We start from the raw sequence: 49,051 nt of genomic DNA, 5'->3' as shown, positions 1-49,051 counted from the left end.
TTGGGATAGGATAAGCGCTGAAGGCATCTAAGTGCGAAACCGGCCCCGAGATGAGTCATCCGGTATAAAGGGGCGTTGGAGACGACGACGTTGATAGGCGGCAGGTGTAGGCACAGAGATGTGTTGAGCTGAGCCGTACTAATGGCCCCGGACGCGTGTGCTTCGCTTTGTCTGAAATTATTGATAACCTGATTGTATTGTTCAAAAGTCTCTCTAGGCGTTTTAGACTGTCTCTTCTTCCTGTAGGGTTAAAGAATAAATCATTAGACCATATCAGCCTTAGGGCTGATGAAGGTTGACGAACAACAAGCAGGTTGGTGCTGGTAAGGCGGGTGAACACCTCTTCCATTCCGAACAGAGCCGTTAAGCCCCGTACTGCCGATGGTACTGCTGTCACAAGTGGGAGAGTAGGAAGGTGCCACCTGCTGTTATTAAACGCGAAAGCCGTTACCCGATCCGGGTGACGGCTTTTTGCATGTAAAACAATGAGGAGATCAATACACCTGATCCCAGAATTCTTTAATTCTAAACAGAGCTTCGTCAACCGATTCGGCAACGATAAGCAATGCTCTGTTTTCAGCTTTTAGAAAGCCATCGATAACGCACCGGTCAAGTTGCTGTAGCATCAAATCATAATAGCCGTTCACGTTTATGACGACAATCGGTCCGTCATACAACTTTAGCTGACGCCAGGCCAATATCTCGAACAGCTCATCGAAGGTGCCGTAGCCACCCGGGAGCGTAATAACGCCTTTGGCCAGCTGAACCATCTTGAACTTACGTTCGTGCATGGTCTCCACAAAATGTAGTTCGGTGAGGGTGTTGTGCGCAACTTCGAGTTCTGCCAGGAAATTTGGTATTACGCCCGTCACTTCTCCGCCATTCTGCATAACTGCATCGGCCACATTACCCATCAGGCCAAAGCCGCCACCGCCATAAATGAGCCTGATGTTGAAAGCCGCCAGCTTCTCACCCAATTCGATGGCTACTTCTTTATAAACTGAGTTGGTTCCGGGGCTTGAGCCGCAATAAACAACGATACTGTGCATAAAATAAGGGCTGTGTTTGCGTCCAGCCCGTTGAGAGTTGATAGGATAATGGTTAAATAAGCTGATCCGAAAGAGTTTCAAGATCGATTCCTCCAAACGTGCCCGAACTCATGAACAAGAAAGCGTCGGCCTTCTCGCGCTGACTGGAAAGGTAAGACTCCAGATCAGCCGGGTCGGTTAATACAGTCAGATCAGGCCGTTCAAAGGCGACCTTTACGTCGTCAGGACTGATGGGCGAAAGCTGCTTGATGGCAAACGTGTTGGCGTCGAAATAGACAACGGCTGTATCTGCGGAGTCCAGACTTCCTTTGTATTGGCTTAAAAACGTTTTGTTGAGGCTGCTGTACGTGTGCAGTTCAAAAGCGGCCAGCAGGCGTTTATTGGGAAACTGTTGCTTTACGGCTTCTGTAGTTGCTTCTACTTTGGAAGGTGAATGGGCAAAGTCGCGAAAAAAGATTCGATTGCCATTCTGGGCAATTTTCTCGAGCCGGTGAGCCGCTCCTTTAAACGAAGAAATTGCTTCGTAGAACTGATCATCTGTAATACCAATCTGATCCAGTACCGTCAGGGCACCAGACAGATTTTTCATGTTATGCTCGCCGAAAATCTGCACCGGAATTTGCTTTCCCTGTCGGGTAATCAGAAAGGTTGCTCCGTCGACAATTGTATGCGGGTGGGCCTGGTAAGGAATTTCGTTAACGTCGGCCCGCTCCTTCTGACCAATGACATCGAGCATATCGTCAGACTCGTCGAAGATCAAAATACCACCTTTTGGCATGGCTTCGGCCAGCATTTCGAACTGATCGACATAAAGCTCCCAGGTCGGGTATAGATTGACATGATCCCAGGCAATACCGCTGATCAGCGCAATGTGGGGATGATAATGCAGGAATTTAGGTTGAGAATCGACCGGTGATGATGCGTATTCATCGCCCTCAATCACAATGAGAGGGGCATCTGCAGAAAGTTTGGCCATCGTTTCGAAGCCATCCAGCTGCGCGCCTACTAGATAATCGAACTGCCGGTTGTGGTACTTCAGTACGTGAAGAACAATCGACGTTATGGTTGTTTTACCATGGCTGCCCGCAATGACCACCCGCTGTTTCTGCTTACTTTGCTGATAAATGTATTCCGGGTAAGAAAAGATGGGCAACCCCATTTCCTGGGCTCTAACCAGTTCCGGGTTATCTTTTCTGGCGTGCATGCCAACGATAACGGCTTCCAGTTCAGCATGGATTTTTTCCGGAAACCAGCCAATTATGGCTGGTAACAGACCCTGTTGCTGCAATCGGGAGCGGGATGGTTCGTAAATCTCGTCGTCGGAGCCGGTAACGATGTAGCCCTGTTGATGAAGTGCCAGCGCGAGGTTATGCATGGCGCTGCCACCAATCGAAATAAAGTGTATTGATTTAGACATTCCGTATAACGGTCGGTAAACAGGCAAAAGTACGTTTTTTCGATGTCAATACTCGGCATGGGTATCGACAGGCATCGGTGTGATTATGGAAAAACGAATTTGCTGACCTGTTGTTATCAAACCGCTTTGTGGCCGGGCAGAAGGCTGTCGCATGTTGCGCAATCATTAATTTTAGGCCTGTGTCGAATCAAACCCCCGCATTTTTCGTTGACTATCTTGCACGCGTGTTGGTCTTGGAAACCCCATTTTTATTAGCCAGTTTCGCGCCTGTTTTTTGAACCACAAACCGCTTCAGCGGACAGCCCATTTTATGCGATAATCGGAGGGATGAAGACATACTATGACCTCATTGATCAGACATTTGAGTTCCCTACGCGGGAGTTCAATGTTGAGAACAACCAATTGATGTTCAATAATGTCCCCTTGATGGACATTGTCAAAGAGTACGGTACGCCCCTGAAGCTGACCTACCTGCCTAAAATCACGGAGCATATTGAACACGCCAAGCTGCTGTTCAAAAATGCCATGAAGCGGTATAATTACAAAGGGAACTATACGTACTGCTACTGCACGAAGTCATCCCATTTCCGATTTGTACTCGACGAGGTTCTCAAAAATAATGTCCATCTCGAAACGTCTTCGGCCTATGATGTTCCGATAATTCGGGAACTTTACAAGGCAGGCAAGGTGAGTAAGAGCACCTATATTATTTGTAATGGTTACAAGCGGCCGCTCTATACGCAATATATCAGCGAACTACTGAACGAAGGATTCACGAACTGTATTCCCGTTCTGGATAATCTGAAAGAGATCGAAGCCTACGAGAACTCGGTTACGGCCGAAACCGTCAACTTCGGGATCCGGATCGCTACAGATGAGGAGCCGAACTTCGCCTTTTACACCTCGCGGCTAGGCATTCGCTACAGCGATGTGAACGAACTGTACCGTAGCAAAATCGCGACTAACGAGCGGTTCAAGCTGAAAATGCTTCACTTCTTCATCAATACGGGCATTAAAGACAGCGCGTATTACTGGAGTGAGCTAAGCCGGTTCATGTACAAATACTGCGAGTTACGGAAGATGTGTCCAGACCTCGATTCTGTCGATATCGGGGGGGGCATGCCTATCCAGACTTCGTTCCAGTTCACGTATGACTACCAGGCCATGATTGATCAGATTGTGGAGAGCATTCAGTGGATCTGTAACAAGAACAATGTACCGGTTCCGAATATTTTCACCGAATTTGGCTCCTATACCGTCGGCGAAAGCGGTGCTGTTATCTATAAAGTGATCGATCAGAAGCTCCAGAACGATAAAGAGCTGTGGTACATGATCGACGGTTCGTTTATTACCCAACTGCCCGACTCGTGGGGCCTGGGGCAGAAATACATTATGCTGTCGGTTAACAACTGGGACAACCCGTACCAGAAAGTGAACCTCGGCGGTCTGACCTGCGACTCTCACGACTTCTATAATACCGAAACTCACAGCGCTGACCTGTACCTGCCCATTTTTGATCAGGATGCCGAAGACCAGTACATCGGTCTTTTCCACACAGGTGCCTATCAGGAGTCGCTGGGCGGCTATGGTGGTATTCAGCACTGCCTCATTCCGGCCCCGCAGCACGTCATTGTCGACAAAGATGACGAGGGCAACCTACGGACCCGCCTGTTTGCGCCGGAGCAGAATAGTGAGGTAATGCTGAAAATACTGGGCTACGGCGGTGCCGAACCGGGTATGACCGAACTGGAGGCAACAGAAGCTGCCGAAGAACGCGAAGAAGAAGCTGAACTCGTACGGGACGATACCTGACCGATAGGCCGGTGGAGACGAAAGTCTTTCGTTTCCACCGGCTGGCGTGGTACGTTTTTTGTACGATTCAGATGCTTAGTTTCGTTAATCATCTGACCGCAATAGAGATTCAAACGACCATCTTATTCATGAAAAAACTACTGATTTTGGGCGCTCTGCTAGCGACAGTATCGCTGGGATCGTGTGCGCGGAAAGCCAACTGTCCTGCCTACGGAAGCGTGCAGAAGCCCGCGTCGGCGCAGCAGGTACGGGCCTAGTGACAAGACATTGTCGATTTGCCGCCAATCAGATAGCCTAGGCTGCCTGGTTGGCGGTATTGCTTTTGTGGGCTACCTCAAGAACGAAGCGCGAAGCCTCCAGCAGGTTAGGCGCGCAGCCGTCGCATTCGGGGGTTAGCTCGGGCGAATGGGCAATACGAACGGTGCGTACGCCTACCCGGCGGCCGGCCTGCATATCGCGCAAAGCATCCCCGATCATCCACGATTCGTTGGGGATGATGTCATACTTGGCCATGGCTTTTTCAAGCAACAGAGAACCAGGCTTGCGGGTCAGCGATTCAGAGTCGTAGTTCGGATGATGGGGGCTGTAATAAATATCGTCGATGAGATGATCACAGCGCTCCTGAAGATAATGATAGCAGGCCATCACATCGTCGCGCGTGTAGAGACCCTTGGCAATGCCGGCCTGGTTGGTAATTACAATGAGCAGATAACCCGCTGCTTTAAACGAACGCAGTGCCTCCGGAACGCCTTCAGGTATGATGAAGTCTTCGACCCGATATACGTAGTCAGTTCTGTCTTCATTCAATACGCCGTCACGATCTAAGAAAATGCACTTGTTCATCATTATACCATTTGTTGATGGGTCAATTATACGACTATTCTTTTATTTACTTGAAATATTACGCGAAAAATCTCTATTAAACTTATACTACGAACTTCGGCCCGGTACTCGTTCTGCGGGTACCGGGCCGGAGTTCGGTCGCATGGTCTAGGCCACCAGATCACGCAGACGCTGCTCCAGCGCGTGAATTTTTGCGTCGGCATCGGCCAGTTTCTGCCGTTCGCGGTCAACAACTTCGGGTTTTGCGTTAGCCACGAATTTCTCGTTTGACAGTTTCTTCAAAATCGACTCGCGGAAACCCGTCAGGTAGTCAAGCTCCTTGCGGGCGGCTTCTGCTTCCTGTTCCATGTCGATCTCGCCGGCTATGTTGACGAAGAACTCATCGCTTTTCAGCAGGAACGAGACCGAATCGGCCGAGCGTCCTTCGGCGGTTTCGTCCAGATAGCTGATGGTCGATACGTTCGCCATCTTTTCAATCAGAGGCTCCAGGGACGCGAACCGGGCCGGGGCCGCTGTCTTGATCGCCAGCGGCAGTTCGGTTTTAGGAGAAATCTGTTTTGTATTCCGAATGTTTCGAACGTTCGTGATAATCTCGAAAAGCGTTTCGAAATCAGACAGAATCTGCGCGTCGACCGCAGCGGGCTTCGGGAAGCTGGCTACGCATATACTGTCGCCGGGTTTCCTTTCTCTGATTTCCTGCCAGATTTCTTCGGTAATGAACGGCATGAACGGATGGGCCAGTTGCATGAGTCGCTCGAAGAAATCGATCGTAGCATTGTATGTAGGGGCGTCTATGGGCGTTGCGGTGCCCGTAGACACGTCGAATGCCGGTTTGATAAGTTCGAGGTACTGCGAGCAGAAATCATCCCAGATGAGCTTATAAATAGCCTGCAGAGCGTCCGAAATCCGGAACTTGCTGAAATCGTCCTCAATCTGAATCAGCGTGGCGCTCAGCTTGGCCTCGAACCACTGGATGGGTAGAGATGCAAAGGCCGGGCTGCCGGGCGGTTGCGTCTCCTGATCGGCCGAGTTTGGCTGGCGCGAATGAGACGCAACGGATTGCGTCTCTACGACCGTCCATCCTTTCACGAGCCGGAAGGCGTTCCAGATTTTATTGCTGAAGTTACGGCCCTGCTCAACCAGCTTCTCGTCGAACAGCAGGTCGTTACCAGCGGCCGAGCTAAAAAGCATGCCCGTCCGGACTCCATCGGCACCAAACTGATCGATCAGGTCGAGCGGATCGGGCGAGTTACCCAACTGTTTCGACATCTTGCGGCCGAGTTTGTCGCGGACCATACCCGTGAAATATACGTCTTCGAAAGGACGTTCGCCTTTGAACTCATAGCCTGCCATAATCATCCGGGCAACCCAGAAGAAGATAATGTCAAAACCGGTAACGAGCGTATTGGTCGGGTAATAGTAGTCCAGATCGTTCGGGCCGGCCTTGGGTTCGTCGGGATTGCCGGATGGTTTAAACACCGACATGGGCCAGAGCCACGACGAAAACCAGGTGTCCAGCACATCTTCATCCTGCGTCAGGTCAGCCTCGGTCATAGCGAACAGGAGTCGCTCGTGCTGTACCTTTTCCAGCGCTTCGTGCTTGTTGCGGGCCACTACATAGGTGCCGTCCTGCAGGTAGAAAGCCGGAATCCGTTGTCCCCACCACAGCTGGCGGCTGATACACCAGTCGTGCGGGTTTTCCATCCAGGACCGGTACATGTTCTTGAACTTGGCCGGGTTGAGCTGAACCGTATCGGACAGTACGCTCTCGAGAGCTGGCTTCGCGATCTCGTCCATCTTCAGGAACCACTGTAATGACAGTTTGGGCTCAATAACGGCTCCGGTCCGCTCAGAGGTGCCTACGTTCGACTTGTAGTCTTCCGTTTTTTCCAGATTACCGGACTCTTCGAGGAGTTTGATAATGGCTTTCCGGGCCGCGAAACGATCCTGGCCAACCAGAATCTGGGCTTTCTCGTTGAGGGTGCCGTCGTCGTTCAGAATGTCCAGTACGGGCAAGTTGTATTTGATTCCGAGGGCATAGTCATTCGGATCGTGAGCCGGGGTTACCTTCAGGCCGCCCGTTCCAAAGTCCATCGTTACGTACTCATCTGTGATGATCGGAATCTCCCGGTTGATGAGGGGAATAATGGCTTTTTTACCGTGGAGGTGTTTGTAGCGCTCGTCGTTGGGGTTTACGCAGATAGCCGCGTCGGCCATGATGGTCTCGGGCCGAACGGTAGCAATCGTGATGGAGTCCTGGTCGTTACTGCCCGCTATATCGTAGCGGATATAAACCAGTTTCTGCTGAACTTCTTTTGTAATGACTTCCTCGTCCGATACGGCCGTGAGCCCCTGTGGGTCCCAGTTAACCATACGAACGCCCCGGTAAATTTTACCTTTCTCGTGGAGGTCTACAAACGTATCGATGACCTCATCGTAGAGTGCAGGCTCCATCGTGAAGCGGGTCCGGTCCCAGTCGCACGATGCACCCAGTTTACGGAGTTGCTGCAGAATGATGCCGCCGTATTTGTGGGTCCATTCCCAGGCGTATTCCAGAAACTGCTCGCGGGTCAGATCGTGTTTGTTGATACCGCGTTCTTTAAGCATCGCCACGACTTTGGCTTCGGTGGCAATACTGGCGTGGTCGGTACCGGGCACCCAGCAGGCGTTTTTGCCTTCCATGCGCGCCTTCCGAATCAGCACATCCTGAATTGTGTTGTTGAGCATGTGGCCCATATGCAGGACACCCGTCACGTTCGGGGGCGGAATAACAATGGTATACGGCTCCCGTTCGTCTGGCGTAGACTTGAAAAATTGGTTATCAAGCCAGTATTGATACCATTTTTCTTCGATGTCTTTAGGATTGTATGTCTTGGCGATCATAAGTCATTCGGAGTAAGCGCAATCCAGACCAACTGCACCTGTGGTTAGGCCGGATACTAGCCGATCTGGTAGGCAGAAGCACAAAATTAGCTAAATTGAACAGGGCTAAAAAACGAAACCCGGGCCTGGGCAGTTTCAAGGCTACACTTCATTAGAATACGTATGGAATTTGGAAAGGTACATAACCTCGACGCGGTCAATTTTTCGCTTCCGCCGGGGGCTGCGTTCAACGCCCGTATCTGGGCCGCCGTAGAGCCTAGTGCGCGCCCGCAGGTCTATATTGGCGGACCAATCTGGGCCAACAAAGATTACGTGGGCAAAATATATCCCTCTACCGCCAAAGAACGCGATTACCTGCACCACTATACCCGCCAGTTCAACACCATCGAGCTAAACCTGACCCATTACCAGATTCCGACGGCGGGCATGATCGGGAAGTGGAAACAGGAAGCTACCCCCGGGTTCACCTACTGCCCAAAATTTCCGCAGATCATCAGCCATGAGCGGCAGCTGGTGGCCACCGAAGCGCTGACTGATGAGTTTGTCAACGCCGTACTCGGCCTCGAAGAATTTTTGGGTATGCCGTTTCTGCAACTGCCGCCCTCGTTTGGACCGGAAAAATGGCCGGTGCTGGAAGCCTATCTGAAAAGCCTGCCCGACGAACTCGATGTGGCGGTGGAGTGTCGCCATCCGGACTGGTTCCGAACGGCAACCTGGAACCAGACGCTCGAACAGCTTTACCTGCTGCGCCGACACGTGGTTATGACCGACGTAGCCGGTCGGCGCGACGTTCTGCACATGGGCCTGAGCAGCCCGGTTCTGACGCTTCGGTTCATTGCTAACGAAGGCCACCCCACCGACTATAGCCGGGTCGACGCCTGGGTACAGCGGCTCAAAGCCTGGTTCGACAAGGGGCTGCAAACGGCCTATATCTTTGTGCACGGCGGGGCCGACAACGATACCGCGCCCGAACTGATTCTGTACTGGACCCGTCAGCTGAACCAGCATTGCGGACTGAACCTGAAAGAGCCCGTGCTGCAGCCAAAAGTGGTGCAGGGTAGTCTGTTTTAGGTAGTCAGGCCGGGCTGGTGTGGTAACTAACTGAGCATGAACAGGCGTTTAGAGCGCAGAGACAGCCAGATTTGGGAAACGCTTCGTATTTTCCCGAATGAAACAGGTGTTACTTCTATCTATCGCACTGGCGTGTTCGGGTGCTTTCGCCCAAACGCTGACGACGGCTCAGTTGCAGGCCATTACCCAAAAGCACGTTCGGGCTTCGTTTTCTGAGCTGGATGCGCTGCTGAGTATTCCAAACAACGCCCACATCGACGGGCAGATGCAGCCGAACATCGACTGGCTCCGGCGGGCTTTCGAGCAACGCGGCTTCCAGGTGTCTACCCTGTCTACCCCCACCAATCCGCTGGTACTGGCCGAGAAAAAAGCACCCGCTACCCGTACCGCCAGCCCCGCCGGCATCCCCAAAACACTGCTGCTCTACATGCATTTCGACGGGCAACCCGTTGTGCCGAGCCAATGGCAGCAAGCCAACCCCTACCGGCCTGTGCTCAAAGAACTGGGCGAAGACGGCAGCTGGGCACCCATGGACTGGAGTAAGCTCCAGACGAACTACAACCCCGACTGGCGCATTTTCGGCCGGTCGTCGTCCGACGACAAAGGACCCATTGCCATGCTGCTGGCGGCCCTGACCGCGCTCGAGAAAGAAAAAATACCCCAGCGCTATAACCTGAAAGTGATTCTGGACAGCGAGGAAGAAATCGGTTCTCCGCACCTGGCCAGTACCGTGCTGGCTAACAAAGAAAAACTGGCTGCCGATCTGTTGCTGGTGATGGACGGTGGGCGGCACCTGTCTAACCTGCCAACCCTGATTTACGGCTGCCGGGGTATCACAACCGTTACGCTGACCACCTTCGGACCGCGCGGCCCGCAGCATAGCGGCCACTATGGCAACTACGCGCCCAACCCGGCTCTCCGGCTGGTTCAGTTGCTGGCGGGTATGAAAGACGAGGACGGACGCGTAACCATTCCCGGCTATTACGACGGCATTACGATCGACGAAAAAGCCGCTAAACTACTGGCCGCGGTACCCGACGATCCGGCGCAGATTGCAAAAACCGTGGGCATAGCCGCGCCCGACCGGGTGGGGCGTAACTACCAGGAAGCGCTGCAATACCCGTCGCTGAACATCCGGGGGCTGCAAAGTGCCTACGTAGGTAAACAGGCCGGCACGGTTATTCCGGACCGGGCCATTGCCGAGCTGGACCTGCGGCTGGTACCCGAAACCGACCCGGCCCGGCTGGTATCGCTGATTCGTACCTATATCGAAGGAAAAGGATTTCGAGTGCTGGACCATGAACCGACAGAAGCCGAACGCATGCAGTACCCGAAACTAATCCAGCTGAAAGCCAGCGGAGAAATGCTGCCGTTCCGCACCGAGATCGGTATTCCGGAAGATGTCTGGCTAACCCGGGCTATGGTACGGGCTTTCGGACGCGAACCCGTGAAGATCCGGATGACGGGCGGGTCGGTGCCGATCGTGCCGTTTCTGCGAACGCTCAACATACCCGCCATTCACGTACCGATGGTCAACCTCGATAACAACCAGCACGCGGCCAACGAGAACCTGCGGGTTGGCAACTACGTAGAGGGCGTCACGACCTGGCTGGCTATCCTGACAAACTAATCAGCCTAGGTAAACCACGGCTACCGTTTGCTTTGTGCGCCGGAAATGAAGTATATTTGCTCTATGATTACCACGAAGACAGCGCGTTCGCACCATCATCACGTTCGGCCATAGCCGCAGAACGGGGTGCTACTGTTTTTGTGATTTGTTTTGACTGATTGTTCATACAGATACACACAAAGCCCGGTTCTGATCCAAGAACCGGGCTTTTTTTAATGGATAATGAATAATGCACAATGAATGATGAGATAACAGCTGTTCATTATCCATTATTCATTGCCAGGGGCTGCCATGAAAACTGTTATCATAAAATACAACGCCGGCAATGTGCAGTCGGTCATGTTTGCGCTCGATCGGTTGGGGGCGCCTTACCTGCTGACCGACGACGAGGCTGAGATTCGATCGGCCGACAAGGTTATCTTTCCGGGCGTGGGCGAGGCCAGTACCGCCATGGCTTACCTGCGGCAGCGAGGCCTTGACCAGCTGATTCCATCGCTGAAACAGCCCGTGCTGGGTACCTGTGTGGGTATGCAGCTCATGTGCCGTTACTCCGAAGAGAACAACACGACCTGCATGGGTATTTTCGATATCGACGTACGGCGGTTTCCGGCTGAACCCGGCTTCAAAGTGCCCCATACGGGCTGGAATAACATTCACTCGATGCGCGGCCCGCTCACGAATGGTCTGGCCGACAACGCCTATGTCTACTTCGTGCATAGCTATGCGGCCGATGTATGCGCCGAAACAACGGCCGTCTGCAACTACGTTCGTCCGTTCAGTGCCATGCTGCATCGCGATAACTTTTACGCGGCCCAGTTCCATGCCGAAATCAGTGGCGACGTTGGGCAGCGGATTCTGGAGAACTTTCTCAGTTTATAGAAGAAAGAAAAAAGATAGTAGAAGAAAGATGTTCTTTTTCCGCTCTTTTTATGTCTTATTCTTTTTCTCTAAAACCATGCAAGCACACAACTTCAGAGAACTAGAAGTTTGGCAGTTAGCCCGCGGACTCGTAAAAGATATTTATGGGCTCACGGCTCGTTTTCCCGCCAGTGAGCGGTTTGGGTTGACATCACAGCTAAGACGCGCTGCAGTGTCGGTACCATCCAACATTGCCGAAGGTTCTGGACGATCTGATAAAGATTTTGTTCGGTTTTTGGCGATAAGTTTATCCTCGGCTTACGAAGTGGAAACACAACTTATTTTGGCTTGTGATCTTCAGTTCGTTCATCAGACAGAGGTAGAAAAACTCATCGCCAATGTTCAGGAGATACAACGAATGATTTACGGTTTGCAAAGAAAGCTGACAAGAGGCTTTTTACATTCACTCTGGCTACCGTTGCCAATTCTAAGCCGAACATTCGGTCGATATGGTATCTTTCTTCTTACGTCCTTCTTTCCTCCAAATTGATGTATATCATTCCCGCAATTGACCTCATTGATGGTAAAGCCGTTCGGCTCACCCAGGGCGATTATCGCCAGAAGAAAGAATACAACGCCCGTCCGCTGGAGGTGGCCCAGCAGTTTGAAGATGCCGGCCTGACGCGCCTGCACCTGGTAGACCTCGACGGAGCCCGCGAAAAACGGGTTATCAACTGGAAAGTACTGGAACAGATTGCGGCCAAAACCCGGCTCCACATTGATTTTGGCGGGGGCGTACAGTCGGACGACGACTTGCGGGTGGCGTTTGAGTGCGGGGCCAAACAGGTAACGGGCGGTAGCATTGCCGTAAAGCAGCCCGACGTGTTTGAGCGCTGGCTGAGCCGCTTCGGCGCCGACAAAATCATTCTGGGGGCCGATGCCAAACATGAGAAAATAGCCGTTAGTGGCTGGGAAGAAGGTACCGAGCTTTGGGTCTATGATTTTGTGGATAACTATGTGGATAAAGGGGTTAAGTATGTGATTAGCACCGATGTATCGAAAGACGGGTTATTGCAGGGACCATCGTTCGATCTGTACCGGAACCTGCAGGATCGGGCGCCGGATCTGAACATCATTGCCAGCGGGGGCGTCAGCAACATGCAGGACATCGAAACGCTGGCCGACATGAATCTGTTTGGCGTCATCGTTGGCAAAGCGATCTACGAAGGGCGGGTTACGCTGAAAGAACTAATGCTGTTCAGCGGTCTTTAAACGTACGGAGTATGCGCCAGGTCATACGTATAGGCTTACTCCTTCTTATCGGCCAGACGGGCTGGGCCGGGGGCGTTGTCGACGACTCTGTCAAGGCCTCGGCCCGGTTTGAGCATTTAGCCCAACAAGTGGGATTACGCGATTTGAGGTTGAAACCGGCCGAGTATCAGGTGCGTATCTGGATAAACGAATCGCTCACGTACGGCGATGCGGACGAGCTTTATGTCATCGATAAGAAGGAGACGGGCTTGTTTTTGTCACATTATGCTTTACAGTGGCGCCAGAATACGATCAAAAAAGCCCGTCGGCTTGTCCATAAGCAGGTTGCAGATACCCTTGTCTGGCAGCAGTTGTTGGCCGATGACCTGCTGACTCTACCCGATCAATCGCTTCTGAAAGACAACATCAATCCTAAACCAAACCCACGCGACACCACGGTGAGGGTAAGTGTACACTCAGACAGTGGCGTTACCATAAGGGCAAAAAAAACAGAACCACGGGCTATCATGAGCGACGGGGTCAACTATCGGTTCGACATCGTATCGGCCAATACCCGAAGGAGTTATACCTACCACTGTCCGGTCGGTTACGCCGGTGTTAAGCCACGGGTAGTAGAGTTACAGAAAGTGGTTTCGCTGCTGAAGCGAATCTTTACCCTTTTTGATACGCCAACGTCGTCTCTTTGTGCTGTCGATATACCTCAAACCCGGGTTACTGTATGATAACTGACTACACCATCAGCACCGACAAAAGCCGGCTGAACGTGCCGCTGATCCGGGAGTTTCTGAGCCAGCAGTCGTACTGGGCTAAAAACATACCGCTCGACATCGTGGAGCGGTCCATCGCCAATTCGTTGTGTTTCGGCGTTTACCAGCATGGGCAGCAGGTCGGTTTTGCTCGGGTAATTACCGATCAGGCTACGTTTGCTTACCTCTCTGACGTGTTTATTCTGCCCGAACACCGGGGCAAAGGATTGTCGAAATGGCTCGTGCAGACCATATCGGACTGGCCCGAACTGCAGGGCCTGCGCCGGTGGATGCTCGCTACCCGCGATGCGCACTCGCTTTACGAACAATTTGGCTTCAGAGCGATCGATAACCCCGACTTCTTTATGCAGCGCAAGCTGATCGAAACGTACTGACACATGCTAACCAAACGCATCATTCCCTGCCTCGACATCAAAGACGGGCGCACCGTAAAAGGCACCAACTTCGTTAACCTCCGCGACGCAGGTGATCCGGTAGCTTTGGCGGCCGTATATGCCGAGCAGGGCGCCGACGAGCTGGTTTTTCTGGATATTACCGCCACCGTAGATGGCCGCAAGACACTGATCGATCTGGTTCGGAACGTGGCGCATACCATCAATATTCCCTTTACGGTGGGGGGGGGTATTTCGTCAGTTGCCGACGTATCGGCTCTGCTCAACGCCGGCGCCGACAAAATTTCGATCAACTCGTCGGCCGTCCGGAACCCGGCCCTGGTCGATGAACTCGCGCTGGAGTTCGGGAGCCAGTGTATCGTTGTCGCCATCGACACCCGCTGGATCGAGGTCGCTGAAGGGCCCGCTACCGGCGGATTTGGCTCACCGTCCTACGACCACGTCGTACACACCCACGGCGGGCGCAAGCCTACCGAGCTGCGTACCCTGGCCTGGGCCAGAGAAGTAGAGGAGCGGGGGGCGGGCGAAATTCTGCTTACGTCCATGGATACCGATGGAACCAAAGCCGGTTTCGCGCTCGAGCTGACGGCGCAGATTTCGGGCGTGGCCAATATTCCGGTTATTGCCTCGGGTGGGGCCGGTACTATGGATCACTTTGTCGATGTGTTTACCAGCGGCAAAGCCGATGCCGGCCTGGCAGCCAGTATTTTTCACTTCAAAGAAATCGAGATTCCGGCTCTCAAAACCTACCTGCGCGCCAACGGTATCGAGATGAGGTTGTAAAACCCGGGTTGCGAATCAAGGCCGGTTTAGAACTTAAAGCCCAGATCGAGCGAAACGACCCGGTTTTTGGACGTAAGCTGACTACCTCGTGCTACGTCGAACAAACCGCGCTGGTAGCTGACGCCCAGGTTGAACGCGTTGGTATCGTTGATTTTATACTGGACCCCGGTGCCGAGCAGCAGCTCAACATCACCGAAGCCGTACTGCCGCCGGTCGCCACCGCTTTCGGCCTGGTATAAGCCGTTGCGTTCGGTTTGCAGGGCGCGTTCGGCTACTTTCAGACTCAGCAGCCCGCCCGTCTGTACGTACAGCCGGATACGGGGCGCAATGTTGTTGGCGAACATTTTTACCGATACCGGCACCTGCAGATACTGGAGGTTATAGAGAGATTCTTTGTAAGGCGCGCCCGGTGTGAAGCGAGACTCGCCGAAAGACCCTGGCATCTGAAAGCCAGACCGTTTGATGGTATACCACAAGCCACTGCTGAACGCGTAGCGGTCCTTGAAGAAAAAATAATCGAGAGAAGGGCCAACGCTCATCCGGGCGCCAATGCCATTATCGAGAAAGCCGGCATAGCTGCCCTGCCCTTCGGCCGTGTTCAGATTGAGCGAGGGCGCAAACCGGATGCTCATCTCGATCAGTTTGTTGGGCCGGGCATAATCGGGGCCGGTGCCGTCGTACTCGGCCGACTGCTGCGGCTTCCGTTTCCGGCGTCGGCGACGTTCTTCGTCATAGGCTTCTTCGTTATCTGACCGGCCGCGCTGCGTACGCTCATCATACTGATCGCCGAGAATCTTGCGGAATCGCTTGTCCGATTCTTTCGAGAAACTGTCTCGGGGACGGGTAATGTTCTGGCGCGATACGGACTGACCGAAGGCGGTAGCTACCAGCAGCGTCAAAATCAGGCTGATCCCTGCAACTTTTTTCATAATTTTGCACGTTTTCAATAAAGAAAACAAACGATTTTGATGCGATACTGGGCAGCCCTCATCGGGCTTTTTTGTTTGGTTTATCTGACTTCGTGTACTAAAAACGAAGAAGTTACGCTAGTTCGGCTCGACCGGCAATTGTTTTCCAGTCCGTTGCCCGATAGTATCCGGGCTTTTCTGAATCGCAACCCGGCGGTGGCTCAATTGTACTTTAACGCGAATGAGACCACAACTGATACAGCGTTGGTCCGCGAATTGAGCAACCGGATCGCCAACCCCGCCCTGAACGAACTCAATAAGCAGGTTCAGCAGGAGTTCGGCGACATGACCGACCTGCAAAACCAGCTGGCCGAAGCTTTCACGAATATACGTAAAGACTTTCCCGATTTCCGGAACCCCAAAGTGGTTACCCTCGTAACCGGCTTCATGGGACCCGACCTGGTCGTTACCGATAGCCTGATCGTGATCGGGATCGACTACTTCGCGGGGCCAACCGCAACCTATCGGCCCCAGGGTCCACAATTTCCGGCCTACATTTTACGACGTTACCAGAAAGACTATATCGTACCGGCCATCGTCTTTGCCATTTCTGACAAATACAACGCTACAAACCGGGCCGACCAGACCATGCTGGCCGATATGGTATACTATGGCAAAGGGTACGTATTCACCAAAACCATGCTGCCCGACGTGGCCGATAGTCTGGTCATCGGCTATTCTGACAAACAACTGACCGAAACGTTTAATGCGCAGGATATCGTCTGGGGACATTTTATCGATAATCAACTGCTTTACCAGACTAATCCGGCCATAAAACAGCGATATTTGAACGAACGGCCCTTTACAGCCGAAATCGGGCAGGGCTGCCCGGGGGCGATTGGGCGCTGGCTGGGCTGGCGCATCGTAGGACAGTATCACGATGAACACAGTAGCGTTGGCATTGCCGAACTGATGCGCAACGCCGATGCCCGCCAGCTGTTTGAACAGTCTGGCTATAAAGGTCAAAAAGAATAATCGGCTGGCGGTTTAGGGGAGCAGGCGGCTGGCATACCGACAACCAATCGGGCTGTCTGCCGAATTTCATAAACCGAAGACCGTAAACCGTTTTTATAATGGCAAAACGCGGACGAAACTTTGGCGAGGACGCCAACGAAGAAGACAAGAAAAAAGTAAACCGGGAAAGCCTCCAGAAAGCACTGCGGGTGTTTCGGTTCGTGCGGCCGTACCGGGCGCAGTTTGCCATGGGGTTCATCTTCCTGGTGTTATCGACCCTGACAACCCTGAGTTTTCCGGCCCTGATCGGGCAGGTAACGAGCGTTATTCAGGGTAAGTCGGCCTTTACGCTGGGGCAGGTCATTCTGATCTTTGGTGCCATTCTGGTGCTGCAGGCCATCTTCTCGTTCTTTCGAATTTATTTCTTCGCGCAGGTCAGCGAGCGGTCGATGGCTGACGTCCGGCGCGAAGTGTACAGCAAGATCGTGACGCTGCCAATTCCGTTCTTCGAAAAACGGCGCGTTGGCGAGCTGACAAGCCGGATCTCGGCCGACGTGTCGCAACTTCAGGATGTGTTGTCCATCACGCTGGCCGAACTGTTCCGGCAGGTGGCTACGCTGGTGGGCGGTACACTGTTTATTCTGTACGTGTCCTGGAAACTGACGCTCTTCATGCTGGCCACCTTTCCGGTCATCATTGTAGCGGCCATGATTTTTGGTCGGTATATCCGCAAACTGTCGAAAGAAGCGCAGGATCAGCTGGCCGCAGCCAGTGTCATCGTTGAGGAAACCCTCCAATCGATCAACATTGTAAAAGCGTTTACCAACGAGCGCATCGAAATTGGCCGTTACGGAGCTGCCCTGCAGAAGATGGTCGGCACGGCCCTGCGTACCGCCCGTTTCCGGGGGGTATTCGTTTCGTTTGTCATCTTCGCCATGTTCGGCGGTATCATGGGCATTGTGTGGTACGGCGGTAGCCTGGTGCAGTCGGGCGAAATTCCGTTTGCCGATCTGCTGACGTTTATCTTCTACACGGCTTTTATCGGCGGCTCGGTAGCGGGCATCGGCGATATGTACGCGCAGGTGCAGCGAACCCTCGGGGCTTCGGACCGGATTCTGGAGATTCTGGAAGAGGAGTCGGAAGTGGATCCGCGCGAAGAGCTACCGCTGTTTGTACCGGTACATGGTCACGTACAGTTCAAAGACGTTCGGTTCTCGTATCCATCCCGTACGGATGTAGCGGTGCTGAAAGGCATCTCGATCGATGTGGCCGCCGGGCGTAAAATTGCGCTGGTGGGGCAGAGCGGAGCCGGTAAGTCGACCATCGTGCAGCTGCTGATGCGCTACTACCAGGTCGGCAGCGGACAAATCACCGTCGACGGCCGGGATCTGAGCAACTTCAACATCACCGAACTACGCCGGAACATTGCCGTTGTGCCGCAGGAAGTCATGCTGTTTGGCGGTACTATCCTAGAAAATATTCAGTACGGAAAACCCGGCGCTACCGAAGCCGAAGTTCGGGAAGCCGCCCGTAAAGCCAACGCGCTCGACTTTATCGAATCCTTTCCGGAGGGCTTGCAGACGGTTGTGGGCGAGCGGGGCGTTAAGCTCTCGGGTGGGCAGCGGCAACGGATTGCCATTGCCCGGGCCATCCTGAAAAATCCGGCTATCCTGATTCTGGACGAAGCAACTAGCTCGCTCGACGCCGAATCGGAGCGGCTCGTGCAGGAAGCCCTCGACGAACTGATGCAGAACCGGACGACCATCATCATTGCCCACCGGCTGGCCACCATCCGCAAAGTAGACCGGATCTACGTCATGCGCGAAGGCCAGGTGGCCGAGCAGGGCACCCACGACGAACTGGCTGCCTACGAAGACGGCATCTATGCAAACCTGGTTAAATTGCAGTTCGAGGTGCTCGATAATGACTAATGAATGAATACGGTAACCGGATTGTTTACTCCATGTAGACTTGCTTCATTTACCGTATTCAGTCTCTTTACCTAACGCCATGAATGCCGCGCAAACCTTAAAAGTGTTTAACCTACGCCATACCGCGGGCCGCGAACAGGTGCTCAATCTGTTTCTGAACGCTGGTCATGCGCTGGCCCATAATGACGTAGAAAACGGGCTCGGCCCGGACCACGACCGCGTAACGGTATACCGTACCCTGCGGACGTTCGTCGACGCCGGACTTATTCATAAGGTGCTCGACGACGAGGGTGGAACCAAATACGCCCTTTGCCGCGATGCCTGCGCCGATGGTCATCACCACCACGACCACGTTCACTTCAAGTGCGAAGCCTGCGGACAAACGACCTGCCTCAACGAAGTCCGGATTCCGACGGTGTCGCTCCCGACGGGCTACGACCGGAAAGAAATGAATCTGCTCATTCAGGGCGTGTGTCAGGATTGCAACAAATAATGCGGGCTCAGACCCATAATCCGTAGAGAAACAGCGGCCCAGCGGTCGTGTTACCGAATGCCCAGGAATACATTTAGTAAGCGACAACAGGAATTCATACAGGTTCAGCAAGCCGCCCAGCGCCAGTATAATCAGCTGGCTATCGGGCGGCTTATTTGGTTTATCAGCGCCGTGGTAGCCGTTTGGGTACTGGCCAGAGCCGATCAGTCAGCCGCTGCGGTGGTGGTTCTGGTCGTTGGGCTGGCCGGGTTTCTGGTTCTGCTCAAACGACATCAGGCCGTCCGGCGCGACCGGGATCTGGCCCGCAAAAAAGCGTTCATCAACCAGGATGAACTGGCCCGGCTCGATCGTCAGTACCTGCGCACCGACACCGGCGACACCTTTGCGCATACGAACCACCCGTATACTCATGACCTCGATATTTTTGGTAAGCACTCGCTGTTCCGGCTGCTGAACCGGACCCATACCTACGAAGGCCGGCAGAAACTGGCAGCCTGGCTGCAAACCCCCGCCCCCGCCGACGTTATCCGACTCCGTCAGCAGGCAACGGCCGATCTGCGGCCTGAGATCGATTGGCGGCAGCAGGTCGAAGCCCTGGCCGATCTGGAAGAAACCATTGGCCGCTCACCCGAATCGCTAATTCAGTGGGGCGCCGGTAAAGGACCTTCGCTGCCCGGCTACCTGGCGATTGTCCGGTTCCTGCTGCCGGCAATAACGGCCGCTGTATTCATAGCCTGGCTGTTGGGCTACCTGCCCGGTTTAGCCGTTCTGGCCGCGCTGGCCGTACACACTCTCGTGTTGAGCCAGCTATCGGCCCAGGCCAAAGAAGTGAGTGAGCAAACGTTTGCGCTCTCGGTAGCGCTCCGGTCGTTTCAGCAGCTGTTTGCGCAGGCTGAGCAGGCTCCCGGCCAGTCTGTACGGATAGCCGCTGTCCGGCAGGCATTAAACACCAACGGGAACCGGGCCTCGCAGGCGATTGGTCAGCTAGCCCGGCTGACCGAAGGGCTAAACTTCCGGCGTAATCCGTACTTCTACCTGCTGTTTGGAGTGGCAAGCCTGTGGGACATCCATTACCTGTTCCGGCTGTCGGCCTGGCAGGCGCAGTACGGCCCCCATCTGGGACGCTGGTTCGAAGCACTGGGCGAGCTCGAAGCGCTCAATAGCCTGGCCGGATTTGCCTACGCGCATCCAGCTTACACCACCCCCGACATAGCAGACGGAGACGCCACGCTCAGGCTGACCCGAGCCGCTCACCCGCTGCTACCACCCGACCGGAGTATTCCCAATTCGCTGGCGCTGGCGGGTTCCGGAAAAACGGTGCTCATAACGGGATCGAACATGTCAGGCAAGAGTACCTTTCTGCGTACGGTAGGCGCTAACGTCGTGCTGGCGCTGGCGGGTGCGGTCGTAAGCGCCGACTCGTTTACGGTTTCGGTTGTACGGGTGTTTACGAGCATGCGCACGCAGGACTCGCTCGAAGAAAGCACCTCATCGTTCTACGCAGAGCTGATCCGGCTGCAGACCCTGATTCGGCTCACGCAGCAGTCTTCAGGAACACCGGTCCTGTATTTCCTCGACGAAATTCTAAAAGGAACCAACTCCGCCGACCGGCACCGCGGGGCCGAAGCGCTCATTCGTCAGCTCCACCGCACCAGCGCGTTCGGGTTCGTATCGACGCATGACCTGGAGCTGGGGCAGCTCACCGATGCGGCCGGGTTCGTGAGCAACTACCATTTTCAGTCCGACATTCAGGACGGCAAGCTCATCTTCGACTATACCCTGCGGGATGGAATCTGCGAGAGTTTTAACGCCAGTCAGCTCATGCAGGCAATTGGTATTGAGATGAATGCTGCGCTCGGTACGGCCAGCAATAAGCCGTAGTGGCTGTTTGTGAAGGAGTTGCGGTAAGAATTGCCCTCTTTTATCTTCGAATTAGTCAAAACATCCCTTGCTTTCACTTGTTAGGCTTTTAGAAAGTCGTATCTTTGCTAAGTCGAAAAACAGTATGCATGCATACTGTTTTTTGGGAAAATCGGAGAGAGGGTGACAACGAAAAAAGCCTTCCCGACAACGGAAAGGCTTTTAAGTGTGGTGATGGACGGAATCGAACCGCCGACACAAGGATTTTCAGTCCTTTGCTCTACCAACTGAGCTACATCACCGGGTTGCGCTGAACTGCGAACGTGGGTGCAAAAGTACGGGTTTGTCGGCCTTTTGCAATACTTGTAACGGAATATTTTTTAAGTAAGTCCTGGTTGAGCGTTTAGATTGCTGACTATCAGGCAAGGTTGCTCTGAAATACACATGGAAATAATTCAGCAAATTTTGTTCGTAGCCGCCCTGGCAGTTACGGCCTGGTACATAACCAAACGCGTGAAGCTTATAGCCCGCGCTATTAACCTCGGTCGGCCCGAAGACCGCACCGATAACGCTGCCGAACGTTGGAAAACCATGTTGCTGGTTGCCTTTGGCCAGAAGAAGATGTTCACCAATCTGCTGGTCGGCATAATGCACTTTGTGATCTACGCCGGGTTTGTCATCATCAACCTCGAGATTCTGGAGATCATTCTGGATGGGGTGCTGGGTACGCACCGGCTGTTTGCGCCATATATCACTCCCGTTTACCCGATCCTGATCGATGTGTTCGAAGTACTGGCGTTCGGCGTGCTGGCCGTATGCGTCGTGTTTCTGACGCGCCGGTTTGTGACGCGGGTAAGCCGCCTACAGGCCGGCCGACACCGGGAACTGCGCGGCTGGTCGGTTCCTGATGCTACCATTATCCTGACAGCCGAGATCGTGCTGATGATTGCCTTCCTGACTTGGAATGCGTCAGATAGTGTACTGCGCGACCGGGGGGTTGGCCACTATGGCGAGCTGCAGGGCGTGGTGCCCGATTTCCTTATCAGCCAGTATCTGAAACCGCTGTTTACCGGATTTAGCGATACGGCGCTGGTAGCCTACGAACGCGGGGCGTGGTGGCTGCACATTCTCGGCATCCTGGCCTTTGCGGTATATGTAACCTACTCGAAACACCTGCACATTGCACTGGGCTTTCCAAACGTCTACTTCTCAGATCTGCAACCCAAAGGCGAAATGCAGAATATGCCCGAGATCACCAAAGAGGTGCAGCTGGCACTGGGTTTACCGCTTACGACCGAGGCCGATGGGTCGCAGGAGAATGATAATGGGCAGCAGCCGGCTGAAGTTGGTCGCTTTGGCGCCAAAGATGTCCATGACCTGAAGTGGATCAACCTCATGAACGCCTACAGTTGTACCGAATGTGGTCGCTGTACGGCCGCCTGTCCGGCCAATATCACCGGCAAAAAACTATCGCCCCGCAAAATCATGATGGACACCCGCGACCGGCTCGAAGAGATTCAGCGCGGCTGGCAAACCCAGGGCGACGACTATAAGGATGACAAATCGCTGCTGAACGATTACATCACGGCCGAGGAGCTGAACGCCTGCACCACCTGCCAGGCCTGCATTAACGCCTGCCCCATCAATATTAACCCGCTTGATATCATTCTTCAGTTACGCCGGTATCGGGTAATGGAAGAGTCGCAGGCCCCCGCTTCCTGGAACGCGATGTTCAGCAACATCGAGAACAACATGGCGCCCTGGAAGTTCTCGCCCGGCGACCGGTTCAACTGGGCCGATCAGGTTAACGAGTCTGTAATTAAATAAACCGGATACACCCATTCGGTTTGCTCCAGTATGCGCCGTTGGTTTGTGCGTTCTGCGCTTCACCGTGGTCCGTGTCCTCACGGACCTCTCAGGCGTCAGCAAACCATCCGGACAAGTGGTCCGTGAGGACACGAACCACGGTGATGGACCATACAACGAACCACTGCAAACCGAATACTGAAAAAACTACCTGCTGAAAATGACAACCGAGAAAACATATAGTGTTCCAACAATGGCCGAGATGGCTGCGGCTGGCGAAGAGCCGGAAGTGCTGTTCTGGGTGGGCTGTGCGGGCTCGTTCGATGATCGCTACAAGCGCGTGACCATTGCTTTTGTTCGCATTCTGAATCACGTAGGCATCAAGTTCGCCGTGCTGGGGCCCGAAGAAGCCTGTACCGGCGATCCGGCCCGGCGGGCTGGTAACGAGTTCCTGTTTCAGATGCAGGCCATGGCCAATATTCAGGTCCTGAACGGCTATAACGTGAAAAAGATAGTGACGGCCTGTCCGCACTGCTTCAACACCATCAAGAACGAATACCCGGAGCTGGGCGGCAACTACGAAGTGATTCATCACTCGCAATTTTTGCAGGGCCTGATCAACGAAGGACGGGTGCGGGTGAAAGACGGGCAGTCGTTCAAAGGCCGTAAAATTACCTTTCACGATTCATGCTACCTGGGTCGGGCCAACAAAATCTACGAAGCCCCGCGCGATGTGCTGGCGGCTCTGGACGCCGATCTGGTTGAGATGAAGCGCGTGCGGGCCAACGGTCTCTGCTGCGGAGCCGGTGGCGGCCAATACTTCAAAGAACCCGAACCCGGCCATAAAGATGTAAACGTAGAGCGGGTTCAGGAAGCCCTGGCCACGGGCGCCGACACCATTGCGGTTTCGTGCCCGTTCTGCATGACCATGATGTCTGACGGCGTTAAGAACCAGAACCGCGAAGACAGCGTTCGGGTCTACGATATTGCGGAGCTAATCGCTCAGCGCGAAGGACTGTAAACAAATGATAAATGATGAGTGATAAACGATGAATGCGGCTGCCAGGTAATAGCCAACAAGCCCATTCATCGTTTATCACTCATCATTTATCATTATAGATCTATCATTCAACTTATGTATACCGATTTTAAAACCTTGCCCGATGGTGCCCGCGTGTGGGTTTACCAGGCCAGCCGGCCGCTTTCGGATGCTGATGTACTGGCTATCGAACAGCGGCTGAAACCGGCGCTTGGCGACTGGGCCGCGCACGGGCAACCCCTGCTGGCTTCGGCCCAGGTTGTCGAAAACCGGTTTGTGGTCGTGGGTGTCGATGAAGGATATAATCTGCCAAGTGGTTGCTCGATCGATGCGTCGGTCCGGACCCTGCGCGAAATTGGCCAGCAATTGTCGGTCGATTTCTTCGACCGATCGGCTGCCATCCGGCAGGCTGATGGGTCGGTGGGCACGTTTGCGCTGCCCGCCATCAAAGCCGCGGTGGCCGATGGGACGATCCAGCCTGACACGCCGGTTTTCAACACGCTGGTGAAAACGAAAGCTGAATTTTTGACAGACTGGCAGATCAGGGCGGCCGATTCGTGGCTAAAACGCTACTTTTCATCTATTACGGCCTGACAGCGTCCGTTTCTCAAAGCCGGCCAGTGATTAATCACGGATGATTAATCACTGGCCGGCTTTAACATTCGCCGATTTAGAAACGTTCACTGACAATTCGGCATAAGCCATTGATTTTAAACCTTTTTTTTGAACAAAGGATTGGTTTTTGCAGTCAACCTTTGATCATACTCAGCGGATTGGTCTCAGTTGATTCAGGAATTCGTTGAAGTCTGCCGCTTGCAAACGGCAATAAACGCTTACTTTTATGGCGACCATACCCGAAGTTATGTCAGATACGCCAACTCGCGACGACGATCAACTAACACCCGATGGCGGTTCTACTGAGCAGCCCTCGGCTGATGCCCCTGCCCGCCGATATACCGACGAGCAGAAGTATCAGGTATTTAACAAGGAGTTCATGCCCCACATTGACTCCATGTACAACTTTGCTTTCCGCCTGACAACTGACGAGGATGATGCCAACGACCTCGTACAGGATACGTATCTAAAGGCTTTCCGCTTTATTTCGTCGTTTGAGCAGGGAACCAACGCTAAAGCATGGCTGTTTCGAATACTGAAGAACAGCTTCATCAACGATTATCGTAAGAAAAGCAAAGAGCCGGCTAAAGTAGATTATCAGGACGTTGAAACGACCTATAATTCAGAAGACGCCGAAACAGAGCATACGGTTGATCTGCGGGCTGAGTCAGTCTCAGATCTGATTGGTGATGAAGTGGCCACAGCGCTTAACGCGCTGCCGGTTGATTTCAGAACGGTAATTATCCTTTGTGATATCGAAGGGTTTACTTACGAAGAGATGGCTAAGATTCTGGACATCCCGATCGGTACCGTTCGCTCCCGGTTGCACCGCGCCCGTAACCTCCTGAAAGAGAAACTACGGGATTACGCAGCATCCATGGGATATAACGAAGAAACTGACGAATAAACCGAACTTTTTCTATCTGTATTTTGGTTCTGCTGATAACTTAACGTATTATTATTCTTGGAATAAATAAAATTTTTCCAATGCAAACGTCTTTGCCATCGTCATCTTCATCCAGCGCAGAGCCTGCGATGAAAGAACATTGCAGTCATCAGGCAGACTGCTTGAAGATGATCCAGCTGATTCTGGATGGGGAAGCTACCGAACAGCAGCTCGCCCGACTGAAGGTCAATCTCGAATCATGCAAACCCTGCATCGAGATGTACCACCTCGAAAAAGAAGTAAAAGAGTTGTTGACCAAACGCATGGAAAAACGGTGTTGCCCCGATCAGTTGGTGGCAACGATCAAAGCCAAGATTCTGACGTTTAGTTAAGAAAGACATTACACGAATTGGGGTAATTAAGGATCTGGCCCACGCCACCTTGGTTACCCCGATTTTCTTTATAACCGGTAAACCACCAACACACATTGAACGGGAAACTCATCATTTTTTCGGCTCCTTCAGGTTCTGGTAAGACAACCATCGTCAAGCATCTGCTGGCCGAGAATAACAATCTCGGTTTTTCTATTTCAGCCTGTACCCGCGACCGCAGAGGCCGTTCGGAGCAAAACGGGCAGGATTACTACTTTCTGACACCCGAAGATTTCAAGCAGAAAATAGATAACCACGAGTTTGTAGAATGGGAAGAAGTGTACGTCGGCGCGTTCTACGGCACGCTGAAATCCGAAATCGAACGCGTATGGGCCAGTGGAAAACACGTTCTCTTCGATGTCGATGTAAAAGGTGGGCTGAAGCTTAAAGAATATTATGGCGACAAAGCCCTGGCCGTGTTCGTGAAAGTACCCGACGAAGAAACCCTGCGTCAGCGCCTGATTGGCCGCGGTTCTGAAACAGAAGAAAGCCTGTCGAAACGGCTGTTCAAGGTGCACTTCGAGATGAGCTTCCAGAACGAGTTCGATGTGATTCTGGTCAATGACGATCTGGAAACATCGCTGCAAAAAGCCCAGAAGCTGGTGAACGACTTCGTCAACGAAGATAAGGTTCCGCCCAAAGCGTCGATACTGTAAGGCAAACGGATTTGGGGTTGCTCACTGATGTTTCGGTGCGTACATACCCCACCGTCATAAACACACATGTACTCTTGAACGTAGGTCTTTTTTTCGGCTCGTTTAATCCGATTCATGTCGGACACCTCATCATTGCCGATACCATGGCAACCTCAACCGACCTGGATCAGGTCTGGTTCGTAGTGTCGCCCCAGAATCCATTCAAGAAGACCAAAAGCCTCCTGCACGAGTTTGACCGGATGGACATGGTTGAGCGGGCCATAGCCGACAACAGCCGACTGAAAGCAACCGATATTGAATTCTCGATGCCCAAGCCAAGCTATACGATCGATACGCTTGTGCGGCTGTCGGAGAAATATCCGCAGCATCGGTTTCGGCTCATTATGGGCGAAGACAACCTGGAGCAGTTTGCCAACTGGAAAAATCACGAAGCTATTCTGGAGTATTACGGCCTGTATGTCTACCAAAGGCCGCGCTCGGCAGAGAGTGCCTTCAAAACCCACCCGAACGTACGCGTGGTCGAAGCGCCCCTGCTCGACATCTCGGCCACGTTCATCCGCGAGCGTATCCGCGCCAACCGATCCATCCGGTATATGGTACCCGATGTGGTGGGGGAGATGATCGAGCGTAAAAAATTCTACTTATAGCCCCGCAGGGCCGGCCCTACGGCAATCCGTTCTGGAAGGTGATTTCGGTAGCCAAGCCAATGGCGCTCATCCGAATCGCTACCGAGCGGCTGCTCGATTTTGCCCCGACTTTATCGCACTGGGGGCCTTTTTCGAGGTAGTAGACGTAGAATTTCTGGTTCCGATCGGCCAGGATGTTGGCGTCGGGCCGGCCGAGCCACTCGCCGATGGTATTGGCTGTTTTGCCCTTCAGGTTCGGAATCTCAGCTCTGAAGTCGGCCTCGAGGGCGGAGCGGGTGCCCGTGCAGCCTCCCCGGTCGCCCCGCCATTTTTTGAGGTTAAGCTTGCCAAACTGATCCGGTACCGTACCACAGGCCAGCAGGGTCAGGCTCCAGCAAACGACAAACAGGCCACCTGCCAGCCGACGGCCTGTACCAAACAGGTTCGTATTCATAGCCCGCTTATTCATTATATACGACCTGGAGCAGCGTTTGACCAACGGCTTTGAGGGTACCCCGGTCGATATTGCTCATGTTATCGTCGGCCGTATGCCAGGCCGGAAAGAAGCCACCCGTACCGGCGTTGGTGTGAATGATATCGATCATCGGGATTTTGGCAATAGTATTGGGAGCCAGGTGATCGTCGGTAATCTGACCGCCGGGCTGATCGATGAAGTACTGGCTGTAGCCGGCCGCGCTGGCGGTTTGCCAGACCTTATTCACCACGCTGGGCGCAAACTGCATCGAAAGGCCTTCTTTGGCGAAGGTAGCCCCTTTGGCGCCAACCATATCGAGCAGAATACCGAAGTAAGCCGTATAGCCGGGTTTATGCAGGTTCTTGGCCCAGTAGCGCGAGCCCAGGCAGAAGCCAATGTAGTCGTACTGATTGCCGGTTGCCGGTTCAAAATCGTTGGCCGCTTTCTCGGAGTTACCCCAGTCTTCGGCATCGAAGAAAATAATGTCGATACCGACCCCTGGCTTTTTCTGAGCCTGCTGAATAGTACGGGCCAGTTCCAGCAGCACGCCTACGCCACTGGCGCCGTCGTTGGCGGCTGTTACGGGTTTCGACTGATCGGCTTTATCGGGGTCCTGGTCGGCCTGGGGGCGCGAATCCCAGTGGCTGGCCAGCACGATACGCTTGGTAGCCTGGGGGTTGATAGTGCCGATGATGTTGCGGGCGTTCAGCTTCTTGCCATCCCAGGTGGTGGCCACAAAGTTCTGCTCCGTTACTTCGCATCCGAACTGTTTCAGCTTGGCAACGAGGTAATTGCCGGTGGCGACGTGGGCGGGCGTGTTCGGAACCCGCGGTCCGAACGCTACCTGCCGGTCAATGTAGGTATAGGCCGAGTCGGCGTTGAACGGAGGAGCCGTTACCTGTACGGGTTGATCCGCAGGCTGGGTCGCGTCACTTTGCCTGGGTTTTTCTTTACAGGCGGCCATAATAAGCGCCGTGGCGAGGATACTAAGAAAGAATCTGCTCATACAGGTAATTACTCTTCGTAGGCCCAGTCGATCTGGTGTTTCATGTCTTTGATGGCCAGCCCCTGTGCCTTGAAGTACGAACGAATCTGGTCTACTTTGTCGTATTGGCGCTGTTCTTTGTATTCACGGTAGAGGGTCAGCAGGCCTTCCAGCACGGGCTGGTTATCGCTGCCTTCTTCTTTCAGTCCCAACACATCCTGCATGAAGGTGCTGAACGACTCTTTCAGCAGCGTGAACACATCGTCGCCCAGCGCGGCCGGCTGAAGCTGGTTCAGGTACAGCATATTCACGTATTTGAGGAGCGTAAATACCTGCGCAATGGCTACGGCGGTGTTGAGGTCATCGTTCATGGCTTCATAAAACTGCTGAACGGCTTTGCGAATATCCTCCTGTTTGGCCATGTCGGCCGATACGCTCTCGTCGGGCCGGTAGCTCATGGTTTTGACCACCCGCAGCCCGTTAGCCAGTCGCCGGTAGCCTTTCTGAGCGGCCTTGAGGGCGTCGTTCGAGAAATCAAGGGTGCTGCGGTAGTGGGACTGTAACATGAAGAAGCGCACCGTCATCGGGCTATATGCCTGCTCAAGCAGGTAATGGCTTCCGGCAAACAGCTCGGCGGGCAGGAACGAGTTACCCAGCGACTTGCTCATTTTCTGGCCGTTGACGGTGAGCATGTTGGAGTGCATCCAGTACCGCACGGGGTCGTGGCCGGTGAGTCCGTCGCCCTGAGCAATTTCACATTCGTGGTGCGGAAACTTGAGGTCCATGCCGCCCCCGTGAATATCGAACTGTTTGCCCAGGTACTTGGTGCTCATGCAGGTACATTCGAGGTGCCAGCCCGGAAAGCCTTCGCCCCAGGGCGAATTCCAGCGCATGATATGCTCGGGCGAGGCCCGTTTCCAGATGGCAAAATCGAGGGGGTTGCGCTTCTCCGACTGGCCGTCGAGCTCGCGGGTTTCGTTCAGCAGGTCGTCCAGAATCCGGCCCGACAGTTTGCCGTAGTTGCCGCCCTGCTGGTTGTATCTCTCGATATCGAAGTAGACCGACCCGTTCGACTCGTAGGCCAGTTCTTTGGCCAGCAGCGTTTGTACGGCTTCGATCTGCTCCACCATGTGGCCCGTGGCCGTCGGCTCGATGCTGGGCGGAATGGTGTTGAACTGGGCCATTACCGTGTGGAAATCGTTCGTAAACCGCTGTACAATCTCCATTGGTTCTACTTTTTCCAGTTTGGCCATGCGCCCGATTTTGTCTTCGCCTTCGTCGCCGTCGCCGACCAGGTGGCCTACGTCGGTCAGGTTACGGACGTAGCGCACTTTATACCCGATAAAGGTCAGGTAGCGGTAGAGGGTATCGAAGGTCAGGAACGTACGAACGTTACCCAGATGAACGTAATTATACACTGTCGGTCCGCAGACGTACATGCCCACGTAGGGCGGATTAAGCGGTTCAAACAGTTCTTTTCGGCGGGAAAGCGTATTGTATAGCTTGAGCGGCTGCGTCATGGTAATGGGCTTGCTCGGCTGTTCGAAACCGGTTTCGTCCGGAACAGCTGAACGACTCGTTTATAGTAGACAAAGCTACGCATTGTTACCCGGAAAATGACGGACCGGGCCAAACTCGCTATCTTTGCCTACTTGACATGACCAGCGTATAAGTGGTAACGAAAACAGGCTCAGGCCTGGCCTTACCGCTATCCGTTTGTCAGTAACCACGAGTTGATCAGGAATGCAGATCGTAGACGTAGGCACTAATCCCCAATACCAAAAGGAGTTCATCCAGTTTCCGGTTCGTTTGTACAAGGCTGATGCCAACTGGATACGGCCGCTCGACGCCGATGTTGAGGAGGTTTTTGACCCGAAGCGGAACAAGCGGTTCGAGCAGGGCGAATGCGTACGGTATCTGCTGCTCAACGACCGGGGTGAAACCATGGGGCGCGTGGCGGTCTTCATCGATCATGCCATTGCCAACCTGGATAATGACCAGCCCACCGGCGGCATGGGTTTTTTTGAGTGCATCGACGATCAGGCGGCTGCGTTCCGGCTGTTCGACGCGGCCAAAGTCTGGCTCCAGAGCCGCGGTATGGAAGCCATGGACGGCCCGATCAACTTCGGCGACCGCGACCGGTGGTGGGGGCTGCTGGTCGACGGGTTCGACCGCGAGCCCAACTACTGCATGCCGTATACCAAACCGTACTACATCAGTTTCTTCGAGGCTTACGGCTTCCAGGATTATTTCCGGCAGTTCACCTTCGGCATTCCAACTACCTGGGCGAGGCTGACAGAGATGTCGCAGTCGGTTAAAGACCGGGCGCAGCGCATCTACGAGAATCCCGACTACTCGTTCCGGACCATCGATAAAAAGCAGCTGCCGGCCGCGGCCGAGCAATTCCGGCATATCTACAACGCAGCCTGGGGCGGGCATTCGGGCGTGAAGGAAATGTCGGCAGAGCAGGCGCAGGTGTTGATGCAGAAGCTAAAGCCGGTTATCGACGAGAAAATCATTTATTTCGCTTATTATCAGGGTGAACCGGTGGCCTTTTTCGTCTGCCTGCCCGAGTTGAACCAGATTTTCAAGCACGTAAACGGCAAACTGGATCTTTTCGGCAAACTGACTTTTTTGTGGCATGTGTTGCGCAAAACCAACCGTAAGGCCTTTGGGGTCGTGTTTGGGGTAGCGCCCGCGCATCAGGGCAAGGGGCTCGAAGCGGCCATTGCGCTCCGGATGCCGCACGAAGCCGACCACAACCCGAATTTTCAGTACGACACGCTGGAGATGAACTGGGTTGGCGATTTTAACCCCATTATGGTTCGGTTCGTGAGTCAGCTCGGGTCAACGATCGTTAAGACGCACGTTACCTACCGCTACCTGTTCGATCGGACGAAGCCGTTCAAACGCTGCCCCGTTATCGGCCGGAAGAAGGAAAGATAAAATGAATGACGGTTGCAGACCCCACCGGGACGCGCAGTCGGACCAATCATGCGGATGGTGTTGCTGACGCACGAGTGGTCCGTGGGGACACGGACCACGGTGCGGACACAGACCACAGTGGAGATCGAAAACTGTAACTGGAATACCGAAAAATTGTAAACCAAAAAAGATAAATAATGAGCTTATTAACCATCGGTTCCGTAGCCTTCGACGCGCTGGAAACGCCCTTTGGCAAGACCGACAAGATCATCGGCGGTGCCGCTACCTATATCACCCTGTCGGCTTCGTATTTCACGAAGAACAACAACCTCGTTGCTGTAGTAGGCGATGATTTTCCGGAGTCGATGATCCGCGATCTGAACAGTCACGGCGTCAATACCGATGGATTGCAGGTGCGGGTAGGAGAGAAGACGTTTTTCTGGTCGGGTAAGTATCATAACGATATGAATACCCGCGATACCGTTGAGGTGCAGCTGAACGTGATGGAAAACTTCGATCCGGTTGTTCCGGCTTCGTACCAGGATTGCCAGTACCTGATGCTGGGCAACACGGCCCCCGCTATTCAGAAAACGGTTATCGAGCGGCTGAACAGCCGCCCTAAACTGATCGTTCTCGACACCATGAACCTCTGGATCGAGATTGCCAATCCGGACCTGATGGCGCTCCTGAAACTGGTCGATGTGCTGGTGGTAAACGACGAAGAAGCGCGGCAGCTAACCAAAGAGTATTCACTGGTGAAGGCGGCCGCCAAAATCCGCACGATGGGACCCCAGACGGTCATCATCAAAAAAGGTGAACACGGTGCGCTGCTGTTCCAGGAAGACCGAATCTTCTTCGCGCCGGCGTTGCCGCTCGAATCGGTCTTCGACCCGACCGGTGCCGGCGATACGTTTGCGGGCGGATTTATCGGTTACCTGGCCAAAACCGACGATATATCGTTCGACAACATGAAGCGGGCCATCATCTACGGGTCGGCCATGGCGTCGTTCTGCGTCGAGAAATTCGGGGCTGAGCGGATCATGAACCTGACGCAGGACGAAATCGACGAGCGTGTCAGCGAGTTTGTGAAGCTATCGGCCTTTGGTCTGAATTAGTCGCAGCCGTTGGCTATTGTCAACCAATAGCCAACGGCTGATTTGTTTACTCAATTGACCTGGCAGCACTTGTTGGGTGGGCCGGTTTTGGCGTATACAGTGTTGCTCTTCACCTTCGGCGTGTTCACGCCAATCCAGATTTGTTCGTATAGTGGCTTTGGTTGTCTGTAACTCAGGTTGTGGGCAGTGCGCCTGTGTCTTATCAGCGGTCTACACTAGTTGTTATCCGGGTATTGGTTGTTTTCCACTGACAGGGTGTTTGCCACTGACAGGGTCTACGACCACTGTCAGGGTTTGGTGGTAAGTAAAACCTCCGGTTTGCTAATGGATTGGTGGGGTGGTTATTGTTGGCGGATGGCCATGATAATCAAATCCTGCGTGGTGAGGTTCAGCAGATCGATCAGGCTAATGCCGTATAGCTGCGATACCTGCTGCAGTACCGTCAGCGACAACTCAGTACGCCCGGTTTCTTTCTTACTATAAGCTGCCTGGCTGACACCAAGCTGAAAAGCAACGTATTCCTGCGGGTAGCCGTGAATCTCCCGTAGTTTGCGGATCTTGAGAGCAATTGGGTTCATGACTTTCTGATTTGAGGTTTTGGTAGCACTTGAACACTACAAAACAAACGCAGGCGGTAGCTGACAGAAACTTATTTCGACCAATTGGTCAGCTTCATCGACCAATTGTGTATCGAAGCAGGCTAATGAATATATTGCCGGTGCTATGAATGAAACCCTGACCTGCTATCTGGTAGACGATGAGTCGCCGGCACACGTGATTATGTCGAAGTACATCAGTCGGATGCCGTACCTGGCATTGCTGGGCCAGAGCTTCGACCCGTTTGAGGGGCTGGAGAAGGTGCAGGAGTTGAAACCTGATATTTTGTTTCTGGATGTGGAGATGCCCGATATGACCGGGGTTCAGTTTCTGAAGTCACTGCCGCAGCCGCATCCGATGGTGATTATGGTTACGGCCTCGCCCCAGTTTGCGGCCGAAACCTACGACTTCGATTCGGTCTCGCACTATCTGCTAAAACCCGTTGGCTTCGACAAATTTCTGGAAGCTATCAACCGCGTTGTTAAACGGTTGGGCTTCGTGCCGAACGCCGGTGCTGCCGCGCCCGTAGTAGCGCCGGTTAGCCAGCCCGCGCAGGCCCCCGCCGACCCGCGTGAGAACGTACCCTACTTCCTGATCAAAGAAGATAAAAAACTAGTGCGGGTGGCTCCCGAAGATATTGTCTTTGCCGAAGGCATGAAAGATTATCTGAAGCTGCATCTGACTGGCCGTGTGCTGGTCACGCACATGACCATGACCAAGCTGGAAGACATGTTACCGCCTTCCCAGTTTTTGCGCGTCAACCGCTCGTTTATTGTGCGTCGGCAGGCCATCAAAGAAATTGACGGCAATCAGATTACGACACTTGATGGCAAGAAAGTAGTCATTGGCGTTACCTACCGCGAAACGGTTATGAATGAGCTGAAAAAGAATATGCTATAGCCCCAATGTATACGTTTCTAGTTGCCAGGTAATGTGACAAATCCGTTTACAAATACGCCAGGGTCTGCTGGTCAGCCAATGCGTCAGCTACTCGACACGGTGTATCGGCCAAACCGACGCCTGTTTCGGGTGCTGGGCCATCTGCTGATGTGGCTGGTCGTGTACGTTGTGCTTATCGACAGCACCGGCAGCCGGATTTTTGAAGACAATGAGCGAGTCGTCCGTACGGCGTCGGTCGTTGATTTTCTGGAAACAGTCGGGCTGTATTATCTGCTGGGGTATTATGTATTTCCGGCCTTCATCTACTCCCAGAAGTACCTGCGTCTGGCTACCGTCATCCTGGTGGTTTTCTTTGTCATGTACCAGCTCAATAGTGAGTTGTTCCACTATCTGGACTCGATCAGTGATAAAGTCCGGCCAGACGGAAAACCAACGTATGCTACCAAAATAAAAGCGATGGTTCGGGAGGCTGGCTGGCTGGGCTGCTTTACCAGCTTACGGGTTGCTTTATGGAACCTGTTCTATGCGTTTGGCTTGCCTATCGTTTTATTAACCTTCAAAGCATTTCGGGATATTATCAGTTATCAGCGACGACTGGTCCTGGCCGAACGCGATAAACTGGCTCTGGAGCTGAATTTTTTGAAGGCCCAGGTCAACCCGCACTTTCTGTTCAACACGCTCAACAGCATTTACGCCCGCATCTTCGATACCGATGAGCCCGCAGCCAACCTGGTGCTGCAACTCGCCGAGCTGATGCGCTACAACCTCTACGAAACCGACCAGCCTCGCATTGCCCTCGACAAAGAGCTGGCGTATATTCAGAACTACCTCAATCTGGAGCGCAATCGTCTGGCCGATCAGCCCATCACAATCGACTACCAGCAGCAGGGTGATGCCGGCGTGTGTCAGGTTGCTCCGCTGCTGCTGATCGCCTTCGTGGAGAACGCCTTCAAGCATGGCATAAAGGGAGGCATGTCCAATGCTTATGTACGGGTAGACGCCACTGTGGTCGAACACCGGCTAACGTTTACCGTAGTCAACAGCGTAGCGCCCCGACGAGGTGCCGCTGGCACCAGGGCTAAATCAGGTGGGGTAGGGCTGGTGAATGTGCGCCGTCGGCTGGAGGCTTTGTATGCTCATAAACACACGCTGACGATTACACCAGCGGCCGATGTGTACCGGGTTCAGCTCGTTATCGACCTGGAGCCCATTCAGGAGACGACTCGCTAGCTGGCGGTGCGACGACTCCTGGTTTCTGACGGGCAATCATTCATCGAAAAAAGACGGCAATTAGTCGAAAAGTGGCTGAAATCGATCTAAACAACTTGCTGCGGGCCTGGGTCATCTGCTATGTTTATCATGTCAACGGCCACTGGTCACCAGCGACAGTTGTTTCTACCGACCTGCTAACTTCTAAACCAACTTTCTAACGCCTATTACCATGAAGAATCAAACAGCTACCGTATCGCCCCGCCTTACGCTGAAAAAAGAGCGCATTGTGTGCCTAACGCCCGCTGGTGTGACTAATTCAAACACAGGTAAGTCGAGCCGAATTTGTGATTTTCTGACTATTGGCGGCTAGTACCTCTTGCAAACCTACCTCACCCTTAACTATTCGAGAGTAAGCCGAAGCCAGCTTGCTCACTATCTTCAGCGCACCGGCTGGCTATGTTTTGGCCAGACTGGTGCGTTTACTGAAGATGCGCTCGCCTGCATCCGGTCAAGAGAGTGTACGCTGGTTTTTCTGCGGTTGTCGGCCCCTGACGAAGATGTACCGGAGCCGTTTCTGGCCGCCCTTCGCCAGCATCCGGCGGTTATCGTTACCTCGCCGTATCCAGCTCATCTGTTCAGCTATCTGAACCTGCATCCCTTTGATTTTCTGACCGAACCGTATTCATTTGACCGATTTGCGGTCAGTATGGAGCGCTATGTCGCTGTGTTCGGATAAAGATGTAGTTACACGAAAACGATTCCCAATACGTTCCGGTCTGTTTATTAACAATAATTTATTTGGGTAATTAGTCGAAAAAAAGCGGGTTTTGTTGACACCCCTGGCAGGGCTCACTATATTAGTAAGTTCCTCCACGTCGATATACTTCCCGAATGATCCAGCTAAGCCGTTTTTTTTTGATACGTCGGCCCCTTTATTCCCTCGACCGGCTAATTCAGTTTTACCAGCAGCTGAGTTCCCATCCCCTCGAAGAACTTTTACGGCAACATTATCAGGATCCGCTGGCGCAGGAGGCTATCCTGGCTGCGTCGCCAACCCTCTACGAACGTTTCCGGCGCTGGCTGGCGGGTGAGGTCCTGCCCGAGCAGGATAAATTGCTGGCTACTTTACACAAGTACCTGATTCGAATGTGCAGCCGCGCCACGCCCTACGGTATGTTTGCGGGATGCACGACGGGTCAGTTTGGCGAATACACCCAATTTCAGGCTGCTCCGGCCCACTCGCTGCGTACCCACACCCGCGTTGATATGGATTGCCTGCTGGGCATTCGGGAGTGGCTCACGAACCAGCCCACCATTCGGACGCAGCTACGCCTTTTTCCCAACTCATCGCTCTATCCGGTTGGTTCGTCGCTTCGTTATGTCGAGCAGCAGCGCGAAGCCAGCAACCGGAACTACTTTATCAGCGTTGTTGAAGCCGATCAGTACCTGACCCTTGTCCTCAAAGCCGCCCGTACCGGCGCCACCATCCAGGAACTGGCCGCGCTGCTGATCGAACGGGATGCCCAGGCCGACGAAGCGATCGACTTTGTTGAGCAACTCATTGAAGGACAGTTACTCATCTTCGAGATCGAACCTACCGTAACGGGCCTGCACTACCTCGACCGGCTGACCGAACAAATTGCTTCGCTGGAAAATGCCGACGCCTGGGCCAGCGACCTGCGCCAGCTTCAGCACCAGTTGCAGCATCCCGACCGGCTCGTGGCGTATACGCAGGTTCGGCAGTGGTTTCTAGATCGGTCCATTGCCGTGCCCACTGCCGATGTCGTACAGGTCGACACATTTTTCGATACGCCAGGCCTGCAGTTGAGCGAACGCGCCATGCAGCACCTGCAGCGCCCGCTGGAGAAACTGATGGCCCTGAACCAGCCCTACGTATGCCCCAATCTCGACGAGTTCAAGCGGCTGTTTTATAATCGGTACGAAGACGAAGAGGTGCCGCTGGCGCTGGCACTCGACGGGGAGTTCGGCATTGGCTACGGCCACAGTTCCATGCTGGGTGTAGGCTACGCCCCGCTCATCGACGACCTTACCTTTGCCAGTGCTGCGGTGGCCCAGACCACCGCCTGGGACTGGTGGCAGACGCTGGTCATGGACAAATACGCCGAAACCCTGCGAACCAAACAGGACGAAATCATCCTGACCGACGACGATCTGACCTACATCAATAGCCAGCAAACCGCGTCGGCACCGTTGCCGGGCAGTTTTTACGCGTTTGGATCGCTGCTGGCCCGCTCGGCCCGGGCACTCGACGAAGGTGATTTTCTGTTCAACCTGCTGGCCTGCAAAGGGCCATCGGCCGTTAATCTCATGAGCCGCTTTGGCGAAGGCGACCCCCAGCTAGCCAAACACATCCGGACTTGCGCCACCGCCGAAGAAGAGCACCACCCCAACGTGATCATGGCCGAGATTGTGCACCTGCCCGAAAACCGGGTCGGTAACATCCTGATCCGACCTACGCTCTACCAGTACGAAATCCCCTACATGGGCCAGTCGTCGGTGGCGCCTGATTATCAGATTTCGTTGTCTGACCTAATGGTATCGGTGCGTAACGACCGGGTTGTGCTGCGTTCTAAACGCCTGAACCAGCGCGTAGTGCCGCGGCTGACCAACGCGCATAATTTTAGCCAGGGCCTGCCCATTTACCGGTTTCTCTGCGATTTACAGGCGCAGGATATGCACCTGAACGTGGTCTGGAACTGGGGCGTTTTGCGAACCCAGGCTTACCTGCCCCGCGTCAGATACCGCAACATCCTGATAAGCCGGGCTACCTGGCAGCTGCAGTGCCGTGATCTGACGCCCGACAATCCGTTGCGGCTCGTAGCTCAGCTGACGGCCGTGGGTTTGCCCGATCAGTTTATGCTGGCCCAGGGCGATAATGAATTATACATAGCGCTGCACGTACCGGCGTCGCTCAATCTGCTCATCGACGAAATCAAAAAACAGACGCAGATTCGGCTGGTCGAATGCCTGACCCAGCCTGACCGCTGCCCGCTGATCAACAAACGCGAGCATTTTACGCACGAAATCATTATTCCGTTTCATAACAAAGCTGCCCAGCCGCTACCCGGTCTGAGCCAGACGAATACGCACCTGCCCCAGCGCAAATTTTCGGTAGGCAGCGAGTGGTTCTACCTGAAAGTGTACACGGGCGAAAAAACATCCGACGCCCTGCTGCTGCAAACTATTTACCCCGTTGTGCAGCAGCTGCTGAAAACGCAGATCATCCAGGAGTTTTTCTTTGTGCGTTACAAAGACACCGACCCCCACCTGCGGCTTCGGTTTCGGGGCAACGCGCACCTTGAATTTTACCATCATGTCGTGCGTGTGGTAGAAAAGGCGCTGGCCGAATCCATAGAAGCGGGTATCGTACACCGCGTTCAGGTCGATACCTACCAACGCGAGCTGGAACGGTACGGTATGGAACACATCGGCCTGTGCGAAACGCTGTTTCACTGCGACAGTTTGTCGACGCTGGCCTTCATGGCGCGCACCGGCGATGCCTTCGACGAAAACCTGCGCTTTGCGTTTGCCATTCGTAAAATTAACCAGCTACTGGCCGGGGCAGGCCTCTTGCCCGACGGGTGCCTGGCTATCATGAGCCGGCTTAAAGAAAGCTTTTTTCTGGAGTTCGGGGGCGAGTCGGCGCTGCGTCGGCAACTGAACGAGAAATACCGCACCTACCGCTCGCTCCTGGAGCATGCCCTATCGGCCGATTTTCCACTGGCCGATGAACACAACCAGTGGCACTGCCGGCAAACCGAACTGTTGCAGAAGCTGGTAGCCGCTTATGAGTACAATCCGCAAACGTTGCATTCCATGCTGAGCAGCCTGATTCATATGGTTGTGAACCGGCTGTTTCCGTCCAAGCAGCGGGCCTATGAGCTTGTGCTGTACTACTGCCTGGCCAAGCATTACGATTCAGTATGGGCACGGCAGAAATTATAGGAGGATAGTTAATGCATGTATAAAAAGCCACGGGATGATGCGTTTCGTGGCTTTTTTATGGGCTGTATAACCAAAGCGAATAAAGTTTGCCCAAATGGATTAAGCTATAACGGCCGGTTATTGAAACCAGTCTGGTTAGGTCGCAACTTTGAGTCAACAAATCGATCACAAAAACAAACGAACAATGACTCTCTAAACAAGTAAGATCATGAAAAAGCGCATCACGTCTGAGTTCTCTTTTGAGGTGTGGATTAATAACGACATCGACTCGATGGCCGACGAGATTGGCTCATTCGATGACAACTGGATCGTGTCGGCCGGTGATCTGTTCGACGGCCTGGAACTGCCCACCGACGAGCCGTTGCAGCACTACGACGAGGCAGCCTGACAGGGCCCTGCGCTTATAACCTGAGTGACTAAAGTATAACCTCGAGTTATTGATATACATGCCTTTGACTAAGACCTTTACAGTGTCATCAGGGCAACAGAACACAACTAAAAGCTAAGAATTTATACAGACGCGTACTACTTATACACATAATACTAGGAAGCCGGGGCGTAGCACCGTAGCTACACCGGAAATGATTCAAAGTGATCCATACTAAAACGAACCAGGCGGGCATAGGTACTCCCCCGCACCAGAAGCGGGGGAGATTGTCCTGAAATGGAACGAATCAGGAAGCGTGATTGCGGTTTTGTCGGTTTTTTTGTCAGTTTTATCAGTTAAGGCATAGGCAATTTTGTTCTGAAAAACCAATCAAAACAGACAAAGTCATGGAACTACAGAACAACCAGGAAAACAACAAGGTGATCGTTGCTGATCAGGTGAATGTGTCTAACAAGGTTGCCAGTTTCCCGGCCGAGCCGGTGGAGGACATGGAGCTGAACGACGAGCAGTTGGATATTATATCGGGTGGAGGAGATGGTGGTTTTATTATTAAAGGATGATGAAGTCGTGGATGTGCATATTGCTGGGGGTTCTTCTGTCGACAGGAATGGAGAACAGGTTGTATGCACAAACCACGTCAACACAGAATACAGTTGCACCGGCCAGTGTAACTAAGGCCATTGACAGGAAAACAGCTGATAGCCTTTTTAATCAGGGGGTTCGCTTTCAGGATACGCAGGCCTATCAACAATCGTTGGTATTGTTTGGAAAAAGCCAAAAACTTTACCAGGACATTGGTGATGGAAAGAGAGTAGGAGATTGCTTTAATTACATGGCGATAACCTATTATTATCAGGGCGATTTCTCGAAAGCAGTAGCGGCTTTCAAAAAAGGAGCCGAAACCTTTAAAAAGATACGATACAAAAAAGGAGTTGCTTCAACGCTGAATAACATTGGTAGTGTATATAATAGCCAGGGAAATTACCTGAAAGCACTGGAACATTTTCGGCAGGCGGCTATCATATTTAAAGAAATTGGTGATACTGATAATTTGACGGCCGTCACCAATAATATCGGTTTAATTTATACCAAGGCGAAAGATTACAGCAACGCTATGAAGTATTTTACTCAGGCTTATGCTGTATACAAACGAGGAGGTAACCAGGAAAGAATTGCCCAGATACAGGATGCTATTGGTAATATCTATTTGAAACAGGGCAAGTACAATAACGCATTTCAGAGTTTTAACGAATCGTTACAAATTGCCGACAGGAAGAAGGATAAGCAGTTACAGATTCTGGCATTAAACAGCCTGGGTGATTTGTTCTATGCGCAGTCAGATTATAAAAAAGCCTTACCCTACTATGAGCGATGTCTGACTTATTCCAATCAGATAGGTAGCTTACAGAGCCAGGCAGAATCGCAGATCGCTATTGGCAGTATTTTGCATCGGTTGGCAAAAGTTAATGACGCGGTAAACAAATGCCGGGACGGTTTGCGACTGGCAAGAGAAATAGGGTCTGTCTCACTAAAAAAACGGGGATGTGATTGTCTATACCAATCGTACAAGGCATTAGGAAATGACCGGCAGGCATTGCACTATTTTGAGCAGGCTAACACGCTGGAAGATAGCTTGAATCTCTCAGAAACGGCCAACAAGGTCATGGGCATGGAGTTTCAGAAGCAGCAGTTGGTCGACAGTATTGCCTACGTCAAAAAAGAGCATGCCATTCAACTGAAGCATAAGGAGGAGGTACAGCGGCAGGAGAAACAGCGGAACATGATTATCCTGTCGTTGGGATTTATTCTCCTGGTAGCGGCTGGTTTATGGGCTCAGCTCAACTACGTCAGGAAATCAAGAGCAGCCCTAAAGGTCGAAAAAGATCGCTCTGAAGCTTTGCTGCTGAATATTTTGCCTGAAGAGATTGCAGAGGAGCTGAAAGAGAAGGGGCATGTCGATGCCCGGGAATATAACCTGGTATCGATCTTATTCACGGATTTCAAATCGTTTACGCAAACCGCCGAGCAGATGTCTCCGCAAAGCCTGGTCGAAGAGATCCATACCTGCTTCAAAGCGTTTGACCTGATTGCCGGTAAATATCAGATCGAGAAAATAAAAACTATTGGTGATGCCTACATGGCGGCAGGCGGTATCCCACATACGGACGAACGGGCACTGAAAAACATTGTGCTGGCCGGCCTGGAGATGCAGAAGTTCATGACACAGCGAGCCGCTGAAAGCCGCGCCCAGGGTCGTCCCGCCTTTGACATGCGCCTGGGCATCCATGCCGGGCCAATTGTAGCGGGTATCGTAGGGGTCAAAAAGTTCCAGTACGATGTGTGGGGCGACACCGTAAACACCGCCAGCCGAATGGAAAGTAGCGGGCTGGTCGGGAAAGTTAATATAAGTGAGACCCTATATGATCTGATAAAGGACGAAGAGTGCTTCTCGTTCGAATACAGGGGGAAGGTACATGCCAAAGGAAAAGGGGATATGGGTATGTACTTCGTGGAGAAAAAGTTTGTGTATGAACTAGCGTGATCATGGAAAAGAGCAGAGAAGACAAAAGAAAGGATACTTGGAAAATAGCTTTATACGCGGCACTTGGTGTTATTTTATACAAAGTAGTTACAGAATTTCTGCTTTAGCTAAATAGGCTGTCTTGATGGACGCCAGGATACTGTTGATTGAAGATTTATATCTATAAAATAATGGAAGAGTGTAAAGTAGAATCCCTGATATATTATTCAAAATTGACGCTCGATGCAGAGCACATCGTAAAGAAGTCGAAGGAAGAGATTCAGGCTAAGCTTGATGAGTACACGGCTCAGGGCTATCGACTAATCTCAACAACATCTACCAATTTTGGCCTGGCTATATACATTTATCTCTTCTTTGAAAAATAGTCTACTTGCTATCATAGACTAAGCGTGAAAAATAAGGTAGTTTTTTAGTAGCTACAACAAATTTATAGGATAGATACACTACTTCTTTATAATATACCAATAAAGATATGGAACAGAGAAAACAGGAGATTATAGAAGCGATTATCTCCAAAGCTTGGGAGGATGTCAATTATAGAAAAGAGTTAATTGCCGACCCGATAAAAGCAATAGAAAAATTGACGGGCGTTAAAGTAGCGATACCAGAAGGAAAAACCATAGTTGTTAATGATCAGACTGACAAGTCAAAAATCTACGTAAATATTCCCGCTGAGCCAGAAATAGAAAGTATGGAGTTAAGTGAAGAGCAACTTGAAGCCGTAGCCGGTGGCGGGCACCAAATTTGGGGGAGCTTTATGGTTAGTCTATTCCCCAATCTGAAAGATTGCATTACCCTTTAATTATATATACAATAAACCAAAACAAACAAAACAATGGAGTTTACACAAGAGCAAAAACTGTATGGCCAGATCGTACAAAGAGCCTGGGATGACGCCCAATTCAAAGCGGATCTTACGGCAAACCCCGTAGCTGCTATCGAAAAATTGACCGGCCAAAAACTTAACATACCCGAAGGTAAGTCAATAGTCGTGCGCGATCAAACTGAAGCAGGAACTGTTTATATCAATCTTCCAGCCAAACCTAATTTGGACGATGTTGAACTGAACGAAGAGCAACTTGAGACTGTAGCTGGTGGTACTGTTATTTGGCCTATCATTATCTTTCCTCTGCCTAAGTTGCCAATAATTGAATACTAGTAATTTATAATTTAATATCAATAGACTTTATAAAATATAACAAATCAATAACTCAAAAAGTCAAGTCATGGAATTTACACAAGAACAAAAGCTAAACGCTCAGGTCATTCAGAGGGCATGGGAAGATGAACAATTCAAAAGTGAATTGATAGCCAACCCTGCGGAGACGATGGAAAAATTAACGGGTAACAAAATTAGTTTGCCTGCAGGTCAAAAGCTGGTAGTGGTAGACCAAAGTGATGAGTCTACTGTTTACTTCAATATTCCAAAAAAAGTAAACGTTGATAGCTTAGAACTAACTGAAGAGCAATTAGAAATGGTTGCAGGCGGTTTAAGTCCAACCTTCTATGTAGGGTTCGCATGTGCGGTTGCAGTTTGGGCTGCGACGCATCAATAAAATCTTAAAAACTATTTAAAATAATAATATAATGAGAATTACAATAGAAGATCAAGAGAAAGGCGCAGAGTTAATGAAAACTCTAGCACAGAAAGCCTGGGAAAGCACAGCTTTTAAAGAGCAATTGGTAAATAACCCTGCCGAAGTAATTGAGCAAGTTTTGGGAAAAAAATTATCAATTCCCAATGACAAAAGAATTGTAGTAGAAGATCAAACTGATGATTCTATAATTTACCTTAATATTCCGGCAAAGATTGACCTGGATGAATTAGAATTGACTGACGAGCAATTAGAAATGGTTGCAGGTGGAGTTATTCCATGTATATTGGTTGGGTTTGCGGTAGGTACTGCTGTCTGCTGGGCTGTTTCTCACCTTTAAGCTACAATCGGAACCCTATTTCTGATTTATCAAACAATCATTTTAATTAAGATGATTGTTTGATAAATCTTTTCATAAATATTTGTTCAATTATTAATTGCAGAGTTATGAATAACAAGCAGTTTAGGCCAGTTGCTGTAATTTTATCGCTTGTATTGGGTTTCATAATAATTAAACATTTTGATTTTGATACGTTGGCGTTTAAAAAGCCTTGGTTGGATTTTTTATATATTATAACTTTTATAAGTATGTTGTTTTATATATTTAAAGACAAAGCTCAAAATAAATGGGAAAAAAAGTAATCTATACAAAATTAGTCAACAGACAAAGTTAAATAAATTTTTGCATATGAATATGCTTTGTCTGTTGACTATAAAAGTAAGTACTTAAACGTACAAATTGACATGAATAATCAGAATAAGTATTTATCTGAAAATGAACTTGAAGAAATACCATTTATACATATAATATTACCTTATGCTGAGAATTTTTTGCAGGAGATTGAAAAAAATAGAGTTTCAGCTGAATTAATAAAAAAATTAAATTTAACGCTTCTGCGAGAACTTAGCGCTATTGCTGAAGTAACTTTACAGGAAGAACTAACTATTTTTGTTAATAACGGATTTATTCATTATCAGGATTTTGTAAAGAAGACCAGTTTAATTTTAGAAAGTAAATATCCTGTATTAGATAATATTTTAAAAACTTTAGCAAAAAATTATTCTACATATATAAATAATATATTTTCAAATTTTTATAAAGATTTCAGTCTTATTGTAGATCATTTCTTTATTACTTTAGATAAAAGTAAAGCAGTAATTACAGATATAGACACAAATCTTGGCGATGGGCATAGTGGTGAAAGTACTGCTTTAATCACATTGGCTGATGATAGCAAATTAATTTATAAACCAAGAAATATTGATACTACAAATTCTTATAATTTCTTTATTGATTGGGTTAACAAAAAATTGAAAACAAATCTTAAAACGTTCAAAAGCTTGAGTTTTGAGAGTTACGGTTGGCTAGAATATATTACTAATGATGAAGTTAACACTTCTGAAGAACTTCATGAGTATTATCATAAGGCTGGAATTCTTTTAGCCGTTGCCTTTCTTTTAGGCAGTAAAGACTGCCATTACGAGAATATAATTGCATCAGGGCAAAATCCTGTTATTATAGATCACGAAACCATTGTTCAGCCTTTTCTATCAAAGCAGTCTATTCGTACCTGGGACGATCAGCATAAAGTAGCTCCTTTTTCTGTTTTAGAGAGTATGTTAATAGCTAATCAAAATACAGGAGTTCCTTCGGAATATACTGGATATGGCATTAAGGGGAACTGTGAAGCTATGGATTTCGAAAAAAAGGTAGTCAATCCAAACACAATCAGTGCAAAAAGAGTAACCCGGTTTGTTTTTAGAAAATTGATAAAAAACAACATTCCAATACAAAACAATTGTTTTGTATTTGCTAGTGATTACAAAAAGTATTTTATAGAAGGTTTTTCAGCTGCATACGATATGTTCATGAATTCGAAAGAACAATTGCTATCCAGCGAGTCGCCAATTTTACGTTTCAATGATCAGAAAGTACGTTATGTTTGGAGACCCACTTTCGTGTATTCTAAAATTTTGAACTACATGAGAGGACCAGTTTTTATGACAAGTTTTGAGGTATATAAATCGAAATTGTATGAGTTGATGTCGAAAGCTTATAAAGGAAAAAACTTAGAAACTTACAAAGTTATTCTTGAATGTGAGATTAAGCAACTATTATCTGGTGACATTCCATTATTTCATCTCAATAGCTCAGATCTTCATTTTGAAGAAGATAAAGCATTAAAAATATTTAAGTATAATTGTATTGAAAATATTAAGTACAGAGCAAGCTTATTATCTACGTACCATAAGAAAGAACAACTTGAATACATTACACAGTGGCTTAGCGCTTAGATAAAGACTATTGACTTTTTCACACATAGCTTCTCATTTAATGATGTTCAGGTATCTCTGTCAGGATTCTAATGCGGAATAACTGTATAACACTTTGTATTAATTATTTCAATATTTATTAATAGTACTAATTCAATGAAAGCCCTGACTATACCCTATTTTGCTGGCGGACTCTCGCATTTAATTCCTCTCTATGTTTTACAGCAAAAATATTTAAGAAAAAATAGTGAAGTTGAAAATCATTTTCTAGTTGATAGTAACTCCCAAAGGTTTCTAATGATGCAGGGTATATCCTGTGTACCTATTAATTATAGTTTTGAAGATAACCTTTCTATACTTAATGAATCTTTAATCATAAAAAACTATGTGATGGGAATTGAGAGGGAGGCTTATTGTATAGTTAAACCATCATTAGTCATTGAAGATACGTCTTTTCTTACTCCGTTGATTGCGGAGAAGAATAACTTGCCGAGAATTTCAATTCAACGAACCGGAATCTTTAGATCAATTGACAAACGTTATAGAAATGCCAGTCATATGCATTCATTAGAGAAAGGTAGTAGTAGTTATAAACCAGGAGATGTAAATTCAAATAGTTCAGAGCTACTAACTTACAGTAACCCTGACTTTCGATTTTTACAACAGTACGCGAAGCCAAAAGCTAAAATTATTCCTGGGATACCAGCTATTGAGCGCTTACCAGAAGATATAGAGGATAAAGAATCATATTTTTATTCTGGTCCACTACTGGTCTTGGATAAACCTTCAAAGAACCTTACGATTAGACTAAGAGAGTTTTTAAATAATAATGAAAAGAAACCTATCGTTTTTATTACAACGGGTACAGTAGATAAAACACCTATTGAAAAATATATTGAATTCTTTGTAAAACGCAATTATGCTGTTATTACAACTTGTAGTTGTGTAGTAAATGAAACGTATGCGCGTCAGATTTTTTACAACAAATTTCTTCCATTACACCATATTTGCGGACTTTCAGACTTAGTAATTCATCAATGCGGATCAGGGATGTATCACTACCCAATAATGAATGGAGTGCCATCCTTAACTATAGGCACTCAATGTTACGACCGGGAAGACATAGCGATAAGATTACAGGAACTCGGTGTTTCGGGTCATGTCCCTCATCCAGATGATAATCCGAACTATTGGACTATTTTTCTTGAATTGATTAATAGGTTTGAAAGTGACACGTTAATAGATTATGACGTAATGAAAAAATTACAGAGTGAAATCGCCAGTACAATGACAAATTTTGAAATGGGAAAAGTTATTCAATACGCGTTAGCATAAAAACTTATTATCTGTATATGAATTTTTATTGCCATAATAGGGTTTGCAACTTTTTATGTAGAAATAATTATAACTAACATTATCTAATCAACGATGCATACAGCAAAGAAGAATACCATTGACTGGAACTCGCCTGATGCATTGGAGCAACTTGCTCAACACATCAGAAACCCTTTGCAGAGTATCATAAATGTGAGTAAAAGTAGTACTGCTTGTGATCCGAAAAATATTGAAAAAATTCTATTTTCTAGCAGCAAAGAAATAAACGATATAGTAGAAGATATTCTGGCTAAAGTCAGAACAAACACACTAAGTTTAACCTACCACGACCGTCCGGATATATTTCATATTTATGAATCGAATGAGAACGTCAGAAAGATGTGCACCGGGGAGTTGCAGCCTCAGAAAGTAGCAAAAATAGATCAAAATTGGCTGGTAGGTTTGGAACGCGAGGTATACGGTAATATAAATCAGGAATATCTGGATCTGAACGAATTGTCATATAAGATGGCGGTAAGCGAACGACAGCTACACCGAAAAGTAGCAAACCTGGTGTTCCTGACTCCCAACAAATACGTTAGAATACTTCGACTTCATAGAGCCCGGCAATTAATTGACAGTTATGTGCAGCAATCTGTTTCGCAGGTTGCTTACACGGTTGGCTATAAAGACGTGCATTATTTTTCAAAACTTTTTGCTGAACAATATAGTATTTCGCCTAAGCAATTATTGGGCTCATTTCGGTAAAATTTGGGAAAATAGGCCGGTCTCCTGGCAGTTATAACGGTCTTTTTGGCATAATTATCTGGCTCTAAAATCAGACATTTGTTTATACACAATATTATATTTTATAAATCAATAAATTCTATGAAACGTGTACTGTATTTCTTAGGCCATCTTAATGATAGAGATGTAGAATGGATGCTTCAGAATGGCAATAAACTGACGCTGGAAACAGGCGATAGGCTGATCAATAAAGGGCAGGCTATCGACAGTTTGTATATCGTTTTGTCGGGTCAGTTAGCCGTCTGTGCCAATAACAATTTCAATGAGTGCATCGCCAAGCTCGAAAGCGGTGAAGTGGTGGGAGAAATGTCGTTTCTGGAATCGACTCCGCCGTCTGTTTCGGTCATCGTTACGGCCCCGTCGGTTATTTATCAGATCTCCCGCGAAAAGATCAATCTACGGCTGTTGACCAATTCTGAATTCAGAGCCAATTTTTACTACGCCCTGGCCCTGTTCCTCTCCAACCGACTCCGTAAAACCACGGATCAGCTTGGCTTCGGCAACCCGGATGACGAAGATTTGGTAGACGCTAATGTACTCGACGGGGTAGCCCAGGCCGGATCGCGCTTCGTCAAGCTGTTGCATAGATTCTCGGAGGTTTAACACTGAAAATCTACCGGCACATGAGACACTGTCTATACGGCATTCTGATAGGCGTAACGGCATTGGCCAGCGACGTGTGCGCCCAGGTCAGGTGCGACTTACTCGAGATTTCGCGGAAGGCGTTCGATAAGAACCCCACGCTCGTACGGAGCGGACTGGCCATCCGGAGCGCCGAAGCGGACCTGCAGATTCAGCGGAGCACGTTCGACCTCAACTCGTTCTCCGAGTTGCTGTTTCAGAACAACCAATACCGGCTGCCGGGGGCTGATCCCCGAAACGCCCTGCTGGAGAACAGCATCCTGCGAAACAAC

Annotated in this window: 50 protein-coding genes, 1 tRNA gene and 2 rRNA genes (1 of these 53 running past the window's edge); 43 read left to right on the top strand and 10 right to left on the bottom strand. The window is 50.7% G+C overall.

Translation table 11 applies throughout. The features are described 5' to 3' along the window. Positions 1-163 (top strand): 23S ribosomal RNA (locus B1C80_RS17495); the annotation flags it as partial. 150 nt (positions 164-313) lie between these two features. Further along, positions 314-424: ribosomal RNA gene (gene rrf / locus B1C80_RS17490) — 5S ribosomal RNA — on the top strand. A 70-nt stretch (positions 425-494) separates the two neighbouring features. Here rrf and B1C80_RS17485 read toward each other — a convergent pair. After that, positions 495-1,049: a TIGR00730 family Rossman fold protein gene (locus tag B1C80_RS17485; protein WP_077922468.1), complete on the bottom strand. Its 555-nt coding sequence runs from the start codon at positions 1,047-1,049 to the stop codon at positions 495-497. A 52-nt stretch (positions 1,050-1,101) separates the two neighbouring features. Next, the gene (gene murC, locus B1C80_RS17480) at positions 1,102-2,466 is read right to left on the bottom strand and encodes a UDP-N-acetylmuramate--L-alanine ligase (RefSeq protein ID WP_077922467.1); all 1,365 of its coding nucleotides are present in this window, start codon (positions 2,464-2,466) and stop codon (positions 1,102-1,104) included. A gap of 327 nt (positions 2,467-2,793) precedes the next feature. Here murC and B1C80_RS17475 point away from each other — a divergent pair, with 327 nt between their 5' ends. Beyond that, a complete protein-coding gene (locus tag B1C80_RS17475; RefSeq protein WP_077922466.1) occupies positions 2,794-4,278 on the top strand; it encodes an arginine decarboxylase in 1,485 nt (494 codons plus the stop codon). Positions 4,279-4,406: 128 nt separating this feature from the next. After that, entirely contained in the window at positions 4,407-4,535 is a 129-nt protein-coding gene (locus B1C80_RS28890; protein ID WP_255376576.1) for a hypothetical protein, read from the top strand. A 37-nt stretch (positions 4,536-4,572) separates the two neighbouring features. Here the strand turns inward: B1C80_RS28890 and B1C80_RS17470 are convergent, their stop codons facing one another. Continuing rightward, positions 4,573-5,121: an HAD-IIIA family hydrolase gene (locus B1C80_RS17470; protein ID WP_077922497.1), complete on the bottom strand. Its 549-nt coding sequence runs from the start codon at positions 5,119-5,121 to the stop codon at positions 4,573-4,575. Between the two features lie 147 nt (positions 5,122-5,268). Further along, positions 5,269-8,004 carry a valine--tRNA ligase gene (locus B1C80_RS17465; RefSeq protein ID WP_077922465.1) on the bottom strand — a complete coding sequence of 912 codons (2,736 nt, stop codon included), beginning with the start codon at positions 8,002-8,004 and terminating at the stop codon, positions 5,269-5,271. A gap of 162 nt (positions 8,005-8,166) precedes the next feature. Between B1C80_RS17465 and B1C80_RS17460 the strand changes: the two genes are divergently transcribed. The 8 genes from B1C80_RS17460 (at position 8,167) to hisF (ending at position 14,777) form a co-directional block, all read left to right on the top strand. After that, complete coding sequence (locus B1C80_RS17460; protein WP_077922464.1) at positions 8,167-9,075, top strand: DUF72 domain-containing protein; 909 nt, start codon at positions 8,167-8,169, stop codon at positions 9,073-9,075. A 97-nt stretch (positions 9,076-9,172) separates the two neighbouring features. Beyond that, entirely contained in the window at positions 9,173-10,705 is a 1,533-nt protein-coding gene (locus B1C80_RS17455; RefSeq protein ID WP_077922463.1) for a M20/M25/M40 family metallo-hydrolase, read from the top strand. Positions 10,706-10,996: 291 nt separating this feature from the next. Next, positions 10,997-11,584, top strand: a complete 588-nt coding sequence (gene hisH / locus B1C80_RS17450; protein ID WP_077922462.1) for an imidazole glycerol phosphate synthase subunit HisH — start codon at positions 10,997-10,999, stop codon at positions 11,582-11,584. Then, positions 11,526-12,113 carry a four helix bundle protein gene (locus B1C80_RS17445; RefSeq protein WP_236648820.1) on the top strand — a complete coding sequence of 196 codons (588 nt, stop codon included), beginning with the start codon at positions 11,526-11,528 and terminating at the stop codon, positions 12,111-12,113. Before hisH ends, B1C80_RS17445 begins: the two co-directional genes overlap by 59 nt. Then, on the top strand, positions 12,113-12,835 hold the full coding sequence (hisA, locus tag B1C80_RS17440; protein WP_077922461.1) for a 1-(5-phosphoribosyl)-5-[(5-phosphoribosylamino)methylideneamino]imidazole-4-carboxamide isomerase: 723 nt from the start codon (positions 12,113-12,115) through the stop codon (positions 12,833-12,835). The genes B1C80_RS17445 and hisA overlap by 1 nt, the downstream gene beginning before the upstream one ends. Before the next feature lie 11 nt (positions 12,836-12,846). Further along, positions 12,847-13,557 carry a hypothetical protein gene (locus tag B1C80_RS17435; protein WP_077922460.1) on the top strand — a complete coding sequence of 237 codons (711 nt, stop codon included), beginning with the start codon at positions 12,847-12,849 and terminating at the stop codon, positions 13,555-13,557. Beyond that, entirely contained in the window at positions 13,554-13,976 is a 423-nt protein-coding gene (locus B1C80_RS17430; RefSeq protein WP_077922459.1) for a GNAT family N-acetyltransferase, read from the top strand. The genes B1C80_RS17435 and B1C80_RS17430 overlap by 4 nt, the downstream gene beginning before the upstream one ends. A 3-nt stretch (positions 13,977-13,979) precedes the next feature. Beyond that, positions 13,980-14,777: an imidazole glycerol phosphate synthase subunit HisF gene (hisF, locus tag B1C80_RS17425; RefSeq protein ID WP_077922458.1), complete on the top strand. Its 798-nt coding sequence runs from the start codon at positions 13,980-13,982 to the stop codon at positions 14,775-14,777. A 26-nt stretch (positions 14,778-14,803) separates the two neighbouring features. Here the strand turns inward: hisF and B1C80_RS17420 are convergent, their stop codons facing one another. After that, positions 14,804-15,706 carry an outer membrane beta-barrel protein gene (locus tag B1C80_RS17420; protein ID WP_077922457.1) on the bottom strand — a complete coding sequence of 301 codons (903 nt, stop codon included), beginning with the start codon at positions 15,704-15,706 and terminating at the stop codon, positions 14,804-14,806. Between the two features lie 39 nt (positions 15,707-15,745). Between B1C80_RS17420 and B1C80_RS17415 the strand changes: the two genes are divergently transcribed. The 4 genes from B1C80_RS17415 (at position 15,746) to B1C80_RS17400 (ending at position 21,004) form a co-directional block, all read left to right on the top strand. Then, the gene (locus B1C80_RS17415) at positions 15,746-16,720 is read left to right on the top strand and encodes a gliding motility protein (RefSeq protein ID WP_077922456.1); all 975 of its coding nucleotides are present in this window, start codon (positions 15,746-15,748) and stop codon (positions 16,718-16,720) included. Positions 16,721-16,818: 98 nt separating this feature from the next. After that, positions 16,819-18,630, top strand: a complete 1,812-nt coding sequence (locus B1C80_RS17410) for an ABC transporter ATP-binding protein (RefSeq protein WP_077922455.1) — start codon at positions 16,819-16,821, stop codon at positions 18,628-18,630. A 79-nt stretch (positions 18,631-18,709) separates the two neighbouring features. After that, a complete protein-coding gene (locus tag B1C80_RS17405) occupies positions 18,710-19,123 on the top strand; it encodes a Fur family transcriptional regulator (protein ID WP_077922454.1) in 414 nt (137 codons plus the stop codon). A gap of 57 nt (positions 19,124-19,180) precedes the next feature. Continuing rightward, entirely contained in the window at positions 19,181-21,004 is a 1,824-nt protein-coding gene (locus B1C80_RS17400; RefSeq protein WP_077922453.1) for a DNA mismatch repair protein MutS, read from the top strand. 208 nt (positions 21,005-21,212) lie between these two features. Here B1C80_RS17400 and B1C80_RS17395 read toward each other — a convergent pair. Then, positions 21,213-21,285: transfer RNA gene (locus tag B1C80_RS17395), tRNA-Phe, on the bottom strand. A 142-nt stretch (positions 21,286-21,427) separates the two neighbouring features. Here B1C80_RS17395 and B1C80_RS17390 point away from each other — a divergent pair. The 7 genes from B1C80_RS17390 to nadD all read left to right on the top strand — a co-directional run bounded on the left by B1C80_RS17390 (position 21,428) and on the right by nadD (position 27,063). Further along, the gene (locus B1C80_RS17390; protein WP_077922452.1) at positions 21,428-22,810 is read left to right on the top strand and encodes a 4Fe-4S dicluster domain-containing protein; all 1,383 of its coding nucleotides are present in this window, start codon (positions 21,428-21,430) and stop codon (positions 22,808-22,810) included. Between the two features lie 199 nt (positions 22,811-23,009). Further along, positions 23,010-23,810: a (Fe-S)-binding protein gene (locus B1C80_RS17385; protein ID WP_077922451.1), complete on the top strand. Its 801-nt coding sequence runs from the start codon at positions 23,010-23,012 to the stop codon at positions 23,808-23,810. A gap of 114 nt (positions 23,811-23,924) precedes the next feature. Then, complete coding sequence (locus B1C80_RS17380) at positions 23,925-24,422, top strand: hypothetical protein (protein ID WP_077922450.1); 498 nt, start codon at positions 23,925-23,927, stop codon at positions 24,420-24,422. A gap of 247 nt (positions 24,423-24,669) precedes the next feature. Further along, positions 24,670-25,350 carry a sigma-70 family RNA polymerase sigma factor gene (locus B1C80_RS17375; RefSeq protein WP_236648819.1) on the top strand — a complete coding sequence of 227 codons (681 nt, stop codon included), beginning with the start codon at positions 24,670-24,672 and terminating at the stop codon, positions 25,348-25,350. A 167-nt stretch (positions 25,351-25,517) separates the two neighbouring features. Further along, positions 25,518-25,721, top strand: a complete 204-nt coding sequence (locus tag B1C80_RS17370; protein WP_236648818.1) for a hypothetical protein — start codon at positions 25,518-25,520, stop codon at positions 25,719-25,721. Between the two features lie 95 nt (positions 25,722-25,816). Further along, on the top strand, positions 25,817-26,416 hold the full coding sequence (gene gmk, locus B1C80_RS17365; protein WP_077922448.1) for a guanylate kinase: 600 nt from the start codon (positions 25,817-25,819) through the stop codon (positions 26,414-26,416). Positions 26,417-26,490: 74 nt separating this feature from the next. Beyond that, complete coding sequence (nadD, locus tag B1C80_RS17360) at positions 26,491-27,063, top strand: nicotinate (nicotinamide) nucleotide adenylyltransferase (protein WP_077922447.1); 573 nt, start codon at positions 26,491-26,493, stop codon at positions 27,061-27,063. A 16-nt stretch (positions 27,064-27,079) separates the two neighbouring features. Here the strand turns inward: nadD and B1C80_RS17355 are convergent, their stop codons facing one another. Genes B1C80_RS17355 through cysS form a run of 3 tightly spaced genes read right to left on the bottom strand, consistent with a single transcriptional unit; the run spans position 27,080 to position 30,022 of the window. Continuing rightward, positions 27,080-27,496 carry a hypothetical protein gene (locus tag B1C80_RS17355; protein ID WP_236648817.1) on the bottom strand — a complete coding sequence of 139 codons (417 nt, stop codon included), beginning with the start codon at positions 27,494-27,496 and terminating at the stop codon, positions 27,080-27,082. Between the two features lie 7 nt (positions 27,497-27,503). Then, positions 27,504-28,523, bottom strand: a complete 1,020-nt coding sequence (locus tag B1C80_RS17350) for a M28 family peptidase (RefSeq protein WP_077922446.1) — start codon at positions 28,521-28,523, stop codon at positions 27,504-27,506. Positions 28,524-28,531: 8 nt separating this feature from the next. Further along, positions 28,532-30,022, bottom strand: a complete 1,491-nt coding sequence (gene cysS, locus B1C80_RS17345) for a cysteine--tRNA ligase (protein ID WP_077922445.1) — start codon at positions 30,020-30,022, stop codon at positions 28,532-28,534. Between the two features lie 223 nt (positions 30,023-30,245). Here cysS and B1C80_RS17340 point away from each other — a divergent pair, with 223 nt between their 5' ends. Together B1C80_RS17340 and B1C80_RS17335 are read left to right on the top strand one after the other, a co-directional pair. Then, positions 30,246-31,448 (top strand): hypothetical protein, encoded by a 1,203-nt coding sequence (locus B1C80_RS17340; protein ID WP_077922444.1) that lies wholly within the window; start codon positions 30,246-30,248, stop codon positions 31,446-31,448. A 176-nt stretch (positions 31,449-31,624) separates the two neighbouring features. Beyond that, positions 31,625-32,542: a PfkB family carbohydrate kinase gene (locus B1C80_RS17335; protein ID WP_077922443.1), complete on the top strand. Its 918-nt coding sequence runs from the start codon at positions 31,625-31,627 to the stop codon at positions 32,540-32,542. Between the two features lie 341 nt (positions 32,543-32,883). Here B1C80_RS17335 and B1C80_RS17330 read toward each other — a convergent pair whose 3' ends face one another. Beyond that, the gene (locus tag B1C80_RS17330) at positions 32,884-33,120 is read right to left on the bottom strand and encodes a helix-turn-helix domain-containing protein (protein ID WP_077922442.1); all 237 of its coding nucleotides are present in this window, start codon (positions 33,118-33,120) and stop codon (positions 32,884-32,886) included. A gap of 145 nt (positions 33,121-33,265) precedes the next feature. On the opposite strand from B1C80_RS17330, the gene B1C80_RS17325 reads away from it, so the two are divergent. From B1C80_RS17325 to B1C80_RS17245, 18 genes are all read left to right on the top strand, one after another. Then, positions 33,266-34,039: a LytTR family DNA-binding domain-containing protein gene (locus B1C80_RS17325; RefSeq protein WP_077922441.1), complete on the top strand. Its 774-nt coding sequence runs from the start codon at positions 33,266-33,268 to the stop codon at positions 34,037-34,039. 78 nt (positions 34,040-34,117) lie between these two features. Then, on the top strand, positions 34,118-35,269 hold the full coding sequence (locus B1C80_RS17320; RefSeq protein ID WP_077922440.1) for a sensor histidine kinase: 1,152 nt from the start codon (positions 34,118-34,120) through the stop codon (positions 35,267-35,269). Between the two features lie 211 nt (positions 35,270-35,480). Beyond that, the gene (locus tag B1C80_RS28440; protein ID WP_161492784.1) at positions 35,481-35,621 is read left to right on the top strand and encodes a hypothetical protein; all 141 of its coding nucleotides are present in this window, start codon (positions 35,481-35,483) and stop codon (positions 35,619-35,621) included. Positions 35,622-35,627: 6 nt separating this feature from the next. Next, the gene (locus B1C80_RS28135; RefSeq protein WP_129605796.1) at positions 35,628-35,987 is read left to right on the top strand and encodes a hypothetical protein; all 360 of its coding nucleotides are present in this window, start codon (positions 35,628-35,630) and stop codon (positions 35,985-35,987) included. A 155-nt stretch (positions 35,988-36,142) separates the two neighbouring features. Continuing rightward, the gene (locus tag B1C80_RS17310; protein ID WP_077922438.1) at positions 36,143-39,217 is read left to right on the top strand and encodes a lantibiotic dehydratase; all 3,075 of its coding nucleotides are present in this window, start codon (positions 36,143-36,145) and stop codon (positions 39,215-39,217) included. A gap of 208 nt (positions 39,218-39,425) precedes the next feature. Then, positions 39,426-39,605 (top strand): hypothetical protein, encoded by a 180-nt coding sequence (locus tag B1C80_RS17305; RefSeq protein ID WP_077922437.1) that lies wholly within the window; start codon positions 39,426-39,428, stop codon positions 39,603-39,605. A gap of 386 nt (positions 39,606-39,991) precedes the next feature. Continuing rightward, on the top strand, positions 39,992-40,165 hold the full coding sequence (locus B1C80_RS28435) for a hypothetical protein (protein WP_161492783.1): 174 nt from the start codon (positions 39,992-39,994) through the stop codon (positions 40,163-40,165). Next, positions 40,162-42,147 carry an adenylate/guanylate cyclase domain-containing protein gene (locus tag B1C80_RS17300; RefSeq protein WP_077922436.1) on the top strand — a complete coding sequence of 662 codons (1,986 nt, stop codon included), beginning with the start codon at positions 40,162-40,164 and terminating at the stop codon, positions 42,145-42,147. Before B1C80_RS28435 ends, B1C80_RS17300 begins: the two co-directional genes overlap by 4 nt. A gap of 472 nt (positions 42,148-42,619) precedes the next feature. Further along, complete coding sequence (locus B1C80_RS17290; protein WP_077922434.1) at positions 42,620-42,949, top strand: NHLP leader peptide family RiPP precursor; 330 nt, start codon at positions 42,620-42,622, stop codon at positions 42,947-42,949. Positions 42,950-42,982: 33 nt separating this feature from the next. Beyond that, on the top strand, positions 42,983-43,306 hold the full coding sequence (locus tag B1C80_RS17285) for an NHLP leader peptide family RiPP precursor (protein WP_077922433.1): 324 nt from the start codon (positions 42,983-42,985) through the stop codon (positions 43,304-43,306). Between the two features lie 67 nt (positions 43,307-43,373). Then, positions 43,374-43,703 carry a class IIb bacteriocin, lactobin A/cerein 7B family gene (locus tag B1C80_RS17280; RefSeq protein WP_077922432.1) on the top strand — a complete coding sequence of 110 codons (330 nt, stop codon included), beginning with the start codon at positions 43,374-43,376 and terminating at the stop codon, positions 43,701-43,703. Positions 43,704-43,734: 31 nt separating this feature from the next. Further along, a complete protein-coding gene (locus B1C80_RS17275) occupies positions 43,735-44,082 on the top strand; it encodes a class IIb bacteriocin, lactobin A/cerein 7B family (protein WP_077922431.1) in 348 nt (115 codons plus the stop codon). 107 nt (positions 44,083-44,189) lie between these two features. Beyond that, a complete protein-coding gene (locus B1C80_RS17270) occupies positions 44,190-44,384 on the top strand; it encodes a hypothetical protein (RefSeq protein ID WP_139361671.1) in 195 nt (64 codons plus the stop codon). 102 nt (positions 44,385-44,486) lie between these two features. After that, a complete protein-coding gene (locus B1C80_RS17265; RefSeq protein WP_139361670.1) occupies positions 44,487-46,037 on the top strand; it encodes a type 2 lanthipeptide synthetase LanM in 1,551 nt (516 codons plus the stop codon). 135 nt (positions 46,038-46,172) lie between these two features. After that, positions 46,173-47,351, top strand: coding sequence for a glycosyltransferase (locus tag B1C80_RS28130; protein ID WP_139361669.1), 1,179 nt, complete (start codon positions 46,173-46,175; stop codon positions 47,349-47,351). Between the two features lie 93 nt (positions 47,352-47,444). Then, positions 47,445-48,098 carry a helix-turn-helix transcriptional regulator gene (locus tag B1C80_RS17255; protein ID WP_077922427.1) on the top strand — a complete coding sequence of 218 codons (654 nt, stop codon included), beginning with the start codon at positions 47,445-47,447 and terminating at the stop codon, positions 48,096-48,098. A gap of 120 nt (positions 48,099-48,218) precedes the next feature. Continuing rightward, positions 48,219-48,740: a cyclic nucleotide-binding domain-containing protein gene (locus B1C80_RS17250; protein WP_077922426.1), complete on the top strand. Its 522-nt coding sequence runs from the start codon at positions 48,219-48,221 to the stop codon at positions 48,738-48,740. A gap of 20 nt (positions 48,741-48,760) precedes the next feature. After that, positions 48,761-49,051 carry the 5' portion of a TolC family protein gene (locus tag B1C80_RS17245; protein WP_077922425.1) on the top strand. It continues 1,281 nt past the right edge of the window, so 291 of the gene's 1,572 nt are visible here — the first part of the coding sequence; it begins with the start codon at positions 48,761-48,763; its stop codon lies beyond the right edge, outside the window.

The organism is Spirosoma sp. 209 (assembly GCF_002006735.1).
Classification (GTDB): Bacteria; Bacteroidota; Bacteroidia; order Cytophagales; family Spirosomataceae; genus Spirosoma; species Spirosoma sordidisoli.
The sequence above is the reverse complement of the archived record's forward strand: the minus strand, read 5'-3'. Positions and strand labels throughout refer to the sequence as shown.

Bases quoted from the DNA above. Each gene is read 5' to 3' on its own strand.
- B1C80_RS17485 (WP_077922468.1), bottom strand. From the start codon at position 1,049: ATGCACAGTATCGTTGTTTATTGCGGCTCAAGCCCCGGAACCAACTCA.
- murC (WP_077922467.1), bottom strand. From the start codon at position 2,466: ATGTCTAAATCAATACACTTTATTTCGATTGGTGGCAGCGCCATGCAT.
- B1C80_RS17475 (WP_077922466.1), top strand. From the start codon at position 2,794: ATGAAGACATACTATGACCTCATTGATCAGACATTTGAGTTCCCTACG.
- B1C80_RS28890 (WP_255376576.1), top strand. From the start codon at position 4,407: ATGAAAAAACTACTGATTTTGGGCGCTCTGCTAGCGACAGTATCGCTG.
- B1C80_RS17470 (WP_077922497.1), bottom strand. From the start codon at position 5,121: ATGAACAAGTGCATTTTCTTAGATCGTGACGGCGTATTGAATGAAGAC.
- B1C80_RS17465 (WP_077922465.1), bottom strand. From the start codon at position 8,004: ATGATCGCCAAGACATACAATCCTAAAGACATCGAAGAAAAATGGTAT.
- B1C80_RS17460 (WP_077922464.1), top strand. From the start codon at position 8,167: ATGGAATTTGGAAAGGTACATAACCTCGACGCGGTCAATTTTTCGCTT.
- B1C80_RS17455 (WP_077922463.1), top strand. From the start codon at position 9,173: ATGAAACAGGTGTTACTTCTATCTATCGCACTGGCGTGTTCGGGTGCT.
- hisH (WP_077922462.1), top strand. From the start codon at position 10,997: ATGAAAACTGTTATCATAAAATACAACGCCGGCAATGTGCAGTCGGTC.
- B1C80_RS17445 (WP_236648820.1), top strand. From the start codon at position 11,526: ATGCCGAAATCAGTGGCGACGTTGGGCAGCGGATTCTGGAGAACTTTC.
- hisA (WP_077922461.1), top strand. From the start codon at position 12,113: ATGTATATCATTCCCGCAATTGACCTCATTGATGGTAAAGCCGTTCGG.
- B1C80_RS17435 (WP_077922460.1), top strand. From the start codon at position 12,847: ATGCGCCAGGTCATACGTATAGGCTTACTCCTTCTTATCGGCCAGACG.
- B1C80_RS17430 (WP_077922459.1), top strand. From the start codon at position 13,554: ATGATAACTGACTACACCATCAGCACCGACAAAAGCCGGCTGAACGTG.
- hisF (WP_077922458.1), top strand. From the start codon at position 13,980: ATGCTAACCAAACGCATCATTCCCTGCCTCGACATCAAAGACGGGCGC.
- B1C80_RS17420 (WP_077922457.1), bottom strand. From the start codon at position 15,706: ATGAAAAAAGTTGCAGGGATCAGCCTGATTTTGACGCTGCTGGTAGCT.
- B1C80_RS17415 (WP_077922456.1), top strand. From the start codon at position 15,746: ATGCGATACTGGGCAGCCCTCATCGGGCTTTTTTGTTTGGTTTATCTG.
- B1C80_RS17410 (WP_077922455.1), top strand. From the start codon at position 16,819: ATGGCAAAACGCGGACGAAACTTTGGCGAGGACGCCAACGAAGAAGAC.
- B1C80_RS17405 (WP_077922454.1), top strand. From the start codon at position 18,710: ATGAATGCCGCGCAAACCTTAAAAGTGTTTAACCTACGCCATACCGCG.
- B1C80_RS17400 (WP_077922453.1), top strand. From the start codon at position 19,181: ATGCCCAGGAATACATTTAGTAAGCGACAACAGGAATTCATACAGGTT.
- B1C80_RS17390 (WP_077922452.1), top strand. From the start codon at position 21,428: ATGGAAATAATTCAGCAAATTTTGTTCGTAGCCGCCCTGGCAGTTACG.
- B1C80_RS17385 (WP_077922451.1), top strand. From the start codon at position 23,010: ATGACAACCGAGAAAACATATAGTGTTCCAACAATGGCCGAGATGGCT.
- B1C80_RS17380 (WP_077922450.1), top strand. From the start codon at position 23,925: ATGTATACCGATTTTAAAACCTTGCCCGATGGTGCCCGCGTGTGGGTT.
- B1C80_RS17375 (WP_236648819.1), top strand. From the start codon at position 24,670: ATGGCGACCATACCCGAAGTTATGTCAGATACGCCAACTCGCGACGAC.
- B1C80_RS17370 (WP_236648818.1), top strand. From the start codon at position 25,518: ATGATCCAGCTGATTCTGGATGGGGAAGCTACCGAACAGCAGCTCGCC.
- B1C80_RS17355 (WP_236648817.1), bottom strand. From the start codon at position 27,496: ATGAATACGAACCTGTTTGGTACAGGCCGTCGGCTGGCAGGTGGCCTG.
- B1C80_RS17350 (WP_077922446.1), bottom strand. From the start codon at position 28,523: ATGAGCAGATTCTTTCTTAGTATCCTCGCCACGGCGCTTATTATGGCC.
- cysS (WP_077922445.1), bottom strand. From the start codon at position 30,022: ATGACGCAGCCGCTCAAGCTATACAATACGCTTTCCCGCCGAAAAGAA.
- B1C80_RS17340 (WP_077922444.1), top strand. From the start codon at position 30,246: ATGCAGATCGTAGACGTAGGCACTAATCCCCAATACCAAAAGGAGTTC.
- B1C80_RS17335 (WP_077922443.1), top strand. From the start codon at position 31,625: ATGAGCTTATTAACCATCGGTTCCGTAGCCTTCGACGCGCTGGAAACG.
- B1C80_RS17330 (WP_077922442.1), bottom strand. From the start codon at position 33,120: ATGAACCCAATTGCTCTCAAGATCCGCAAACTACGGGAGATTCACGGC.
- B1C80_RS17325 (WP_077922441.1), top strand. From the start codon at position 33,266: ATGAATGAAACCCTGACCTGCTATCTGGTAGACGATGAGTCGCCGGCA.
- B1C80_RS17320 (WP_077922440.1), top strand. From the start codon at position 34,118: ATGCGTCAGCTACTCGACACGGTGTATCGGCCAAACCGACGCCTGTTT.
- B1C80_RS28440 (WP_161492784.1), top strand. From the start codon at position 35,481: ATGAAGAATCAAACAGCTACCGTATCGCCCCGCCTTACGCTGAAAAAA.
- B1C80_RS17310 (WP_077922438.1), top strand. From the start codon at position 36,143: ATGATCCAGCTAAGCCGTTTTTTTTTGATACGTCGGCCCCTTTATTCC.
- B1C80_RS17305 (WP_077922437.1), top strand. From the start codon at position 39,426: ATGAAAAAGCGCATCACGTCTGAGTTCTCTTTTGAGGTGTGGATTAAT.
- B1C80_RS28435 (WP_161492783.1), top strand. From the start codon at position 39,992: ATGGAACTACAGAACAACCAGGAAAACAACAAGGTGATCGTTGCTGAT.
- B1C80_RS17300 (WP_077922436.1), top strand. From the start codon at position 40,162: ATGATGAAGTCGTGGATGTGCATATTGCTGGGGGTTCTTCTGTCGACA.
- B1C80_RS17290 (WP_077922434.1), top strand. From the start codon at position 42,620: ATGGAACAGAGAAAACAGGAGATTATAGAAGCGATTATCTCCAAAGCT.
- B1C80_RS17285 (WP_077922433.1), top strand. From the start codon at position 42,983: ATGGAGTTTACACAAGAGCAAAAACTGTATGGCCAGATCGTACAAAGA.
- B1C80_RS17280 (WP_077922432.1), top strand. From the start codon at position 43,374: ATGGAATTTACACAAGAACAAAAGCTAAACGCTCAGGTCATTCAGAGG.
- B1C80_RS17275 (WP_077922431.1), top strand. From the start codon at position 43,735: ATGAGAATTACAATAGAAGATCAAGAGAAAGGCGCAGAGTTAATGAAA.
- B1C80_RS17270 (WP_139361671.1), top strand. From the start codon at position 44,190: ATGAATAACAAGCAGTTTAGGCCAGTTGCTGTAATTTTATCGCTTGTA.
- B1C80_RS17265 (WP_139361670.1), top strand. From the start codon at position 44,487: ATGAATAATCAGAATAAGTATTTATCTGAAAATGAACTTGAAGAAATA.
- B1C80_RS28130 (WP_139361669.1), top strand. From the start codon at position 46,173: ATGAAAGCCCTGACTATACCCTATTTTGCTGGCGGACTCTCGCATTTA.
- B1C80_RS17255 (WP_077922427.1), top strand. From the start codon at position 47,445: ATGCATACAGCAAAGAAGAATACCATTGACTGGAACTCGCCTGATGCA.
- B1C80_RS17250 (WP_077922426.1), top strand. From the start codon at position 48,219: ATGAAACGTGTACTGTATTTCTTAGGCCATCTTAATGATAGAGATGTA.